We start from the raw sequence: 53655 nt of genomic DNA, 5'->3' as shown, positions 1-53655 counted from the left end.
ACATTATAACGTTATGATCGAACACAAAGTGGTCGATTAACTTCCGGCCACTCGTAGCGCCAAGTGTCCACTGGCAAACGCACCAGTGGCCACTGACTGGCGCAAAATGCAGCTTAAAATGATTTTCCCAATTCTGAGCCGCTTTTTTCGTCAAAAAACCGCGTTTTAGTTTTCGACAACGTTTTCCGGTCCAATCCACATATAGAAAAGAGGTATACCAAGTTCCACGTTTTTTGTCCTTGTAAACAGCCATCCATTTCCTCCCTATTCTTTTTCTAGTACAGCGAAAATTAAGTTTCTGCTATATTGACGCAGGATGATTTCTTCAGCTGCAAGGCGGAGAAATGAGGCGTAGCGGTGGCTACGGCGATTGACGACAACGCCGCAGATGAAAAATCAGACAAGTCAATATAGCAGTTACTTAATTTTCGCTGTACTAGTAAGCCATAAAATCTTTCTTCAAAATATTTTCTGCTCACTCTTCCGGTAACTGTTAAATAACCTTTCTCTTTAAGCTCTGCATTCAATTCCTGAATTAGACTGTAGGCCTTTGATTTGGAAATACCAACTATCTCTTTAATTTCCTCTGCTGAAATAAATACATCTGTTTTATAGTAAGCGATGAATAACCCACCGTTTAGACAGTTTTCTTATTTCATGAGATAATTCTCTCATGGAGTGGCACTTCTATACATGTTCTATGTTACTTTACTATTCGGACCATTTTACTTCATATCCTTAGGGTCCTGTGTGAAAAAACACTCCAAATATTTTTAGGATTAGGAGTGATTTACTTTGAAAAGACATCCGCGCCGTTCTGATGAAGAATGGCTGAATATAATCCATGAGTGTCGTACCAGTGGCCTTTCGGATAAAACCTGGTGTGAAGAGCATCATATCCATCCAAGCAAGTTTTATTATCATATACGCCGCCTGCGGTCCAAGGCATGTGAGATCACAGAACGGGAGGATACAATTCCCCAAAAACAGGAGGTCGTTCCTGTTTCTTTTCCGGAACAGGAATTCTGTATTCCTCCAGCCAAAACAGCAGTTGTTGAGGAAATCCATCCTGATACAGTGATCACAGTCCGGATGAACGGGATCCGGCTTGATATCTCAAACAGGGCAGCCAGGGAAACGATAGCCAATACGATCTCTGCGTTGCAGGGATCATGTTAGGCGATATCTCCGGTGTGTCAAAGATCTACCTGATCACCGGCCGCACTGACATGAGAAAAAGTTTTGATGGTCTCATGGCGATCATCCGCGATACCTATGAGCTGGATCCATACGCCAACGCAGTTTATCTGTTCTGTGGAAGGGACAGCCGGAAGATCAAAGCCCTTTACTTCGACAAAACAGGGTTTGTCCTGATGCAGAAGAGGCTGGATGGCACCGGACGCTTCCAGTGGCCAAGAAATGCTTCCGAAGCAAGACTTCTTTCTCGGCAGGAATTCCGGTGGCTTATGGAAGGACTTTCCATCGACCAGCCAAAGGCGATCCGGGCAGGTGGACGGAAGAAAGATTTTTAGCCTTTGTGCAAAACAGAGAATTTATAAATTTTCAGTTATGTCTCGGATCAAAAGCAAAAATCACTTATCCACCACCCGCTTTCTATGGCTTTTATATTTGTGGATGTTCCCGCTTCAGGAACAACCCTGGTTATTTATCTGTGGATAACTTTCCTGAAAAAAAGCCAAACGGTATGATGGTCACACTTTCTGGTCTTTTTTCAGGAAAGTTATCCCCCGTCATAATGACGAACTGAAAATCCGGCTGGTTTGCGGGCATACTTCTTTTCCTTTATAATAAGGCTAAGAAATAAAAGGAAGGAAAAGCCAATGCCTGTAAATCCTGAGGATATGATCCAGCTGCTTATGAAAACGAACACGGAGCTGGAAGACCGTCTGAAAGAAAAGGACCAGACGATCTCTGACCTGCGTGCCACCGTTGAGGAACTCCGCACCACGGTGGCAGAGCTTAGAAGTACCATTGCGAACCTGAATGAAACCCTGGATGAGTTTAAGAGAAAGTTTTTTGGTACTTCCAGCGAAAAAGTGAAGAATAAACAATCCGGGGATCCGTCTGCACAGGATACAGATCCAGAGGAAGAAGCTGTTGTGGTAAAGGAACATACACGTGCCAGAAAAAAGAAATCTGTACGTGATGACCTGTATGCGCTGCTCCCCATCCGGGATATCAAATGTGATGTGCCGGAATCAGAACGTTTTTGTCCTGACTGTGATGCTCCTATGGAACATCTGGGGTATAAAACTGTCCGTGAAGAACTGAGGATCACCCCTGCGAAAGTAGAACGTGTCAGATATCTTCAGGAAACCATGGTCTGTCCTGTCTGCCGTGAGGAGGATGATACAACGATCAAGGCAGCCAAAACACCAACTGCACTGCTTCCCCATAGTCCTGCATCACCGGATATGGTGGCAATGGTCATGTATCAGAAAAGTGGCCTGTATCTTCCCTTCTACCGCCAGAAAAAAGACTGGTTCCAGAAAGGGGTCCCACTTCCAAGGGAGACAGCAGCACACTGGTATAACTATTGTGCGCTTGAATACCTTACTCCTGTATATGAGGCACTTCACCAGGAACTGTTACAGCGGGAAGTGATCCATGCAGATGAGGTGCCATGCCAGGTGCTTCATGAAGAAGGGCGGGAAGCCACCTCAAAATCCTATTTCTGGATCTATCTGAGTGGGACCGATGGACTTCCGGGGATCGTGCTTTATGATTACAGACCGGGAAGAAGCGGGGAAAATCCCATCGAGTTCCTGTCCGGATTCAGCGGAATACTGCACTGTGACGGTTACTCCGCATACGGAAGGATCGAGGATGTAATCCTGGTATGCTGTCTGGCCCACTGCCGCAGGAAATTTTATGAAGCTGTTCCTGCAGGACGCCGGAAAAAGCTGAAGCTCCTGGACATCAATTCAGAACAGGAACTGGAAGACCCTTCTTCCGGAACGTCAGATGACAGAAAACTCCTTCCGGCAGAGAAAGGAGTGGCCTTCTGCAACCGTCTGTTTTTTCTTGAACGCAGCTACAAGGAACTGCCGGCGGAGGAACGGAAACAGAAACGCCAGGAAAAAGAACCAGAAATATGGGATGAATTCTGGTCATGGCTGGGAACCCTTAACCCAACAGGAGGAAGTAAACTGGAAAAAGCAGTAAACTATGCCTTTAACCACAAAGAAACGCTGATGAACTATCTTCTGGATGGAAGATGTGAGATTTCCAACAACGCAGCGGAACGGAGGGCAAAATCTTACGCAACAGCCAGGAAAAACTTTCTGTTTCATGACACGGTTGACGGTGCAAATGCAAGTGCAGTCGTCATGAGCCTGATTGAAACAGCCAAAGCGAACCAACTGAACATTTATCAATACCTCTACACACTCTTGCTGTATATGCCGGACTACAAAAATGAGCCCGCAGGCATAAAACAGCTGATACCGTGGAGTGACTTCATAAAGGAAAACTGTTCAGGAATAACAGATACAGAAAAAATACTGCCAGAAAATCGAGGGGACCTTCCTATTTGAGGTCTCCTGGAAGTCGTACACGGGTGATTATTAATCGCTTACGTTTTATACATAACTTATCCTCCTCACTCTGTATTTGTTCTTTCAAAATACATATGGGATAAAATATTGTGTATTACTAAAGCAGTTATGAAATTTTTTGTTTTTTGGAAAAATAGATATATTTTCGGAATAAAAATATCCTTTTTGGATATAAGAAATTACTCAAAGATTTGTTTCATAAGATCTTTTGGCTACAAAAAGTGTATCAAAAGTGTATCACGAAAATAAAAAAAGTGCCCGAAACCCTTAATCTATAGGGTTTCGAGCAAAAAATGTGCTACTCAAACTCGCAAACAAATCCTTGTCACTATACATTTTTGTATGGGCATTATGGTTCTATCTGGTTTTATATGTGTTCCACTGTCCTAAGTCCATAGACTGTACTGAACGGTGTTATCAATTTGTTATCACAAACATGTTATCATTATCATAATAAACTTATATATCAAATTCCTTATTCATCGGACATCGTTTCATCCTTAGGATTAAGTTTTTGTAATCTTTCCTGCCTTAATGATTCATCTATAAGCTTTTGAATAAACGAAATCATACTATCAGAATTAATCACTACATCCAACATATTTTCCAATTCTTTCATTGAATCAATATAATATGTGTCATTCCGCTTCCCACTATATTCAATTGCTAACATCTCATTCAACACGATTGTTACAGGGTAAGAAATCGCCCCATAGTCTACAAACATCATCCTATATCTATAATGTTCCAATCCTTTTACAGTAAGAAAAACTTCGTATCTATGATTCTCCTTACTCTGCTCTCCTAGATCATCTTGTATATTAACTGTGACAGTTTCCGACTTTGCTTGAAGAGAACTCAATGTTGCTGCCAACCCAGTCTGTTTAGTATAAGAACATATCGGGCCACTATATTCTTCAATATTTCCTATCACATATCCTTGTGTTGCTTCCTCAATTTGAATTAATGATTTTTTTATAACATCCTCTGGTGTATACTTGTCGATCAATTCAAATGTAAATTTCGCTTTATCCATTTTCTATGCTCCTTTCACGCTTTCTTTCATCATTTATTTCACACATGATTGGAAAATGATCACTTATTTTCCGATTTGGATGCTTACTCTCGTCCACTAAATCAGAATAACTACAAGTTGTAATTATCTTTAAACTATCCCTATTAAATAGCGGTAATACGTCTTGACTCATAATTACTTGATCTAACATATACCACATTGGCGAATGAAGTTTAGATTGATTCACATAATACGTTCCTGGAGGATAAGAAAAATCTCCCATAAGATTCCACATTGGATTGTAGAATTTTCGATACTCAATTTCATTTACCGTCCTTGTAGATTTATCTGATATATTTAATGCTGGTAATCCATGAAAACCATTTGCATTTAAACAACCCCTTCCGTATGGCATTTCATTAATATCACCTATTACTATCGTCCGTTGTGATTGAATCTTATCTTCCATTTTATGTACATCATACATTATTCTCTGAATGATAGCTAATCTTTCATCACTATGATCCCCATACAAATCAGTACACAAATGTACACAACATAAAACAAAATCATCATCAATTATTTGAATTGAATAATATTTCTCTTGGATTCCTGACTTTATATTAGCATAGCTACTCCACACATCAATTCTCTCACACCCTAATGTATTACATTTAATCAAACGTTGATTGTTATCCCCAAACATTCTTTCCAATTCATCTATATTTGCATCATACTCTGAAAGTGCAAGAATATCTATATCATTATCGCAAACAAGACTTGCAATGTATGGATTAATATCCTTATTCTTATGTGTATTCCAAAATAGAATTCTCATTTTTCTTTTCCAAATTCCATATATTTATTATGTCCAATATTCTTATTCAAAAATTCTCGTAATATCCTGATACCGGTTGATTACTCGATAAATCTCTACATACTCCTTGCCTACTTTATAGATAATCACATAATCTTCCCATATCGCATATTTATAGTCTGTCCGAAAGCTGACTCGTTTGGAAAGATCTGACCCCATTCCCGGAAACAACTGAAGATTCTCAAATTTACCATAAATTTCCTTTATGGTTTTTGCAGCATTTTCCTCGTTGTCTTCAGCAATGTAATCCCGAATATTCTTCAGATCCTTTGCAACAATCGGGTTAATCCGCAGTTTTAACATCTTATTCCCCCATAAGTGCTTTCAGTTCATCCAGATTAAGCCAGCCTTCACCGTCTTTCACCGCTTCTTCGGCTTCCTGCAGCTTCATTAAGAGCTTCTTCTCTGCACGATCACGTTCAAAATCGTCTATATCCATGACTACAAATCGTCCCCTGCCATTCTTAGTAAGATATACAGGCTCACCTTTGCGGCAATTTTTCAGGACTTCATTATAATTTCTCAGATCAGATACTGGTAAAATATTTGCCATATTCTTTCAGCTCCTTCCTTGATTTCATATTGTTTCTGTTACCTATATTATACACAAAAAGCTGTAAAATTCAACGTGGATTTTTACAGCTTTATTCAAACTATGCTTTTTCTACCTAAAAGAAGCTGCCCACTACGGACAGCCTCTTCTCTATAATAAGATTTTCATTACTGATATATGTCCACCAATCCTGATTTTAACATAGAATCTGAAAACTGAAATGCTCCACCTTCACCGTTAAGATTAAGATACATATGATTCAGCTCATTCTCATTCACGATCCATGCCATATTCACCTGTTTACTCTCGCCTGGCATTAAGGAAGAAATATAATTTCCTCCATTTCCATAATCCTCAGATACACTGTAATATGTCATTTCCGCTGTATGTGCAACGCCATCCCAGATGACACGATCGCAGTCTTCACCAGAGAGTTCTGCCTGATTACAAATTTGATATATTCCATCTTCATGGTTCATTAACATTAAAGTACCAAGATAAAGCAAATGATTTATTTCTTCATCTGTCTTATTGGTATAAGTGACTGTCACATAAACGAGCTTTTGTTTCATGCTTTCTGTTTTTACAATCTCATCCACAGTATTAACACCATCACCAGACTTAATATAAGACAGCGTATTGTTTACTATTTTTCCATCTGCTCCGACTGCAGTCATCCATTCTTCCGGCACATTATTCTGACCAAGCATCTGCAGATCGTCTTCCACGTGAACCGAATCAACACAAACTGAAATATTATTATCTTCAATATAGTTGCCATCGCTGTCTTCACCATATGCTAACATATTAAATGTTTCACCAATCTGATGCATTGGCAATTTATTATCTGCAATGGAAGTCATCACTTCTTGTCCCGATGATTCCTCAGGGGATACCATTTCGCTCCACGTATACAAACCAGCTGTTTCAATCATTGTATCATTTTCAGTGATTACAAGGTTTTCAACCACTTTAATGGCATCCTCTTTTGAAATATCATCACCGATATAAACAGTAATTACACGATATACATCTGGGCAAAGGAGATAAATCCTTTGATTAAAAGACCCATCCTCTGCCAGGTCATTATATTTGAGGTATACACCTTCATAATTGCCAAAAGTTCTTTCCTCACAGTCAACAACATTCTTATCTTGCATTACTTTGCTCAAATCATCCTCGTCTAAAAGCACAGATGCAAAGCTGAATCCTCCGGTTCGATCATGCTCAGGATATTCCAAATGTAATTCATCAATCCATTCCATACCTTCTGGAATATATCCTGCTGAGATATCTATATCATGAATTTTTTCAGGAAGATTAATTTTCCCTGTGCTGCCATCCGCCTTAATTCCAGTTACGATACTGTAGGCTCCTTGTTTTTCTAAAAACATATGATATAATTTGGTACCTGCATAGGCTATGGTCGATGTAGCCAATACACATACGGCTATTGCTGCAGCCACTCTGGCACCTGTCCATTTTTTCACTCTTCTTGTCTGAATATTAACCACCTTCGTGTCCTGAAGCTGTTTTTTCACTTCGCTTTGAATCATCGTGTGGATGAACTCCGGAGTTTCAGGAATATCTTTTTTCATATCTTCTAACCTCATACTGTCAACGCCTCACTTTCCTGTAAATTACGCTTAAGTTTTCCCCGTGCTCTGGCAAGCCTTTTTTGAACTGCTCCCTCGGTTATCTCAAGAATCTGCGCAATCTCTTTCATGTTGAAATCCTCAATATAGTACAGAATAACTGGCATTCGTAATTCTTCTTTCAAAGAATTTACGGCTCTGTACAAGTCGCTGTAGTCAGTTTTCTGATCTGCCTCAATTTCTGTCATTTCACTCATCCCTTCCAAAGAAACAAGTTTACTCGACTTTCTCAAAAGAGTATAACACTCATTGATCAATATACGAATCAACCATGTCTTGGCATATTTGTCATTTCTCAAAGTTCCAATCTTTGAAAATGCCTTAACAATCGTTTCCTGAATAGCATCCGCACAATCTTGATCGTTAATTAAAATTGTTTTGGCAGTAGAATACAATTGTCTCTCTGAATTGAGAATCAACGTTCCTAATTCCTCTTTGGTCATTTTAACACCACCTTCTTTAGCCGGCCGGCAATTTTCATTTACATAGATTAGACGTACAGTTTTTCAAAATATCCCCAAATAAACTTTATTTTTTTTAATAATAGAGGAAATAAATCTTTCCCCTCTGGTAATATTATACACCTGTCTTACTTCTTACCCATATACAATCTCTGTAAGCACCATTTCCTCTGCTGCAGTCCTTATTCCATTCATCTTTCTTACCCACAGCATCGGCTGTTCTGCTTTAAACAGTTCTGTAACTCCCTGTTTTTCTGCCATCTGTGCCACCAGAATATCCATCCGCTCATGCGCTTCCCGATCTACCCTGTTCAGATGTTTATTAAGCTTCCCTTCCAACATCAACATCTGATAGTACGGTTTTCCATGCTCCTTGAGATATGTTTTCCGGAGTATTCCATACTTCCCGTAATGTGCTTCTTCGTCCTCAGGCAATTCCAGATCCGGCAGATAATAATCCCCATACAACGTGTAACCCAGACCATTCTTTTCATCGTAAATATGCTTATCCATAGCGTCAATCCTCCTTATCTTGCGTCTCGGTCATGCGACCGCTTATTTTCTTTTCTTCTGTTTTTCTCAGCCATCTCTCTGCTTTTTTCGTTTTGAATGAGATATTTGGAACGTTCTTCTCCAACTGCACGTTTTAATCGTCGATAATCCTTATTTTCTTCCCACAGAACGGAATTTTCATTCAACAATTCCTGTTTCTGCTCCGCTAATGTATGATTGGAATTTTTCAACCTGTCATACTTATAAATGACCTGATCTAACTGCTCTTTTACTTGAATATATTTCAGGTATAAACCATATAACAGCTCTTTCAGATCACTGATTACCGGATATGCTTTTTTATCCCGGTAACTCTTAGCACTTTCCAGCATCCCAGCTTCTGGAAGTACCTCATCAACCGGTTTCGAGAATTCACCGGCATATTTCTGGAGCTCTTTTGCAATAGTTTTTGCTTTGTTCAGACTTTTCTCATATTTATCGGCAGCTGCTTTTGCCTGTTCTGCTTCCTTTTCTGCCTGGGCACGCTCTGCTTTCTTTTTCTGCAGCTCATCCCCAGTCTGCTTCAATTCCTCATGGAGATGATCTGCCAGTTCATGGCAAGCAGCCGTTTCCTTCTGCAGCTGTGCTTTCTGCTCTTCCAGAGCCGCCACTTCCTGCTCACGCTGTTCCTTTTTGAAGTTTAAGACATCCAGATGCTCCCGGTGTGTACCTTTTTGCTCCCAGATCATCCCATATCTTTCTGCGATCTTCGCCAGCTCTTGCTTCTCCGATTCCATCCACTGATTATATTCTGTATTTTCCCTACCCTTTCCGACAAAGTCTCTGGATGCCAGTGCCTGTTTCATGGATACCCTAGTATCCGGCCCACGTTTACTTCCAGTTACATACGGCACAAAATCAATATGAAGATGTGGTGTCGCCTCATCCATATGCAGATATATACCGAATACCCGGAACTGTGGGTTTCTCTTTTGAAAGTCTTTTGCAAAATCAAGCAATGCCAGTCTGGCAATCTGCCCTTCCCGACTTAAACATCCGGTATCATCTTTATTTCCAATCTGGAAGATTGCTTCGTGGAAAACTTTTTCCTGCTTCCCAGTTCGGATGTGCTCATAATAATCTTCAATTTTCCGGTCTTTCCTTTTCTGTTTTGCGTTGTACCGTTCAATTGCCTTATCAAACAATTCGTGGTAAACGTCCTTCACATTCTCTGACTGCAATACCACGTTTCGGATTGTCCGGGCAGCATCTACGTTTTCTGCAATAAATTTTCTCTCATTGTGGGCGATAGAACCTTTTCCAATCATACCGCTGATCGTCCTTTTCATTTCCACTATTCTCACCTCCCTCGCTTATAAAAATGCCGGATACGGCAAAAAGAAATCTGCGCCGGATACGGCGGTTTTGTTACTTTTGTCAAAAGTAACGCAAAAGCACTTTCGACAGCCGTACCGTCCATCAAAAGTACCCTTGCGCCCTGCCGGGGGCTATACCTCCCGTTGGTCGGTTTGCTTCTACGTTACGAATCTGCCTAATTTATTCTGGTATTCTCGCCCGTACATATTCCAGATCTCTGCAGTATGGTGTCCCTACCAGGTACCATTCCCTTGCTGGATTCATTTCTATTCTGGTCGGCACCCACTTATCATCTACCAGCACTTCCATGCATTCTCCGCAGTGAAATCCAGTATCAATCCACAAATCTAATGCTAATAAACCATATCTGCCATTACTGCTGTTATAACCTAATCTTCCTTCTCTCATTTTCACGTTCTCCCTTCATTCATCTTTATCGCAAGGATGCCCTGAAACGGGGCTCCCTTTCCGCAATGCCAAAAACTTACGTCCTCACATCTGCTGCTTTTCCTTGTCTGCCAACGATACAGGAGCGTGCCACGCCCCTGTCCTATCGCAGTCAGGAAAGAACTACCAACGGAATTCTTCCGGTATTCCATGCCTTTCCAGATATTCCTGCCGGGCTTTTTCCCGTTCCTCCTCCGTCGGGGCAGTTTTGGATCTCGTATATAATTCCCGTTCCACCATAACATTCATTTTCTGCTCCAATCCGTTTTTCACTTCTTCCGTGCAGCTATCATCGTCAAGCAGATGATACCGAAGCAGTTTCATAAATAATTCCTGTGGAATCTGTACATTCTTCATTTCTTGCTCCTTTCAAGGTGGCAAGATGCCCTGTTCTTAAGAAATGGTCATCTTGCCATCTTCTTTTTATTCTGACAGCATCCAGAACCATTGATTTCCACGTTTTACAGAATCGATCTCCAGTTCCAGTTTTGCATTTCGCAGTGTTTTCTTCTTAATCCCACGCTTTTCAGCTTCTTCTTCAATCTTTTTCTGAGCCATACCACCGTTAGCCAGTATCTCCAGCAAGAACTCTTTCGCTTTCCGACTTTTTTGCCCTCTGCTGTCAGCACTGAGCAGGTCATCTGCGCTGATGTCATATTCCCCTATCCATTCAAAACCCGTCTCCTTATCCAGACGGAATGCTATGGATTTTCCTTCCGGTGCAAGGGAACTTTTCACATGGCATACCACACGGATTTCCGGTTCATCCTTAATTCGCCCCACGATTAGCACGCTTCTGGCTGCCGCCTGAAAATCAATCGAACCCAATCCACGGTAAGAAGACTTGCCATTACTGTTTTTGTTCATATGCCCGATCAGAATGATTGCACAGTGATATTTCTCTGCAAGCACTGCCACGCGTTTCATCAGTGGGCGGATCTCATTTGCCCGGTGCATATCCACCTCTGCACCAAGAAAGCCTTGTATCGGGTCTAATACCACCAGACGGGCTTTTGTCTGGACAATAGCTTCCTCCAACCGAATATCCAGCATAGTAAGTGGCTGTTCCCGGTCATCAATGACCAGTACTCTGGAACAGTCTGCACCAGCTGCCAGAAGTCTCGGCTTAATCGTATCGCCCAGTCCATCCTCTGCAGTCTGGTAAATAACATTCACAGGCTCTATTGGACTTTCCGATAATTTCACATCAGAATCAGCAGCCGTTTCTGCTCTGTCCTTTACTTCTGCTGTATTTTCCTTCCTCGGAAGAATCTCCTCACCCTTTGTCAGCTTTGCAATGACCTGAAGCACCATCGTAGTCTTGCCTTCACCGGGATCTCCCTGAATAATCGTTACCTTCCCAAAAGGGATAAACGGGTAAAACAGCCATTTAATCAGCTCTACCTCCACCGTTTCCATATTGATCAGCTTCAGATCTGGCTCCATCCTTTTTGTTTCTGTTTTCTTTGTCTCTACTTTGTTCGTTTCCATCATTCCTCCTTATTTTCCCGTTGAAAGGAAGCGGGGATTTTGATAGAATACCCATAGAAAGATTTTGGATGAATATTCTACCAAATCCCTGCCTTTAGGTGTTTGCCGACACTTAAAGGCTTTTTCTATTCCTCCTTCATGCCATCCATCGTGATTGTGATCAGCCGGATCACTTCCAGTAAATCCTCCGGCACATTATCACCCTTTTTCAAACGTTTCAGCTCATTCAGAACCTTTGTAAGCTCATTCTTCAACGCTTTATACACTCTCGGATTTCCTGTCACTACAACCTCTTTTTCCTGCAATCTTCGGATAATATAATCCTGTTTGGTCAGACCGGACAATCTGACTGCTGTTTCCAGAAGTTCATCCTCCTCCGGTGATACCCGAAACGCTACCGTTTTATTTCTCCACCGCCCCTGTTTATCCAGACATTTAGTTGACATACGCAAGTCCTCCTTCCCTATCATTTGATTCTTCATTCATATTTTCTGCATCCAACTGATCTGCCATATCCTGCTGTACAGACGGAAACAAATGTGCATACCGGTAAGTAATTTTTTCCGCTGAATGACCAACCCTTTTCCCGATTGCCAGTGCAGTGTAACCCATGTTAATCAGCAAAGAGACATGTGTATCATGTTCTAAAGGATAATTCTAGGACACACAACAATTTACCAATACAACCGGCTTATCTGTAATAAAAACGAAAGGACGAAAAGCTATGAAACTTATATATGCTACATATAACCAGTACTGCAATAGTATAGATATAACCACTTTTGATAATATGCTTCTTCGCATAGATTGTAGTAAGGCGGAGGAAGGATTGAAGATCACACCAAATTCACAGTGCGCATTAAATGCTCTTGCGATTGATGAACCTATGGAGTATGCACGCTTAGTGTTGGATGGAGAAATGCAAGCTTGGATTGATGCAGAAGATAGTTTAGAAGTGTGGTAATTTTTCGGGCGGATTGCTATAGATTAGCAGTCCGCCTTTTTCAAAATCTTTACAAAAATATAAGTGGAATGTAAGAGATGTGCGTGGTACAATAGGAAGTGAAATTTGAAGTTAGTGGGGGAATTACAATGGGCAGAGGTTTAGTCAGACGAGTTCTGCTGGTTGCAGCATCAATACTTAATTGGATATTTTCAATAGGATATATAAGAGAAATATATAATGTAATGTTGGGCAAAAATTTAATCAAATATGTGGACAACATAAATATTGACGGTTCTGATTTTACACCATTAGCTAACCTTACAGTTGCGGGAGTAAACGGATTGACGATTTTTCTTGTGATAGGCTCAGCTGTATTGTTTGCGACGATATTTATTCTGATTTTCGCAATATTGCTTAGGGTAACAACAATCAGAAAGCAAGACATAGTTACGGAATCTGAGATAATATTTACCAAATGGTTAATTATTGTTTCTTCTGTTCTTGCCTTTATAGTCGGCATTTTGTCTGCGAACATAAAACTGATTGGGTGTGTCATAGGCTTGTCGTGGCAGCAACCGCTTTTCATGATGTTGATATACTATCTGCCCTTGAAGAATCGATTTAAGAAAGGAACGGAAATTGCTCATACGGAACTGTAAATTAACTTGCAGTCTTGTGGAGAGATTGAAAGTAACAGAAGATTTGAATTTGACGGAGGTATAGTAGATGAAAATAAAAAACCCTATGTTGGTAGTAACGGATATTAATAAGTCATTGGAATTTTATATAAAAGTTTTGGGGCTTCATGTAATTATGGATTTTGGTGCAAATAAGACTTTGACAGGTGGTTTGGCACTGCAAACACTTGAAACTTGGAATGAATTTATTGGTACAGACAACGTTTCATTCGGTAGTAATAGTTCTGAAGTATATTTTGAAGAGGATAACTTTGACAAATTTGCTGATAGACTGAAAAAGTATGATGTGGAATACGTCCATCCTATCAAGGAACATTCATGGGGACAGCGAGTGGTTAGAATTTATGACCCTGATAAACATATTATTGAGGTTGGCGAGAACATAAAAGTAGTTTGTAAACGTTTCTTGGATAGTGGCATGACACCAGAGCAAGTGGCAGAAAGAATGGATGTACCAATGAAATTCGTAAATGCTTGTATACGCTAAAGTTCAATTTATAGGAAAAGTAACTTTGAAGTTGGAGATGTGTAAGGATGATTGAGATATGTTCAAATTGTGGGAATTACGAATGGGACAAAGAAATAATTGAAAATAAACTTCGTTGCCCGAAATGCGGTGCGGAATGGGAGTTTAAATCCTTGCCGTTACTTATTCTGACAGGGTGCAGCGGAGTAGGCAAAACTACTACGGCGATTGAGATTATGAGGAGAAAAGTTGATTTTGTAGTATTGGATGCTGATATTTTCACAGGCTTTATAAACTGGGATGATGAGGAATCCTGTAATAAATGGGTTGAAATTATTGCTAATATTTCAAAGGATATTATACAGTCAGGGACACTGGTTTTGTGGACGATGGCGGGATGCCTTGACCGTTTTCCGAAAGTATACAACAGTCGGTATTTTAGTGAGATTATTTGTTTGGCGTTAGTTACGGATGAAGATTCTTTGAGACAACGTATGCAAGAGGGCAGAGGAATAACGGACGAGAACTGGATTAATAGTTCATGCGATTATAATCGTTATTTTATGGAACATACTCAGGTGGGGGATACCAAGTACGAGTTGCTGGATATATCAATGAAATCGCCCAAAGAAGTGGCTGATGATGTGATAAATTGGGTGCATGGAAAGGTTTTTGTGTAAAAACGAAATCAAGAGTTTGGACGAAAGCGATAGGTTAAGCAGATAATGGAATATTTATATTGTAAAGATGATAATTTTCAGGATTTTGCAAGTGGTCGGGTTCTTTATGGAGGAAAAGGAATACCGAATTTCCCGATTCGATTGTTGCTTGAAATTTACGGTCGGGCACTGGAGCGTTCGAATAAAAAAGAGGATTTAGTCATATATGACCCTTGTTGTGGGGGAGGCTATTCCCTTACAATTCTTGGATATTTTCAAAATAAGTATATCAGAAAAATATATGGTAGTGATATTGATGAAGATATGGTAGCTCATGCAAAGAAAAATATATCCTTACTTACTGATGTTGCTTTGAAAAAGAGAAAAGCAGAGATAGAGGAACTTTACAATTCTTATGGTAAGGAATCTCATAAGGAGGCATTAGATAGTTGCGATAAATTAAGCATTATGCTGGGGAATGATATATCGACAGAGATTTTCCAAGCGGATTGTACGATGCCTTTGCCGGAAATATTGCCTGATATAATTATTACGGATGTTCCATACGGAAATTTGGTGGAATGGGAACAAGGTAAGAATTCCATGGATGCTATGTTGGAACAGTTATGGAGAATTTCGCATGAAAATACAATTTTAGCTGTATGCATGGATAAAAAGCAGAAAATCAATTGTGAGAAATGGGAAAGGCTAGAAAAGCAAAACATTGGGAAACGAAAATTTGAAATTTACAAAAAGTAAGAATTTTGAAAAGCCTGACTATGTAAATGAGGCAATGGAAACTTTGAATTTGCGCTTCTATAAGGTGGAATGTGTTGACACAATAAATACAGTATGATAGTATTATCATTAGAAAAAAGGATGGCACATTTCGTGTAAGGTGAGGAAATGATTAATAGATAATTTAATTTAAGTAAGACACATATAGTTATTGAGCCTGTAGAAAATAGGTTTATTTTTGTGTACGCTTAAGTTGGATTATCGCAAGAGGCATTTCCTTTGCTTTTCCTTAGGGAAAGGAATAAAGGTCTATTTGGCGAGTCTATTTTTGCGTATGCAAAAAAGGCTCGTTTTTGTGTGTACAAAAATAATTGACTCGTGTTTCGAAAAGGAGGAACTTTATGTTACAGATAAAGAAATTAAATTTAACACATAAAAAAGACCTGAGAGTAATTCTTGATGATTTCAACCTTGTGCTAAATGATGGAGATAAAGCAGTTATCATTGGAGAAGAAGGGAACGGAAAATCAACATTAATGAAGTGGATATATGATCCATCGCTTATAGAAAACTATATAGAAGCGGATGGGGAAAGAGTAATGGGAAACGAACGTTTTGGTTACCTTCCGCAAGAGATGCCCGATGAAGATAAGAAAAAAACCGTATACGAGTATTTTTCTGAGGAAGAAATATTCTGGGAGAAAACGCCAAAAGAACTGTCTGTTACTGCAGGAAAATTTGGAATAAAAAATGATTTTTTCTACAGTAGTCAGATGATGGGGAGCCTTTCAGGAGGAGAAAAAGTCAAGGTACAACTCATGCGGCTTTTTATTCGCGATGTTTCTGTGCTATTGTTAGACGAACCTTCAAATGATATTGACATTGCGACGCTTACATTACTGGAAAAAACCATAAATGAATGGAAACATATTGTGCTTTTTATTTCACACGATGAAACATTGATAGAGCGTACCGCCAACATGGTAATACATATCGAGCAGATTAAGCGAAAAACAGAAGCGAGATATACCGTGGCCAAGCTTCCCTATAGAAACTATGTGGAGGAACGGCTTCATAAATTTGAACTTCAAGAACAGAGGGCACTATGTGACCGTAGGGAAAAAAAGATTCGAGATGAGAAATATCAAAGAGTGTCTCAGAGTGTGCAAAGCGCATTAGCAAATTGTTCCAGACAAGCGCCGTCGGTGGCAAAGAATTTGAAGGACAAAATGCACACAGTTAAGGCTATGGGGCGAAGATTTGAAAGAGAAGACGAAAATATGACGCAAATGCCGGAGCAGGAAGAAGCAATCTTTTTTAAATTAGGAGATAAAAACGCATACATTCCAACAGGGAAAACGGTCATAGAATATGAACTTTCAAAGCTAATGACTCCAGAAGGCGAAAGAATTTTGGCAGAAGGAATTTATTTGAAAATAAAAGGATCAGAGAAAATCTGTATTATAGGAGCCAACGGGGCAGGAAAAACGACTCTTCTAAAAAAGATAGCGGAAGAACTTATGAATCGGAATGATATTAAAGCAGAATATATGCCCCAAAATTATGAAGATTTGTTGGAGCTATCTGTTACACCGGTTGATTACCTTGATAAAACAGGAGATAAAGAAGAGCGTACAAGAATTAGAACATACCTAGGTTCACTTAAATACACGCCAGATGAAATGGAGCATCCTATTCGGGAGTTGTCTGGTGGACAAAAGGCGAAAGTGCTTCTTTTGAGGATGAGTTTAAGTGGTGCGAATGTTCTTATTCTGGATGAGCCTACAAGAAATTTTTCACCATTATCCGGCCCGGTAATAAGAAAAATGCTCCGAGAATTTCCAGGGGCTGTCATTAGCATTTCTCACGATAGAAAGTACATTGAAGAGGTGTGTGATAAAATATATCAGCTAAATCCTAATGGATTACAGTTAATTAGTGAGTGATAAAAAAGATGAAAGACTGACAACTTCCAGTTTGAACCGCCTTTGTATTACTCTCCCGTGAGCAGATTTCATCTGCCCATGGGAGTACTTTTATGCATTAATGGTAACTGCCCTTACAACTGCCATGATACAAAAAATTCAGACCTGCCGAAAGAATAAGCCACCAGCTTAGCACATTAATATCTACCGGAATCAGTGAAACAGATAACATTGACAATGTAACACTGATAACACAAAGTGCTACGGACACAGCCTTTCTAAGTTCTGCAACACCAGTGTTTTTGTAATATTGCCATCGGTCATCACACTTTTCTGTAATCCTGTCAAATGCTATTTTCGCAAGTACAAATACACCTGCCGCAATCCCAACAGACACTAAAGCAATAATACCAACTGCCACATAGGAATGGACATACTGAGCCAGATATTCATAGCACCACTGATACACCCTACAAAGCAAATTTGAAATGTTCATCACATTCCTGCCACGATTCAGAAACCAATCAGGTATGGTGGCAACTACATCTTTGTTGACAAAAAAGATATAACCAGTTTGAACAATGCTGATAAAAGCAATTACCCATGTCCATACGCCAAGTGTAGCGGTTTGCGTTCGCAACTTTTCCTGTAACTGTATTTGCATATCTGCTTTTACTTGCTTGCGGATATGCTTAGCTTCAACGGAAATATGATTGTTAAAATCAGCTTCCAATGCCTTCGCTTTCATTAAGACAACATTAGCGTTCTCTGCCTTTTTCTCGGCTTCTGCGAAGATTCTCTGAGCCTTCTCTTTCTCTGCCAGCACCTGCTGATTTTCCTTTTTCAACTTCTCGTTCTCCACCAGTACCAAATCGCTCTCTGCTAATCTGGCGATATGAGCGTTCAAGTTCTGATTCTCTTGCGCTATTGCGTCCAGAGTTGATTGCATGGATTGTATCTGCGATTTCAGCTTTTGCCTGTCGGATAAATGCGTCTGTATCTGATTCTCCAACTGATTTATCCGATGACGGTAAGTTTCGTTCTCCTCCATAAGTGTCTCCGACAGACTCAACAAGTCGTCTTCGTTCTTTAAGTTTTCTGATTCGTTCATCTCGTTCCCTCGCTTTCTCTTTTACTCTTTGCATAATTTCTGCAATTGCTGATTCTGTGTTTGCAATCGCAGATTCTGTCCGGCTAATTCCTGATTCTCTGCCGACAGCTTGGCATTCTCTTCGTTCAATTTCTTCAGCAATTCGTCCTGCTTCTGAATCGTATTCCGAAGAAAATCCAACTCCTTCTGCTGTTCCTCCATGATGTCCAGCATCTCTTCCTGTGAGGAAAAAATCTTCATGATTTCCTCCAAGGTATCCTGCAATTCGTTCATATAAAAAACGTCCTTTCTCTATAATGGTCTGTTGTAATTCACGGACTGTCTGTAACCATTTTGTCTTAAGTGAATTGATAGCTTTTACAATCCGGTTGTATTCGCACCGATTAGAAACAAAGCCTGCCTTCTCCATCTTGCGGGCACGATACCCTTCGTGGATGGTAGGCTCTAAATCCAGCTCCTGCCGTTTGTAACTTCTGTGGTCAATCTGCTGTTCCAAAGACAGATATTCGTTACAGATATCTGCCCATGATTTTCTCCAGATTTCTGCTTTACTGTGTTCGTTCCAGTCATTTGGTTCTACAGTAATGCGTTTCCAAAGCTTTTCATTCCGTTTACCAAGCTTCTGCTCTCCGGTAGCAGGGTCAATGAGTGGAATGCGGTTTCCGTCTTCATCAAGGGCATAAATCTTCTTTTCCTTCTGTGCCCATGTGCCATCGGGTTTGATGCCACGCATGGTCAGCATAATGTGAGCATGGGGGTTGCCATCACCCTTATCATGCAATGCCCAGTCGGCACACATGCCAACGGAAACAAAATTATCCTGCACATACCTTCTTACAATTTCAATCTGACATTCCCTTGAAAGCTCCTTTGGAAGTGCCACTTCTATCTCTCTCGCAAGCTGTGCGTTGGATTTCTTTTCTGCCTTTTCCACCGCATTCCATAATACATTCCGGTCAGCATATTCCGGCGGAGCATGTGCCGGAAGTGCAACTTCTGTAAATACAACTCCACGCTTTTTCGTAAAGTCATGAACAAGACCTGTGCGGTCATCCATGAGCTTTTCGCCGGAGCGGTAGGCAGAAGAAGCAACTGCCGATTTTCCATCACTCCTGCTAATGATTTTGATACTGCAATGATAAATTGACATAGTGCATATCCTCCTTCGTTAAAAGTGCATATTCTTATGTGGAAGAACGCCGGAGGGGTTCTTCCTATGGGAAGCAGACCGTTCCGAAAGTTTATCTTTTAAAACCCAGATGCTTCCCATAAGCCTCGCAGAGCGCGCGCAATAGACAGCCTCTGCCTGTCTATAAGTGCGCCCTTCTCCCTAAAAAGAGAAGGGAATCAGGAAACTCCTGACTCCCCAACTTCCTCTTTTTTCATATCTGTATCCGGACCTTTTTGCATTGCTTTGGAGAAAAATTTCCCGTTGGCTTCCTGCTTATTTAGAAATGCAATCAGCTTAGGGATTTCTTCCAGCTCAATACATCTTCCAAGAACTGACTCCACCGCCGCACCAATTTCAATCAGACGGTGGGTACGGATTTTCCGTTCTTCCTCCTTCTTTCGTTTCTCCAGCTGCTTCTTTTGTGCCTCATAACGCTTCAGTTCCTGTGCCAGCTTCTCGATCCTTAAATCCTTCTCCTGGATTCTTTCTTCATAGGTTTTGGTTGATTTACCCATACAAAACTCCTTCCTGCTGATGAAATATCAGCTTAAAAACAATTGATTTGTGCAACAATTACTCTGCATCCGGTATACCCTGCTTCCGGTTGGCAATATCATTTGCCATCAGATGCAAAAGCTTATCCTCAAAGGTAGCTGTAGTATTCTCTGCGAAAAACACATTTACCTTATAGGTGGTCTGTCCTTTTCTTTTGGTAAAAGAGGACATCGCCTGCTCTTTACTTGCTGTCTGCTCCATAATTATTTCACCTCCTCCTTGAAATGTGAACATATGTTTGCTATAATCAAAGTATCTTTGACGGACTGCGACAACGGATAAGACAAATCTTCATAAAATCCGGCTCCTTTCTTATGGTATTAAGTAATCTTTTTTCGATAAATAAGATTACTTCCTCACCTATAGGAGAAATGCAGTCCCAAAACGGAACTGTTTTTTATAAAAGTTTTGAAAATATTTTTTGAAAGGTGGTGAATCCCTGTTGAAGGAATGTACAAATGATTATTTTGAAGAAGACATGCCGGAAGATGACCTGACGGATGCCCTTGAACGGGAGAATGCCGCTATTCTTGAAATAGAACTTGAGATGGAAAATGAGCCGAAAGTATCAGGGATACCGGAAGCATCAACAAGAAACAAGCTGAAACGTGAACTGGAACAGGAAGCACTGACACGTCTTGAGGATTCTGCCAGAACCGAGGAGGAATTTGCAAATGTGGTTACATGGTGGAACAGGTTTGATGCCAACCGGGAACGTAAGGAACGCTACCATGAAATAGGAAGATCGGATGTTCCCCTTGAATGGGGAATGTCACCGGATGAGATTGTAATTCCTGCTCCCATCCGGCATGTTTTCTGGAAGCAGATACTGAAAGGGGATTTCCTTGATGCCATTTATGACTGCCCCTTTGAAATACATGAGCTGGTAACAGACGAGGATATTTCTAAAGCAATCTTTGCGTTAAAAGATGTACAGAAGGAGCTTTTATATCAGCTTGCCATTAAGGGATACTCCTGCCAGTTAATTGCAGCATGTAGAGAGCAGACCGACAGAAATATCCGAAAAATCCGTGACACCATGTTAAAAAAGCTTCGTAAATCCTTTATGCAGGCACTACAAAACAGAGTGGATAATCACATTTCCCTTACGAAGACGGAGCAGATTTTTTATGATACCTATCGGTCACTGATTACGGATAAAAAGAATAAGAAAACGAAAGAAATCACAAATACCATTTGACCTTGTAGGACATGCTTGGTATGATAGTAATATATTTTCCAATGATACAGATTACATTTTAGAGCAGACAGATTGGAGGCTTTTATGAGTAACCTATTTAAGAGAACCAGCTCCAACTGGGCACGTTATGACAAATATGAATGGAAGGAAGATAAAGAAGGTACGTTGTACATCACACCTTCACCGGATGCGAAAGTGTCTCTTTATAATCCGCTAAAGGATTCGGAGCAGATTGTATTAAAGGCGGTAAACCTTGGATTGATGTGCATGGACAAAAATAATACACAGGAACGTTTGCAGAGTGCCATTATGGATTTTGTTACCTGTTACGGACTGCTTGGATTTATGACAGCACTTCCTACCACACCGGACTTTATTACCTACCATGCGGTATATTTGCCGAAGAACCATTTCATCAAAGAGGAAAGCATGACTACGGAAAAATATCTTTCTTACTTCTTTCCCTTTGATAAGATTGATTTTGTAAAAAAAGGGATGGAATCTTCATGGAGTACGGACGATGTGCAGATGATGGCACTGATTATGACCATGAAAAACAAATCGCAGGCAGTAATGATGAGTTTCCAGAAAGAATATGCAGAACGGTATGACTGGCTTGTGACTTTATTTAAAGACTGGGCATTTACCTTTATGTCAAGCTTTCTCTACTATCAGGACTTTGACATGCTGGATGATATGCAAAAACAGCTTTACCGTCAGGGCATGGCGGCATTTGGCGGTATTGCACCAACCTATCACATAGAGCTGCTTGACCGACCTACCATTGTCTGGGATTTCCACTCCCTCTTACTTGGTGTGCAGATGATGTTTTCCTTTATGCTTACCGATGAAAAATCCACACTCCGGGTATGTAAGCATTGTGGCAATGCTTTTATTGCCAACAGACCAAACAGCGTATTCTGCAGCGGCAAATGCAAGAACCAGTATAATGTGTATAAGAGCCGGGCGAAGGATAAAGAATAAAGAAAGGACGGCTGATTTATGGAAAAACTCAATGTCGATGGTACTGAAATACAGGTATTACAGATTGAAGAAGATGATTATATTTCTTTAACAGATATGGTGCGAAAAATTGATAACGGACCGGCATTGATTGAGAAGTGGCTTCGTAATAAAAATACAATAGAATTTCTTGGTATATGGGAAGAAATGTATAACGAAGATTTTGATATCCATGCATATGAAGAAATTATGCAGGAAGCTGGTCTGAATCGTTTCATTATGTCGGTTAAGCAATGGGTAACCAGAACCAATTCAAAAGGTATCATAGCTAAAGCTGGACGATATGGTGGAACATACGCATACAAGGATATTGCATTTGAGTTTGCAAGTTGGGTATCTCCTCAGTTTAAGCTGTATCTGATTAAGGAATTTGAACGGTTAAAAAAGAAAGAACAAGCTTTACTTGGCTGGAGTGCGAAAAGAGAGCTGGCAAAAATCAATTACCGAATACATACAGATGCCATAAAAACAAATCTGATTCCAGCTGAGCTTACACCACAGCAGACCTCTGTAATCTATGCATCCGAAGCAGATGTATTAAATATGGCATTGTTTGGTATGACTGCCAAGCAGTGGCGTGAAGAACATCCTGACAAAAAGGGGAATATCAGAGATTATGCTAGCATTAATGAATTGATTTGTCTTTCCAACATGGAAAATATCAATGCAGTTTTGATTGAAGACGGATTAAGTCAGAAAGAACGTCTGATAAAATTAAATAAGATTGCCATACATCAAATGTCCATTTTGGAAGAACAAAATCCAAAGGTATTGAAGTAATTCAATTGCATTTTTCTAATTCCCCCGAATTCGGGGGAATTAAAATTTATAAGTTTTACAAAACAGTTCCGATTTTCTTTCGGATTTCTCCTATTAGTGAGACAATAATTATTTTTACACAAACCAGCTTATTCGTGGTAGAATAAAACCACAGATAAGCTGGTTGTTTGTTTTGAAAGGAGAATCTTATGAAAACAAAACAACCGGAACTTAACAAAATCACTGCACTCTACGAGAGATTATCCCGTGATGATGAACTGAGTGGTGACAGCAACAGTATTATAAATCAGAAGAAAATGTTGGAGAAATTTGCAACCGAGCAGGGATTTGTCAACCTACGTCACTATACGGATGATGGCTGGTCGGGAACCAATTTTGACAGACCTGACTGGAAGCGTATGCTTGCGGATATTGAAGATGGCACTGTAGGATGCGTTATCGTAAAGGATATGAGCCGTATCGGACGTAATTACCTTGAAGTAGGCTTTTATACGGAAGTGCTGTTTCGAAAGAAAAATGTGCGATTTATTGCCATTTCCAACAATGTGGACAGTGCTCTAAACGATGGCAGTAACGAATTTGCCCCATTTCTTAACATTATGAATGAGTGGTATGTACGTGATACCAGCCGGAAAATCAAATCCGTACTTCATAATAAGGGAATGGATGGAAAACATCTGACAAGCAACGCAATTTACGGGTACAAGAAAGACCCTGATGACCCAGACCATTGGATTATTGATGAAGAGGCTGCCACAGTGGTAAGACGTATTTATCAGCTTATCATTGAGGGAAACGGACCGATGCAGGTGGCAAGGATTCTGAAGGATGAAAAGGTTGAAAGACCTTCCTATTATCTTGCAAAGCAGGGACTTGGAACCTGTCGGGGAAGCTGTGACATGAACAGACCATTCACTTGGACTGCTTCTACGATTTCAGACCTTGTAAGAAAACCTGAATATATGGGGCATACAGTAAATTTCCGTACCAAAAAGGAATCCTACAAGGATAAACATTCTGTGCATAATTCACCGGAGGACTGGGTTATCTTTGAGAATACTCAGGAAGCGATTGTGGACGAAGAAACATGGCTTACTGTTCAGAAAATCCGTGAAACCAAGCACCGTCCCACCAAGAAAGGTGACATCAATCCTCTGACCGGACTGGTATATTGTGCTGACTGCGGTGCTAAGATGTTCAACCACCGCACCGGCGGTTATGAAAAGAGGGATAAGGATGGTAATCCTACCGGAAAGTACACCAATGCACAGGACAATTACACCTGCTCCACCTACAGTAAGGCAAAGAGCAAGTTTGAAAACAGATGCACACAGCATCATGTCCGCACGGATGTTATCAGGGATTTGCTTTTGGAAGTTATTAAAGCTACCAGCACTTATGTGATGGAGCATGAATCCGAGTTTATCGAAAAGGTTCGCAGTGCTACGGAGCTTCAACAGGAAAGCGAAGCCAAAGCACTGAAAAAACGTCTTTCCAGAGAGCAGAAACGTATCAAAGAATTAAATACCCTCATTAAGAAAATCTATGAGGACAATGTAAATGGGAAGCTAAGTGACAAGCGGTTTGAAATGCTTTTGGCTGACTACGAAACGGAACAAAATGAATTGGAATTATCAGTAGATGCTTTAGAAAAGACTTTTAATGACTATCAGGAGAATGCTGATAATGTAGATAAGTTTATTGAACTTGTACACCGATACACAGATTTCACAGAACTTACTACTCCTATGATTCATGAGTTTGTTGATAAAATCGTGGTACACGAAGCAGACAAATCAACCGGTGACAGAATTCAGCAGATTGATATTTATCTCAAGTATGTGGGTAAGCTGGATGTTCCGATGCCGGAGCTTACACCTGAACAGATAAAAGAAGAAGACCGCAAACGCCGTAAGCGTGCATGGAACCGTACTTATATGCGTCGCAAATATGAGCGTGAAAAGGCGGAACGTGAGGCAAAAGAAAAAGGGTTATCTGAGGCAGTCAGATAGACTGTCCCAGAAATAACCCTGTGAAAGTGAAACATGGCTGTGCCGAAGATCATGCACACGAATTTTTTTCACACCGCTTGCTTTGCATCCTCTTTCCATTTCATGATTCAGATAATACTTTGTTACCGGGAAAATACGGTCATCCGGCTGCAGGCTGTAATATAACTTCAGACAATCCTGCATTTCGTCACATAGAAACTTCGGCATCGTCACAGTACGGATACTGTTCTTTGTCTTTGGTGTGCTGATCACATCTTCTCCTTTTAAACGCTGATAAGATTTGTTAATCCGCAGCGTTCTCTTCTGGAAATTAAAGTCCGCAGGAGTTAATGCCAAAAGCTCCCCGGATCGGATTCCGCACCAGTAAAGTAACTGGAACGCATAATAGGAAAGAGGTTTATCCATCATTTCTTCCGAGAATTGCTTATACTCTGCCTTTGTCCAGAAGAGCATTTCCTTACTTTCCTCCGAACCAATTGTACCCGCTTTCCTTGCCGGATTCGTACTCAGATCATAAAATTTGATTGCATGATTGAAAATTGTACTCAACTGTCCATGAATCGTTTTCAGATAAGTAGGAGATAATGGTTTTCCTCTCCGGCTTGTCAATTTGCGAAGCTCATTATGCCAGTCCAGAACATCCTTTGCGGTGATTTCTGACACCTTTCTTTTTCCCAGATACGGTAAAATCTTGGACTTGATAATATTTTCCTTTGTGAGCCAGGTACTCTTTTTCAGCCTTGGTCTCACATCTTCCTCATATAATTTGCAGAAGCTCTCCAGTTCCATATCCATACTGGCTTTCTTCTGTAGGATGAACTGCTGCTCCCACTGTGCAGCTTCCCTTTTTGTTGCAAATCCTCTTTTGCATTTCTGCTTACGTTCTCCGGTCCAGTCCTGATACCTTGCCATGACGTACCATGTGTTATTGCTTTCATTCTTGTAAATTGCCATTCCTAATTCCTCCCATCGTTCGATCTTGTTCCATAAAACTGCTCGTAAAAATACTTCCGGTCAACTTTTCCTGCGATTGTCTGACATCCCATCGCCTGTAATTCCCTGTTCAGTCTCTTCATCAGCTTATAAGCGTAGGATTCCGATACCTCCAGAACTTCCATGACCTCTTTTACATTCATAAACATTTTACTCATTGTAAAATCCCTCCTTTGTTTACACTATACATTTCTGTATAGTTTGCATGATACTATACTTTTTTGTATTGGTCAAGTGTTTTGAAACAAAAATTCTATACTTTTTTGTATGGTTTCTTCTTGTCTGTACTATACATATATGCTATACTCAATTTATCAATAGACAGACAGGAGAATGAATATGGCAATAGGAGAAAGAATTCATCATTTCCGACTTCTGCGTGGATTCACGCAGAAATATTTAGGTCAACAGTTAGGATTCAGCGAATCGCAGGCTGATGTCCGTATTGCACAGTACGAAAAAGGCGCACGCAGCCCAAAGGAAAACTATCTGAATGCACTGGCTGACATTTTCGATGTATCTCCCCATGCACTGGCAGTCCCGGACATTGACAGTTATGTAGGACTGATGCACACCTTATTTACATTAGAAGATCTTTACGGACTTCATATCGGGGAGATTGACGGAGAACTCTGCCTCCGGTTAGATAAATCCAAGGGAACCACCTACCTTTCTATGTTTGATATGTTCCATGCATGGCAGGAACAGTCAGAAAAACTAAAATCTGGGGAGATCACCAAGGAAGAATATGACCAGTGGAGATATAATTACCCTTCAATAGTTCATAAAAGCTAACTAAACAATTCTGCTATAATACAAATAGAAAAATATTCATAAGGAGGTATTGAAATGTTTTTTACCGATATCAGTTATGTAGTTCATCCTGTAGGAAGAATCACACCAACCGGAATTTCTTTACTTGGTACCGCTTTTTTTATTAATAAGCCCGGAATCCTTGCAACTGCCTCACACGTTGTTGGAAATAACGACAATGGCCTTGTTATAATCATGAACAGAGTTAACTCTATACAGGACTATCAAGATACTTCAAATATGCAAGTGTCTTATGTCCCAGCCAAAATCAAAGAAATCAATCCTATTTATGACGTATGCCTATTAGAAGTTCCTCAAACCATTCAATCCACTTTAGATTTAACTTCAACCGACTCAGTGCATGTTGGAGAAAATATTTCTATCTTTGGTTACCCGCATTGTGATCACGGCCGAATGGTTTTAACACAGCAAAATACTTCTGTTGGAGCAAAAATTCTTATCAATTCCTCTGGGATAAAGGCTAAGAATATTGTCCTAAATATACAATCACGCCCTGGACAATCTGGTAGCCCCATAATAGTTCCTGGTAGTTCATCTATATCAGCTATGCTTATAGGCTCATATGCGCCACAAGTAACAAATGGTGGAATAAGTATCGGCGGTATTGATCCACAAACTCTTCATCAAACTACTCATGCTATTTCGGCTGCATACATAAAGGAGATGACTGAATGAATACCATAAAAGATATCTTTACTGAATATCCCAATTCATGGATACAGTGTCTTCCTAAATATCAGCAAAATGTAATCAATGAATTGTATTCCCAGCTAGGTGACTATAATCAAGTAGCAACTTCGTGGCTTAATGCTTCAATGCCAATGAATGTTCCGTTTGGTACTGAAAAAGGGCATTCCATTTTTTATGAAAAAGTATTAGATGAAATCGAAGCCTTCTTTTCTGGCGATGAACGATATAAAGAAAATCGTCTAGCTATTCTAAAAGAATCTGGTGCTGCACAAAACTTTATCGTCGGTTCTATATCCGTTGCCCTAGCTCCAATACTTAGAACCTCTTCAGCATTTTTAGCACCCGTAATCGCTATTATTTTAGTAACAATAGCAAAAATTGGAATTAATGCTTGGCTCGCTGCTCGTAAAGAGAAGCACAATTCTGATTCCTCTAATTCATAATTTTGCAATGCAAAAAGGCCTTACCAAATTGATTTCACTCAATTCAGTAAGACCTTTTTTGCTGGTTTCACACATATTACCTGATAACCACAGGATACCTGATAAATAATACCAAAATATCCAGTGTTATCATTTTGTTATCAAATAGAACCTTGATGCCCCTCAAACGCCCTGTTTATGCAGGTTCTCAGATTTTTTTCATTATTCAAACTCCTTTGCGGACTGCGTTTCATGACACGCAAAGGCTGTTATTAGAGGTTTATATTTCGAACGTGCGTTCTGTTTTTGTGTTTTTCGCACCGCTTATGAAGAAATAAACTCCAAAATAACTCCATTTTACTCTTTATTATTTTGTTGTACTTCTCTTGCGTAAAGAATGTCCAACGCCTGGAATATTACATTACTCATAGTCTGATAATGTCTCTCTGCATAAGATACTAGCTTTTCTTTTTGCTCTGGTGACATCCTAATTCTCAGACTAGAATCTTTGCCGTCTAATGATGGTTTTCTAGGCATCTTTCTCTCCTCCTTACATTTCATAGTTTAACACGAATTGATACAAGTGTCAATCTCGTTTTGTTAATATCACCCATTTCCCTTTTTGGCTACTTCCCTGCCTCTTCAGATAATTCTTTTCCTTCAATTTGGTTATATAATACTTCACACTAGCAAGATTCCAATCTAACGCATTAGCCATTTCTTTCTGCGTGATTGAAGGTTGCATACGTACAAGATTCAGAATTTCTATTTCTTTCTCACTCAGTACATTTTCATCTTCCACTTGGTCTAATCTCTCTAAATCTTGGTTAGCTTGGTTAGTAGCTTGGTTAGCTTGGTCAGTTATTGGATTGACTCGGAACAACTCTACCCGAAACATATTATCAAATTCCTGAAATCTCGGCTTTGGAAGTCCATACTCTTCTGCAGCATTAAGGATTCTTTTTATTCCGCTTCCCCATGCCTCTACAAGTCCCATCTGACTGAATATATTGGCAATGCCTTTATTCCTGATCTTCGAATGACCATTCATGACTTCCTCATAAGTTAATCCGTTATATAATCCACCCGGAGATGTCACCTCCAATCTGTCATCATAAACTGCGACCTGAATACAGGATTCATCTAATAGGTTACGGTGACAATGGGCATTAATAATCATTTCCCTGATTGCTTCCGGTGGTAACTCATATTTCTCTTTTCGCACCAATCCGTCAATTGTTGCTCCAAGCCGAATATTTCTCAATACAAAATCTACTGCTTCTTCGATTTGTGTATAGATTGGTCCTGTAAATTCTCTCTTATCCAGAAACATTGCACGATCTGTTCCCTTGAATACCGCACATTGTGTTTTGGAGAATGAAAAATAATCTGATGTCAGCAACGCATAGGCATTCGTTGCCAGAAGCTGTCCCTCGCTCTGCTTCAAAATTTTCCAGTTTATCAGCTGCTCTTTCTTTACAGAATGTTCTGACATTCCTGCTTTCTTCCGGAACTTTTCAATATCCTGACAAAGTTTCTCTGTTGCTTCCTCTGAAACAGGATAACCCACACAAGTAAGCTCATCCCATGAGATTCTGGCCCCTTCCATTTCCAGTTCTTTTATCTTCTCCGGAAATGCCTGTCTTGATGTACCTGCTACACGGATATAAGTGCCATTATCTTTTCCCTTTGATTTTAGATAATACGGTCTGTTCTTTCCAGCTTCTACTGATACAACAATGACCGTTTTCCCGTCTACTGTCTGTGGCTCAATATCAGGAATGATCTGTGGCACACAGGAATCAGAAACTGCATTGGCAATTCCATCCATCAGCTGAAACAACACATCATTTTCCACACCAACAATCTGGTGTGTTTTATCGTCTACTCCAACAATCAGCTTGCCACCTTGTGTATTGGCAAAAGCTACGATTGTCTTCATGTACTTTTCACTTTTATCAGGTAAGGATACCTTGTACTCAATATTTTTCGATTCCCCGGAAAACATAGTATCTTCTACCATTCTTTCACTCCTACTCTATACTCGCACCACTGGTACGAATAATTCTATTTCCAGAGCAATCTTCTCTGGATCATTAACACTATTATACGTTCTATTCTTCTTTTCTATCAAGCAAGAAAACAAAACAGTTCATTTCTTCTTACCATTTTCTTCTGTTCTTTTTTGATGCCAGATAAAGTCTCGTCATCTCATCCATGAAAATAGTTTTGTCCTCATTGGTCATAGTTCCACTGGCAAATAAAGCAGCTACCTGTTCAAGAATCTGCCTTGCCTGTTTAGCACCAGCATATTCACTTGGCTCATCATTACCCAAGCACACGGTTTCATTATCATTCATAAGATAAGAAACCTGACACTGAAATGCATCTGCCAGTTTTTGATATAAACTACTCTGCTTCGGATATCGTCCTTCAACTTCCCAAGATCGAATTGTTCTATGAGAAACGCCCACCATATCACCCAGCTTTTGTTGAGTCATTTTTTTCTCTTTTCGCAACTTCCTAATTTTATCACCAAATGTTGTCATAAGTATACATCTTTCTCCTATGAGTTTTGTACATGCTTTATTTTTCTAACCACAATAAAAGTATATCATTATGCAAATAAAAAGAGAACCCGACATCACAAGCAAATTTGATGATGCGGGTTCCCTTCCCTCTTTATAGATCAATACCTTTTATTTTTTCATCTTATGATCCGATGGCAATCTCACTTCTTAATGACAACTGTGGCTTCCACATCCATGCTCGCCACATGTATGTCCTTCCCCGTGGTTGTGCTCGTGATGAGAACATTTCACATCCGGATTATACTCAAGTGTTTCATTGATAAAAGCTTCTACTGCTTCATCCGCATCTCCGGAAACTCCTCCGAAAAGCTTGATGCCTGCTGCCGCTAACGCTGTCTGTGCGCCGCCTCCAATTCCGCCACAAATCAAAACGTCTGCATTCAATGCATTAAGAACTCCTGCCAATGCGCCATGTCCACTTCCATTCGTATCTACTACTTCTGAATGTACTACTTTTCCTTCCTCTACATCGTAAATCTTAAATGTCTCTGTGTGTCCAAAGTGCTGGAAAATCTGTCCATTTTCATATGTTACTGCTATTCTCATGATACCTTCTCCTTTTTCTGCTGCATATTTTTTGTAAATTTCCTGTTTGTAACATCCTCCAAAGCTGCAGTTGCCGCTCTGACCGTCACAGATTCTGAAATCTCCGCCCTCAATTTTGAGTGGATGCCCGTCGATAAGTGCATCTGCGATCTTTTTCCTGGCGATCTCGTAAATTCGCTGGACCGTTGTTCTTGCGACTTGCATAGATGCTGCACACTGCTCCTGACTGTAACCTTTCTTGTCCAAAAGACGGATTGTCTCGTACTCATCTACCGTTAGAACAATGGGTGTTTTTTTCTCAGTATCATCTGCCGGAAGAAATTCTAAAACATTGGGGAAATGACAGACTTTTCTGCATTTTACTGGTCTCGGCATAAACTGCTCCTTTCTCGCTTTTCTTATATAATAGCCCTATAAAAGGCATATGTCAATAATGTTTTTGACATATGCCTTTTATGAATCACCTTATAGTATTACTTCTTTTCATTATTTTTTAATTTACAGATACCCTGCGTCATTGTTCCCATTGGACAAAATGTACACCAGGTTCGTGGCTTATATAACACCATTACGATCAACCCTAACAACAAAGATGTAAGCATCAAACTATAAAATCCAAAACTAAACTGTGCCACCCAATCAGCTACTGTTCCGGCAGTGTATGTCCATCCCCACGGAACACGGAAGGTCCAGAATAATTTGATGGCTTCACGCAAGGATGATGATCCGGCACCAACTAAATATGTCTGAAATACCATATTCCCAAACATTGTAAGGAAAAATATCAAAAAGCCGTATCGGAACCATTTTGAACTCATCCATCGCGGGGTTGGTTTATTTCTTGAGCATTTTAAATCCCCACCGAGCTTACTAAAAAGCTGGCCACGTCCACACAAATGATTACAGAAAAATTTATTTTCACCGAATATCGCTATTCCTAACGGCAACAGGAAATCAATCATCCCAAACCAAGCAAACAAAATATTAAAAAAACCGAGAGCAAAATAAAGGATCGCCCATATCCATAAATAATCATACCAATGTTTCTTTTTCTTCACATCGCTGTCCTCTCTTTCATTTCAATACAACCTGCCGGACAGGACTTTGCACATTTTCCACATCCTACACACACTGTTTCTTCTACCACAGCATAACATCCATGGTAAACTTTGACAGCTGCCAGCGGACAAGTATTTTCACATACTCCGCAGGCAACACATCTTTTTTTATCGACACTTGCCATTCTTTTTGCCAATGCTTTGTTCCCCTTTCAAATTTTGTATCTCTATTGTACCTGAAAAAGGTAAATCCTTCTGTGATATTATTACATAAGAATTTACCTTGAACGCTAATCATTACAATGACATATTTTTATTATACATTACCTTTATATTTATATATGATGTTTAGAATTTCCTCAGTTGTTCGAATAATTTCTTTTTGTTTTTCTTTCATTGTTATAGATTTGCTTTCTTCTTCAGCTAACGAAGAGTAAAGGTGAATGGTATTAGCATGATTCCATATCTCATCGTAAATTTTCTCGATTTCATCAGCACTCCGAAATGCCTGGTCTGTTTGCATTTGCAAGTGTTCTCGTTGCTCTTCCAGATGATTCATCCGTTCTTGTAACTGATCCCTTTCTTTCTGCAATCGATCATGTTGTGCTTGCAGTTGATCTATTTGTATTTTAATTTCGCTCATCTTTTCTTTCTGTCTCCGCATAAGCATCATCAAATATACAACTACAACTACAAATACAAATAATAGTATTATGTACAGCATAAACTTCTCCTCACGACACATATATTTCGACGGTTTTCCGCAAATCAACTATTGATAATGGCATAGAAAGAACAGTTAGTTTTCCTGAATTCTTTTTAATTTCAACAGCATCAGGATTGCCTGTGATTAAAATTACAGGTGTTGTCCTGTCCGCACGCCATGGCTGATTCGGTTGGCTCGTCATATCTTCGGTAACAATCCAAAGATCCGGCTTATGTCTGCCTAATCTTGTTTTAGCACTTTCCGGTGTGTAAAACAGCATGATCTGATCTGAAATAAATTGCAATGTTTCTTTTAATCCTTTTGCATAACGTTCACTGCCACAGACCAGTGCAATAATAGAAGCAGCTTTCTTTTTTTGTGTTACCTGAATAAAATCCAAAACTGGTGTATTATAGAGACTAAAGTCTTTTTCCAAATGAACTTTATCATAATAACTCTTTGCTGCCTTGCACATCCTCAGACAAAACTGTTCTATGTCTATACGAATATCGTTTCCGTTCTCCTGTATGTTCATACTTTCCAACTGACAAACTGACATTCCACAGTTTAGTCCAAGATGAAAGCGTATATTATTTTCATCATTCAAAAATCCTTTATTTTGATGAAGATATTCACATCGAAGCTGCCAACAGCGTTCTCCGCAAATATATGGCTTTTCATCGGATTGAGATAGTTTAAAGTAGTCCCCTGCATATTCATCAAACCAGCGAATATACTGGGTTCCCACATCACGGGTCGGATTCTTTTGCCGATCCAGCATAACCCGGCCATCTCGATAATGTTTAACAATTTCCGGGAAAGCAATACCTCCGCAAATATCTGGCAAAGTCAATGCCAATGCCAGTGCAGACTGCCATCGTCTATCTACAATATTCAGTTCTACTTCTTCAATTCGGTCCAAAAATGTAAAACTGACATCTCCCTGCATTATTTATCCCTCCCTCATATTCACAACAGTCATGTACTATAGTCAGTATATTTTTATTTATGGCATATGTCAATTATGTAATTGACGCATCTAAAAAAAGTAAGTATACTATGTTCGTAAAGGAGATAACTGTTATGAGCTTCGAAAATTATTTTCCACTATGGAATGACTTAAATACAGCACAGAAAAAAGTAATTTCAGACAATTTGATTACACGGGATGTAAAAAAAGGAACGATCATTCACAACGGAAACCTGGATTGTACTGGATTATTACTGGTTAAATCCGGGCAGCTTCGAACTTACATACTTTCAGATGAAGGACGAGAAATTACACTTTACCGCCTGTTCGATATGGATATGTGTCTTTTATCCGCCTCATGTATCATGCAGTCCATTCAATTTGAAGTAACCATTGAAGCAGAAAAAGATACTGATCTTTGGATCATCCCTGCTGAAATCTATAAGGACATCATGAAGGAATCGGCTCCCGTCGCAAACTATACCAATGAATTAATGGCTAGCCGTTTTTCTGATGTCATGTGGCTGATTGAACAGATCATGTGGAAGAGTTTGGATAAGCGTGTTGCTTCATTTCTTTTAGAAGAGACCTCTATCGAAGGAACAAATGAACTGAAAATCACTCACGAAACTATCGCAAACCATCTTGGTTCCCACAGGGAAGTGATCACTCGAATGCTTCGATACTTTCAGGGCGATGGTCTCGTCAAACTCTCACGCGGCAAAATCACCATCCTTGATTCGAAAAGACTGGAAACACTACAAAGATCATAAAACTGTTTTTCTATGACATCTAAAGAATCCTCCATTTATCAGAATTGTGAAAGTCATTCTAATAAATGGGGGATCTTTTTACGCTACAAGTAAATTATAAAATTATTGTGATTATTTTTTAATAATCCATACCACATGCATATGCCCTTTCAATCAGCGCACGGTCATTAACCACTGCATCATAGAAGCGGAATCCACCGGAGAAGTTGTATGTTTCATAACCGTTTCCTTCCAGAATACGGCTGGCAATGTAGCTGCGCAGACCACTTTGGCATATCAAGTAAACAGGCTTTCCCTTCTCAATTTCATTGATACGTTCCCTTAGTTCATCTACAGGAATATTTCTGAATCCATCCATATGCCCCCTATTAAACTCACCTACAGTTCTCACATCCAGCAATACAACACTTTTATCTTTAGAAATCTTATCCATATCTTCCAGATGCCATTGTTTTAAGGTACCTTTTGCTATATTGTCTATCATGAATCCTGCCATATTTACAGGATCCTTGGCAGAGGAATACGGCGGTGCATATGCAAGATCCAGATCTTTCAGCTGGGTTGCCTTCAGCCCTGCATGAATTGCTGTTGCCAGCACATCAATACGTTTATCAACTCCTTCATATCCAATAATCTGAGCACCAAGCAAACGATAAGTCTCTTTTTCAAAAACCACCTTCATGGTCATCACTTTTCCACCAGGATAGTAACCGGCATGACTCATAGGAGAAAGAATTACTGTATCTACATCTAATCCTGACTTTTTGGCATTGGTTTCATTGATACCTGTAGTGGCTGCTGTCATATCAAATACTTTGATAACGGAGCTTCCCTGACTGCCCAGGTAACGGCTGTCACCACCACAAATATTATCAGCGATGATCCTGCCCTGCTTGTTGGCTGGTCCGGCCAAAGAGATCAGCGCATCATCACCCGTAACATAATGTTTTACCTGAACTGCATCACCTGCTGCATAAATATCCGGTACAGAAGTTTCCATTCTGTCATTCACTACGATACTTCCCTTGATGCCAAGTTCCAGACCAGCTTCTTTTGCTAATGCTGTGTCTGGTGTAACTCCGATTGCCAGCACCACCATATCAGCCTGAAGGGATGGATTATCTTTTAATAGAACCTCTACTCCATTGTCCTTTTCTTTAAATCCTTCTACTGTATAGCCCAGTACCAGTTTTATCCCATGCTTTCTCATTTCATTATGGATCATGGATGCCATATCCGGGTCAAATGGGTTCATCAGCTGCTTAGGCCGCTGGACAATTGTAACATCCATGCCAAGCTCCCTCAAATTTTCTGCCAGTTCCAGACCAATAAAACCGCCACCTGCCAATACAGCCGATTTTGGATGATTCTTATTTATATATTCCTTTATCCGAAAAGTGTCTTCTACAGTACGAAGTGTAAAAAGTTTATCCATACCTACTCCGGGAAGTCTCGGCTGTGTTGGCTTTGCACCTGGAGAGAGGATCAGCTTATTATAGTTTTCTTCAAATATCTCACCATTCTCTAAATTTTTCACTGAAACCGTTTTTCGTTCCGGATGTATGGAGATAACTTCATGATGAATTTTCATGTTAATACGGAATCGTTTAAAAAAACTCTCTGGTGTCTGTAGTGTAAGTTCTTCTGGGTCTGTGATCACGTCTCCGATATAATATGGAAGCCCACAATTCGCATAGGATATGTATCCGGATCTTTCAAACACAGTAATTTCTGCATGTTCATCCAATCTTCGTATTCTTGCTGCAGCTGTAGCTCCTCCGGCTACACCGCCTACGATTATTACCTTCATCTTATTTTTCCACCTTTCCTGAATAAGCAGCAATGCCACCAATATTATTTACTTTAGAATATCCCATTCGTTGCAACATCCCAGTTGCTTGACGACTTCGGGCTCCGGAATAACAGTATACAAACAGCGGTATTTCTGTATTCTTCACTACCGAAACAACATTGTTAAGTTGTTGCAATGGCACATTTTTACTTTCTGGTATATGCCCTTCCTGATATTCCTGCGGCGTACGAACATCCAGCAGAACTGCACCAGCAGTCTTTTTATATTCCTCTATCCCTTGATTAATATTCGCCTGTTTTAAAAAATCAAAAAATCCCATTAACGCACCTCCTTAAAGCATCTCTAAGATTGCCTTCTTAGGTCTTGCCCCTGAAACTTTTGTTACAATCTTCCCATTCTTCATAACCACCAAAGTTGGAATACTCATAATACCAAATTTACTTGCCAGTTCTGGCTGCTCATCCACATTGATCTTTCCAACTTTGATATCAGGGCGTTCACTTGCTATCTCCTCTATGATAGGAGCCACCATACGACAAGGAGCACACCAAGGAGCCCAAAAGTCTAAAAGAACGGTTTTCTCGGAATCCATTATTTCATTCTGAAAATTATTTTTATTGATATTAATAGCAGACATTTTACAGTCCTCCTTGTTTTTTCTTTTGTGGCTTTATTATAATCTGAAATTCATTTGTTTTCTGTGATATCATCACATTATTATCATGATTAATTTTTAACTAATTTATTTTTTCATCTTATGATCTGATGGCAGTCTCACTTCTCCGGTCCTTTTCTTCATAATCGAGTTCTGTGTCTCCATCTGTGTTGGAATATAATCGCTTTCCTGCAGAAATGCACCTGCCGCCTCAGCATATGATTCATATCCAGCTGCTTTCATCCTCTTCAACATTTTTGCCAAAGCACTGTTCTTGTCTCTACTCACCTGACGTGTGCTGATGCCCAGTTCCTCTGCTGTTTCTTTAACCTGTTTTCCCATGATAAAATAATCGCTCACGATTTTCTTTTCTTTCTCTGTCAGATTGCTGAAGAGTTCTTTAAAGAAGATCTCAGTTGTAATATCCGATGCAATGTCACGTCCACTATCTGCGATAAAGTCTGTCGCACAACCGTTTTCTGATTCTAATCCACAAAATAATACTGTATTATTTCTCTGATGCTGCTGATCAAACATATAATGTTCCTTATTATAAAAAATATTAAGAACTTCCAGCTCTTCTGCTGTAATATTAGCGTATTTCACCTTCTGATATCTGTCGTAAAATGTGTATTTTCTTTCTTCCATGATTGTTTCTCCGATTTGTCGTTTTTGTTGATTTGATTTGTGACAAATCGAAAATCATGGATATCTGGCATAATGCCTGCCTCTTCCCTGCATCTTGATATGCTCTTCCTTTCCGGCATCTACCTGTTAAAAAGGAAGCTTTTTCAAATCTGCAACCTGTTTTTGGGTATAAAAAAAGGCCATGCCCTTCCGGGCACAGCCTGACGCCTTAAAATTTGAGAAAAGAAAAACCTCCGCAAACATTACGTCTGCGAAGGTCTATTTCTCTCAGCATATCAATTCTAACATGCACGTATTTTCATTGTAATACCATTCACATGCCAGTTTACTGTCAGTTCACTGCCACTTTACTTCCACTTTTCTTCCAGTTTATTTCCTCCATCTTATTCTGTATCTTTTCCGGACGTGTAAATGCCCAGAGCATTGTTGCATACAAACGGATTGCTTTCTTACGGTTTCGATAATAAGTAGTGCTTGGCATATCATCCAGCATCAGCATCACATCTTCATTGGTATTTCCTGCTTCAAAATATCTATATTTCAAAAGCCGATAATACAGCTGTCCATTTTTTGGATAATCCCTCAAAGCTATCAGGGAATCTCTCATGATTTCCAGCAAACAGAGATTCATATCATTATTCAGAAGCTTTTCCTGGATTCTGCGTTTCTCTGCAGTCGCATCGAAATCTACCAGATCATATAACATTTCCTTCAGATGCTTCCCTTCCTCTGCATACATTTCATAATCTATATCCACAAGGTTCTTCTCAATACGGAACATTACTTTAGTATACTGACTCAGCAATAATTCCGTATTCTTATAAGCATCCTCTGCCACTTCTTCCATATTGATAAACATATCCTGTATTCTCTGCATAATTGTCCTCCTTCCCGACCGCTTCCGCAGCCAGACCAATCATTGTATTGTTTGTTCCATTCACAGTCTGTCACTGTCCTAACATCTCTTCATGCAGATTCCGCAGAAATATCCGCTGTGGGATAGCTTCTATTTCTGGCTGATCGGCAACTGTATGATCTATTGAAAGCAATCGGTTCTCACGGGAAAGGATGTATCCCCGACTGCTGATGTTCTCATCGAATATCTATCTCTCCAAAGGGGGCCCTGATTCAGGGCTCCCTTTTAGGACGCCGTTATTTACGTTCCATAAACCATTTATAATTTTCTTCATAAGTCAGATGACAGATTTTTCCACCCACCTGACAGGTATAACGATATCCGGTTCCGCCAGCTTTTCGGCTGGCACAACGCTCCGGTTTTGAAACCTTATCAATCGCATACTTACGTCCATCTTCCCAGACAAACGCTGTAGGGATCAATTCTCCTTCCCGGCTGAATACTGCCAGGACATCTACATACACTTTAGCTGTCATTACAAAACACCTGCTCTCTCCTATCCATGAAAATATGCCTGTGGATGAACCGTATGTTCCTTAGCATTCAGCTGTGCCAGTATCTTATCCTGATACATAAATGCTCTCTGAATACTCTGATAGCCAAACCTTCCACGGATCTCATCTACCACCTGGTCCATCTTTTTGATTTTTTCTCTCTTCGTTTCATCCATAAATAAATCAAGCTGATACGGCATCTCTTCTGATACCAGATCACATCCTCGAACACCAAGACTACGAATTGGATGTTCCCAATTATAGTTTTTCTGGAATAACTCAAATGCAGTTCTGGCAATTTCTTCTGTAAGATTACTTGCCCTGTCCAACTTGCACTGTCTCGTGAAATGATACAATCCATTATCCCGAATCGAGATTTCTACTGTCCTGCATTGAAAACCATTTTCACGAAGCCTGGCTCCTACACTTTCTGAAAGAGCCATCAAAATAATCTTCACGTCCAATTCACTAACAAGATCTCTTGGCGTTGTTGTACTGTTCCCGATAGACTTGATCGGTACTTTATATCCTTCTACCAAAACTGGAGTTTCATCCCATCCATTTGCAAAGGTATGAAGTACCAATCCCATCTTTCCAAGATATGTTTCTAATATAGAAGGTTCTGCTCCTGCCAGATCTCCGATTGTACAAATGCCAAGTTTCTTCATCGTCCGTTCAGTGCTTCTTCCGACCATGAGTAAATCACCTACTGGAAGTTTCCATGCAATATCCTTGTAATTGTCTTTGGAAAACTCTGTAATGGCATCCGGCTTTTTATAATCAGAACCGAGCTTTGCAAATATCTTATTCCAGGAAACACCAATACTTACGGTAACCCCCAGTTCATATTTAATCCGACTGCTGATCTCTTTTGCAATCTTCATTCCGTCTCCCTTGATAGAAGTACTGGCGGTCACATCCAGCCAGCTTTCATCAATCCCAAATGGTTCTCTCTGATCTGTGTATTCACTGTAAATCTCCTGTGCCATTCTGGAAAACCTCAAATAAAGATCCATGCGAGGCGGTACAAAGATTATTTCTGGGCAAACCTGTCTTGCCTGCCACAATGCCATGCCTGTTTTTACTCCGGCTCGCTTCGCAATATAGTTTGCAGTCAGCACAATTCCATGTCTTGCTTCCGGATCACCACCGACTGCCATCGGCTTCCCGGCAAGTTCTGGATGATGCAGCATCTCAACACTTGCGTAAAAGCAATTCATATCTGAATGAAGAATTGTCCTGCTCATAACATTCACCTACCAGTCTTAAAAATCATAATAAAAGTTCTTTGCTTCATATTGACTTTGTGAAGTTTATAGATTATAATTTCTACTAACTTCACGAACATTTGTTTGTATTTTATACGTGATAATGAACTCTGTCAATAGTTTTTATAAAGTTGATGAAGTTACGATTTCAAAAACTTGGAAAGGATCCCACTATGAATTTTTCAGACAAGATTAAATATCAACGAGAACAAAATCATCTGACACAAAAAGAACTTGCAGAACTGGTCGGCGTATCCCAGCGTGCGATCGCAGCTTATGAAAGTTCCGGCACCATCGCACGAATCTCTACTATGAGAAAGCTCGCTCATGCATTGAATGTCTCTTACGATTATTTGAAACATGATGAGATCACAGATCCTTCTTACGGAATTGAAAAAATGGATTATATTGATGAAGTCAATGGACAGCTTGGTGAAAAAGGAGCCAGGGACATCAATGAGATTCTCGAAGCCAACCGTGCTCTTTTTGCTGGTGGCGAACTCGACGAAGAAGCAAAAGATGCTTTCTATCAGGCTGTAACCAAAGCATATCTTTCCTGTAAGATGGAAGCCAAAAAGACATTTGGACGGAAAAAGAAAAACACTGAAATGGAAAGTGATTCATAGGTGTCCGTATTTTCGTACAGCACTTTTGCTACTCTATACTTGCAGCAAACTATCTTATGAAATATCGAGGTGTTTTTATGAGTTCAAAATGTATAAGAGACACTGTTAATAAAGTAAAAGCAAAATATCAGGAAAGTGATCCGTACCGCCTTGCAGCCGCTATGCATATTATTGTTAAAAAGCTTCCGCTTGGAACTGATCCAAACTGTTGCAAAGGCTTCTGTATGCGGGAATGTCGAAAGACCTGCATCGTCATTAACTGCGACCTACCGGAAATCATACAGCAGATTATCCTGATCCACGAGATCGGTCACGCACTCCTTCATCAGAAACCCCTTCAGATCAAGTGTTTTCATGATTTTGAATTATTCGATGGAGTGTCACAATGTGAATATGAAGCGAATTGCTTTGCCGCTGATTATCTTCTGGAAGATGAAGATGTCCTGGAGATGCTTAACGCTGATATGTCCTTTTTCCAGGCTGCCGCAGAACTGAAAGTTCCACCGGAACTTCTTGATTTCAAATTCCGAATGATGAAACGAAGCGGCGTTCAGATTGTAGATTCTCCGATTACTTCCAACAGTGACTTTTTAAAAGATATCCCTACTTCTGGAATAATAGAAAATTACTAAACATACTATTTTTGAAAAAGGAGCGTTTTGAATATGATTAACTTAAATAAACGTAGAATAGATTTTGGAAAAGGTGACGTAGGTATTGGTGTCATCGGAAACACTACTGATTCCGCACAGCTGGCATTTTATAACCAGAGTGCACGTCCCATCCATATAATTAAGAATCCAAATCAGATTCCTGGATTCGAACCCATGGAATTTGAAGAGGAACCTTTTATCATGAGCTTTTCCAATCCAGAAAGCATTGATGCAGTTATTTCAATTTTGCAACGTGCCAAATATATTATTTTCACTTCTAAAAGTGAACAGCAAAAATCAGAATAGATGAATGATGTATCTTATAAAGAATGACTGTCTAATCTCCAATGATCAGACAGCCATTTCTCATAAAATTCTTTAATACAAATCTCCCACATATCCATCTGATTCCAGATGCATATAGCACTCATCTACCTGCTCTGATTCCAGAATCTGCAAAACGTGTTCCATACCTGTAGCAAGTTCTTTTGTTTTTAACTCTTCCAGCGGAATCCAATAAACTCTTCCTTCTTCAGAACTCTTCATTTCTCCGCTAAACTTATCCGCTTTATACAGGGTAATGACATAATGCACTCCACTCTTATGCCAATGATATAATCCTCCAAGCTTCGGTGCTTCAATCGTAAGTCCTGTTTCTTCCCAGACTTCCCGAATCATAGATTTCTGAAAAATCTCATTTGCTTCTACATGACCGCCTGGAAAAGTTGTACCGGTATAGCTATCATTTACTTTATCCAGAGCCAGAACATTTCCTTTATCATCCTGAATCATACACATATTCATAAAACAGACCTTTTCAATCCGACTCTCATCTTTTTCATTCAGGGATTTTCTGACACGTTTGTTAATATCCGATCGTTTGGATTTATAATGCTTGAAGACCTCCCCATATGGGATCCAGATTTCTGCATCTTCGATTTTTTCATAAACAGAATCCACCACTTCTTCCAGATGTTTGTCATTCGGAAATGTGCATTTTTTCATATAATAATCTCTGGTTGCCTGAAACATCCATTCTGCAATCTTTTCTTTCTGCTTCATTTTTAACTGGGAATACTTCTTATTCGTTTGCAGTAGTCTCCCATCTATCATCTTATGGTTTTTCCGTGACATCGGTTCGACCTCTTTTCTTCTTTTTCATTCAGATTTTACTATACCACAGAATCATGCTTGCGTCATACTTCTGAGCTTCGATGTCCTCTTTTTCTTCTCTCAGTACCTTATTTATAGAGGGTTCTTTTTTAAGACTCTCTTCCGGCGGCTGTGCCACCGGTAAATAGCAAGGACAGGAAGTGTATATACACTTCCGAAAAACCAACAATTTAGGGAACCCTGCCCTAAATTAAAAACTCAGAAGCCACTACTTCGAAGAACCAATGAAAGGAGAATCTGCCTATGGCAAAGAGAAAAAGAAATATACAAATTTTGTTTTGTGTTTCCCCGGAAGAAAAGAAGCTGATTCGCAGAAAGATGATTGAATCAAAAACAAAAAATATGGGAGCTTACCTTCGTAAAATGGCAATCGACGGTTATATTGTCAATACAGACACTACTCCATTAAAGAAACAATACGAGGAAATGCATAAGATCGGTGTGAATATTAATCAGATTGCAAAGAAAGTAAACAGCACCGGAGGTCTGTATCCGGAAGAAATGCAAGAATTGAAAGAGCTGGTGAAAGAATTATGGCGTATCTTAAGATCTTCCCAATTAAAGTAACGGACAAGAAAGCTCTGGACTATATTACGAATCCTGATAAGACTGATGAAAAACTGTTAGTTTCCAGTTTTGGCTGTTCCCCGGAAACTGCAGATCTTGAATTTTCCATGACAAGAGAAATGGCGAAAAAGAATGGAATGGACAAAGGTGATAACCTGGCATTTCATCTGATTCAGTCGTTTAAACCTGGAGAAGTTGATGCCGAAAATGCCCATCGCTTAGGGCAGCAATTTGCAGATGAAGTACTGAAAGGAAAATATGAATACGTGATCAGCACCCATGTTGATAAAAATCATATCCACAATCACATCATCTTCAACGCTGCAAGTTTTGTTGATCATCACAAGTATGTTTCCAATAAGCGGAGCTACCATAAACTCTGCAGAATCAGTAATCGTATCTGTCACGAAAATGGACTTGCCACCAGTATGCCAACCGGAGAAAAAGGCAAAAGTTATAAGGAGAACATGGAATATCATCGTGGCACCAGTTGGAAAGCTAAACTTCGTGTTGCGGTTGATAAGGCAATCTGGTCCTCTATCAATTATGAAGAATTTTTACAGAAAATGCAGTTGGCAGGATATGAAATACGACAGGGAAAAAATTTATCCTTCCGGGCACCTGAGCAGAAAAATTTCACCTATATGAAATCTCTCGGAAGCTACTATACAGAAGAAAATGTCCGACTCCGCTTAGAGAAAAATCGTTATAAGACGAAAACTCCGAAGCCTTTGTCCAGAGAAGCTCGCCTGTATATCAATATCTCCACCTATATCACAACAGGCAATCGTGAATGCTTTGAACGCTGGGCAAAACTGAATAATCTGAAAGAAGCGGCACGCACCTTCAACTATCTTTCCGAAAATAACCTGCTGAATTATGAAGATTTCCAACAGCATCTTTCTGATGTTGATGCTTCTGTTAATGCGGCTGATCAGAGAATAATACAAATCAACAATGAGCTGAGTACACAGAAAGTCATTCAGAAACACTGTGATTCTTACCGGCTCTGCCGTAAGGTAATTGAAGATTGCAAATCTGCTAAAAATCCAAAAGCTTACCGGACCAAACATCAGGCAGAATACCAGCTCCACGATTCACTAAAAAAAGAGCTTCAGGATCTCGGTGTTACCAAAATCCCAAGCTCTAATAAAATCCAGAAGAGGATAGAAAATCTTGAATCTGAACAGGCTGCTACTGTCCGGGAAAAACAGGACTTGCAGAAAAAGCAGAAAACACTGGATATCATTAGACAGAATTTCACAGCACTACTTAATGCTCCGGAGATGCAAATTCCCGTATCAGAAAAAGAGCCAACTCTCTAAAAAGAAGAGGTACCTACTTTAACGGTGCCTCTTGCTTTTCGTCTAATCTATTTATATCTTCCTCTTTATGCAATTTCCCATATTACAGTTGCCGTATCAGTAACATTAATATCGTCTGCCTCAATATCTATATCATATGCTCCCGGTGCACTCATTTCACATTCCGTACACTCCATTAATCTCATTTCATTCAATGGCTTTGTTACAAAATCTATCTCTCCCCAAGAATAATCAATTGCCTGTATTTCACCCAATTTCACATTTGCTGCTGTTGTAAGCACCTGTGCCTTTTGAATGGAATCCTCGATTGCTTTATGTAACAGCTCATTTTTACATTTTTCTACATCTGCCACTGTATACTCAATAGAAAACTCTGGCCTTAATGAGCTATGAGCCAAAGCGTAAAGGACTTGCCCTAATCTTTTATTATCAGCTGCAAACTCTATTTTCATATGGTGATTATACTTATAACCTTTAAATCTTCGCTTCCAGCTCTTATCTCTGTCCTGATAGCTTTCATATTCTGTATCGACATTAAAATATACTGTTTTAAGGTCTTTTCTCTGAAAACCAAGTTTCTCAAACAAATCCTTGAGAAGCTCTGTATCTTCTGTTGACCTTCGGAGAGTATCTTCATATTCTTTGCAAAGTTCTTCCTTGTTGACATATAACCGGATTTTATCCGGCTTTACTGCTATTTTCCCTTTTCCTGTAACTTTAATTGTTCTCATCATCTTTGCTCTTCCTTTCATTCTCATTATATTCATACCCATTGATTAAAAGCTCTATCATCTTCTTTGTCATCTGAATATACTTACCAAACGGATTAATCACAATTCCATTCACCTGTTCCCAATTAAGTGCCAGACGAAGTATTTATTCAATAGACTGATTCATCTGCACATTTCCAGCAGAACCCTTATGCATCTCTTCAGAAGATGTAAATACTCCAATCCATTCTTTTTCATCAGCATCTTTTACAGTCTCTATTTTAAGTCTTACATCATGGTCAAGCGAAATCGTGTCACCAGCCTTTACTTTACTTATCTGTTCTTCCGACATAAAAGGATTTTCCGTGATATATGGAACAATAACTTCTCCTGCCTGCTGCATTCTTGTTACCATAACTTCCACAAATAACAGCATTCCATTTTTATCCTGCTGAATATAATACTGGTCGATTGCTGCCTCAATCATCTGATTTGCCTGTGTCTCATCCACTTCATCTGAATAAGTATCCACGCTCCTGCCAAGTACATGATCAAATTCATCAAGAACATCCGTCATCAGTCCCTTATCAATCCGGCTTTTACACTCTGCAATCAGCACAGCTGGGATCCCATAAAATGCTTCTGCAATACTTCCTGTAATAGCACCAAGCGTATCCGTATCTCCACCAAGTGATACTGCATTCCGTATGGCATCCTCAAAATCTTTGGATTCCAGAAATGCGATGATTGCCTCTGGTACTGTTTCCTGACAGCTTTCAACATGATGGTAGTAGGTTCGGATATTATCCAATGTTCTACTCAGATCATAATGAAATTCCCTCTCGATATAAGCTTTGATTTCTTCTTTTGAAGATCCATTCCTTGCCATATATATTGCACTTGCAGTTGACTCTGCACCCTTTATACCTTCTGGATGATTATGTGTCACATTCGCTGTAGCTCTAGCTACCTCTCTGGTTCTTTCCATCGAATCATAAAGCCAGCCTACCGCTGACACTCTCATGGCTGAACCATTTCCATAGCTTCCGTATGGCTTCGGATTATTTTCTTTAAGCCAATGTCTGAAGCATCCACCATAGCCTGCATGTGGATATCTTTTTCCCCAATCCTGCATATTGGATGCTACCGCATCTTCAATTTTCTTTACTGCTGCTTCCGGTCCGACTGCCAGGAGAGCTTCTCCAACTGCTATTGTCATAACAGAATCATCTGTAAAGCCACAGCCTTCACTAAACAAATCAAAATTCTTTGTTTTATCACCTCTGTCAAACTCAAACGGACTTCCTATAATATCTCCTAAAATTGCTCCGTACATATATGCCTCCAATTCCCGGATTACTCCGGCACCTCTCTTTCTCTGTTACAATATGAGTATAATTAAAAGGCATCTTCATATGGTCGCTGTTTGGGCGACACTTTCAGAAAATAAAAATGCCGGTACAATATTGCACCGACACTAATTTCTCTAATATTTTTCATTTTGTTCTGACCATACTGGCGTACCATATTTTTTTCTTGCCACATCGCAAATTGCCATTAAAGCATAATAATTAACCCGATTAGGATAATGCACAGCAGGGTGATAATAATCAAGCACCAATGTATCCTTCCAAAGCGCCAACATATTATCCCATGTATCATCATTCTGTAATTCTTCCCCTAATACAAGTTTCAATAGACTGAGATTATTCCCACATACAATGATATCCGGTTGTATAATTTCCAATTCACGCTTTATTTCCAGCCTGTCTTCAAGTGCGTATTTTTTCAAATCTTCATATTCAGATTCGCTTCCGCCATTGCTTTTTTTCACATTGACCACTGCAATACGGTCTATGATTTCTTTTTCCTTAGAACGTAATACTTCATCGTCATACTCACAGATATTATCGTTAAATGCATTATATATTGCCTGTGTCCATATTGCTACCTTTCTCCACATAGTCCATGGACGTTCACAATCATGCAAGCCTTGATAATTTCGGATAAGGGCGAGGAAGTCACGGATTCCCCGTGATTTCTCGTAGCTTTCATTAAGAGTTTCCGTCACCTCTTTCAGCCTTGCTTCAATTTCAAGCTGCTCTTTCTGGTATTTCCCCGACATCATCTCAAAATTCCGCTCGGTAATACGCTCCATGACCTTATCCTCGTAGAGAGAGGAAAACAGCCTGTCCAGTTCCGCAAGGCGTTTGTTCAGCTTCTTACGTTCTTTCTCTAATGCTTTCGCCCTGCTCTGGTCTGTTTCCGTGAGCCGCTTTTCTATGGCCCTGACCGCCTTTTCATCATTCACTGCCATATCCGCAAAACAGTTGATGTCGGCAAGAACGGCATTGAATAAATCCCTTGCTTCTATATTGTGGGCACTACACTCGCTTCTTCCGTTTCTTGCATAATTATTACATGAATACTGTACACAGTCGATAATCTCTGGGCGTTTCCTCCTGTGTACGTTCATTGCCCGCAGAGCACATCCGCAGTCCACACACTTGATAACGCCTGCAAAAATATTTACAAATCCTCCCTTGTTCTGTGGAAGCCTACGACTTGTAATAAGCTGTTGGACAATATCAAATTCCTCCTGCGTGACTATTCCCTCATGGGTATTGGGTATCACTTCCCATTCTTCGGGCAGCTTAGAGGGGCGTTTCTTGCTTTTCATATTGGCGGCAATCCGTTTGTAGCCTACAAGATTTCCCGCATATATCGGGCTTCTTAAAATGCTCCTCACGCTGTTCCCACTCCAAATATAGCGTTTGTCCTCGTTCCCCTCAAAATGACGTTCAAAGCCTGTTTCGCCACGCTCCGCCGCATAAGCGGCAGGGCGTAGGATATGCTGTTTATTAAGATGTCTGCAAATTTTGGCAACTCCATTCCCTTTTAATGCAAGGTCGAATATCTCTTTTACAACATGTGCCACTTTATCATCTATCAGCAGATGGTTGTGGTCGGCAGGGTCTTTGATATAGCCATAAGGGGCGGTAGTTCCCATGAATTTCCCCTGTTGAAACCTCGCCCGATATGCCGATTTTATCTTAACAGATATGTCAGCGGCATACATTTCGTTTAAAATGTTGCGGAAAGGCGTGATGTCCATAGCAGATTTATTCAAGGTATCTACGCCGTCATTGACCGCTATATACCTCACGTTATGCTCTGGGAAGAAAACTTCCAGATATAACCCACAATCAAGATAGTTTCTCCCCAGACGGGATAAATCTTTCGTAATCACGCAGTTTATCAGACCGCTTTCAATGTCTTTTATCATATTCTGGAAACTTGGTCTTTGGAAAGCTGACGTTAGATAACGATACTTTTGAAAACACTGGAAAATCAAGGTTTTTCGAGCGACGGACAAGCAGGGTATTGTACTAAAAACTGAATACGACGCAGAAGCGGCGTTTCTTACTCTCTACATGGGAGAACAGGAACGCCGCTTTTTTCATGCCCTTTGTTACGCAGTAGGGGCAGAAAAAGCCTTGCTACAAGCGGTTTTCCGGGCGCGTATCTGGCGCGGAAAGGGATTTATACCTTATCCCCCGAAACCGCGCTTCTACTGCGTAACAAATCCAAAGCAAAGGAGCTATGAACTATGGCAGTTTTCAGAGTGGAACGAAACAAGGGCTATACCGTAATGAGCAACCACCACCTACGCAACAAGGAGCTTTCCCTAAAGGCAAAGGGGCTGTTGTCGCAAATGCTGTCACTCCCCGAAGATTGGGACTACACCTTGAAAGGCTTATCCCTTATCAACCGGGAGAAGATAGACGCTATCCGCGAAGCCATTAAGGAACTTGAACGCGCCGGGTATATCGTCCGTTCAAGGGAGCGCGACGAGAAAGGACGCTTGCGGGGCGCGGACTATGTGATATTCGAGCAGCCGCAGCCGCCTACGCCGGATTTACCTACATTGGAAAATCCAACATTGGATAATCCAATGCAGGAAAAACCAACATTGGAAAAACCTACGTTGGAAAATCCAACGCAATTAAATAAAGATATACAAAGAACTGACTTACCAAAAAAAGAAAAATCAAATACAGATTTATCAAGTACCCATTCCATTCCTATCCTTTCCCCTAACCCCTCTCCTTGCAGAGAAGCGGCTGCGCCGCCGGAACGGAAAGGAACGGAAGCGGCAGCACAGAGCGCAGTTGATATATACCGGGAAATCATCAAGGACAATATCGACTACCACATTCTCAAACAGGACATGAAGTTTGACAGTGACAGGCTGGACGAGATTGTAGACCTCATGCTTGAAACCGTATGCACCGCCAGAAAGCGGGTACGGATTGCGGGGGACGACTACCCGGCAGAGCTTGTGAAGTCAAAGTTTATGAAACTAGACGGCGAGCATATCCGCTTTGTGCTTGACTGTATGCGGGAGAACACAACCAAAATCCGCAACATCAAGCAATATCTGAAAGCCGCCCTTTTCAACGCCCCGTCCACAATCGGCAACTACTACACTTCCCTTGTCGCCCATGACATGGCAAGCGGCGCACTGTCACCGAAAAAGCCGCAGTACGGCGACCCGGACTATTATTCATGCAATGAGGGCGAAAGCCTGTAACCACCCACAACCACAAAAGGAGGATTTTATTATGGCACAGAAAATGACAGGAGCATTGGTATTTGACGAGCGCACCGACCGTTACGACATCCGCTTTGACTTAAACAGCTACTACGGGGGCTTGCATTGCGGCGAGTGCTTTGACGTATTCGTGCGGGGCAAGTGGAAGCCGACCCGGATTGAGTACGGCGACAACTGGTATCTTGTGGGTATCAGAGCCGAGGACTTGAACGGGCTGCGGGTGCGTATCTGACCGCCGCCCCATAAAGAAACGCGAAAGGAGGACGCGACAAATTGCAGGACGAAGTAAACGAAAAGACCATAGCCCTTTACATCAAGACCGGGAAGCTGACCGCGCAGACGCTCCAAAAGGCAATGAAAGCCATACTGTCAAAGGGCAAAAAGCAGCTTGCAAAACCGCCACAGGGCAAGCAGAGCTTAAAGCAGCTTATGAAGCAGAACGCGGGCGTTTCCAACATTGAGATTACCGAGGGCAATATCAAAGCCTTTGAGAGTACGGCGAAAAAGTACGGTATCGACTTTGCGCTGAAAAAGGACGCGACGGAAAGCCCGCCCCGCTATCTGGTTTTCTTCAAGGGGCGGGACGCGGACGTACTGACCGCAGCCTTTAAGGAATTTTCCGCAAAAAAGCTGACACAGGAGAAAAAGCCCTCAATCCGAAAGCTGCTCTCTACCCTCAAAGAAGCTGCACAGGGCAGAAACGCGGAACGGGCAAAGGTCAAGAACAAGGACAGGGAGGTATCGCTATGAAGCCGGAAATCAAGAAGCTGCTTATCCTAAATCTCCCGTATCTGCTCTTTGTCTGGCTCTTTGATAAAGTGGGCGCGGCTGTCCGGCTCTCCCCCGGCGCGGACGCAAGCGCAAAGCTGCTACATCTTGGGGACGGTTTTACCGCCGCCTTTTCCAGTATCGCGCCGAGCTTCCACCCGGCAGACTTAGCTTTAGGCATTGCGGGGGCGGTCATTGTCCGGCTGATTATCTACACCAAAGGCAAGAACGCGAAGAAATACCGCCGCGGGACAGAATACGGTTCGGCGCGTTGGGGCGGGGCTGACGACATAAAGCCGTACACCGACCCGGTATTTGAGAACAATATCCCCTTAACGCAGACGGAACGGCTCACCATGAACAGCCGCCCGAAGCAGCCGAAATACGCAAGAAACAAAAATATCCTTGTAATCGGCGGTTCCGGCAGCGGCAAGACCCGGTTCTTTGTGAAACCGTCGCTCATGCAATGTACGTCAAAGGATTTTCCAACGTCGTATATCGTCACTGACCCGAAAGGAACACTGATTTTGGAAACCGGGAAAATGTTACAGCGGTACAAATACCGTATCAAAGTGCTAAATACGATTAACTTCAAAAAATCCATGAAATACAATCCCTTTGCCTATCTGCGGAGCGAAAAGGACATTTTGAAGTTAGTCAATACCATTATCGCCAACACCAAAGGCGACGGGGAAAAATCCGGCGAGGATTTCTGGGTGAAAGCGGAAAAGCTCTACTACACCGCGCTAATCGGCTACATCTGGTATGAAGCCCCGGAGGACGAGAAGAACTTCACGACGCTGCTTGAGATGATAAATGCGTCGGAAGCCCGCGAGGACGACGAGGATTTCCAGAACCCGGTTGACCTCATGTTTGAACGTCTGGAAGAAAAAGACCCGGAACATTTTGCAGTCAAGCAGTACAAAAAATACAAACTTGCGGCGGGCAAGACCGCAAAAAGCATACTTATCTCATGCGGCGCGAGGTTAGCCCCATTCGACATTAAGGAGCTGCGGGAGCTTATGGAAACCGACGAAATGGAGCTTGACACCATAGGCGACAGAAAGACCGCCCTTTTCGTCATCATCAGCGACACCGACGACACTTTTAACTTTGTCGTTTCAATCCTTTACACACAGCTATTCAACCTCTTGTGCGACAAGGCAGATGATGAATACGGCGGGCGGCTTCCCGTCCATGTTAGGTGCTTACTTGATGAATTTGCGAATATCGGGCAGATACCAAAGTTTGAAAAGCTCATTGCAACGATACGGAGCCGGGAAATATCCGCGTCAATCATCTTGCAGAGCCAGTCACAGCTAAAAGCCATTTACAAAGACAACGCCGATACCATAGTCGGCAACTGCGACACCACGCTTTTCTTGGGCGGCAAGGAGAAAATCACCCTTAAAGAAATATCGGAAATTTTAGGAAAAGAAACGATAGACAGCTTTAACACGTCCGAAACAAGGGGGCGGGAGCTTTCGCATGGGCTGAACTATCAGAAATTGGGAAAGCAGCTTATGACGGAAGATGAAATTGCAGTCATGGACGGAGGGAAATGTATCTTGCAGCTACGCGGGGTGCGCCCGTTCTTTTCGGACAAATTCGACATAACGAAGCACCCGAAATACAAGTACCTGTCCGACGCAGACCCGAAGAACGCCTTTGACATGGAAAAGCACCTTAAACGCCGCCCCGCCATTGTCAAGCCCGACGAGGTTTTTGACTATTACGAGCTTGACGCGGCAGACTTACAGGAGGACGCAGACCATGAGGAAACGTAGCGCAGAGGAAAAACAAAAGCAGCTTGAACGGTTTTTAATGAATGTTGCGGAAGCCGCCGACGCTGCATTATGGGAGTATTGGCGGGAAAAGGAAGCGGAACACCGCCGTTTTGCAACGGAGTATGTCACGCGCCGGGGGCTTATCCCGCAACAGTGACAGCATGGCAGACCGCCGGGGGACAGGGGAAGCTACACTTCCCCTACGCTGCCTTGCGGCAGCTACCCCTTTGTGAACTTGCGGGAAGCGAACACCTTGCTACGCAAGCTATTCACTTCCCGCAAGTCTGAAAAAAACGTCCGGCAGCACAGCGGAACACAGAAAGGAGCGATTGAAGCAATCACATCTATCCATACCGGCTACATGATACGCGCCCCCACTTTCCGGCGCAGTACACAGCGGCAGGAGCCGCACCCCTTACAACTGAATACCGCCGCGCCGCAGAACTTACGCAGCGCGGGGACAGCCGCCTTTACCAGAGGGCGGTTTTTTTGTGCGGCGGCGACCATACGCTGACCGCCTTTTGTCCGCTTGCCGGACAGCCGCAGACGCGGCAGAAAGGATATATTTATGGCATTTTTCAATAGCGCAGTAGACGTTTTGCAGACCCTTGTTGTAGCACTTGGAGCCGGGCTTGGTATCTGGGGCGTAATCAATCTGATGGAGGGCTACGGCAATGACAATCGTGCGACACGTTCGTAAGTGAAAAGCTTGCGCACAAAGTCGAAGGGCAATTGTAGCCCGAAACTTTGGAGAACTGATATTCCGATGGGTGAAATGAGGGGGTAACGTCCCGAAGCGCCACCCTAATACTCCGAATGGCGG

Annotated in this window: 65 protein-coding genes and 2 pseudogenes; 28 read left to right on the top strand and 39 right to left on the bottom strand. The window is 40.8% G+C overall.

Going from position 1 to position 53655, the window contains the following annotated elements; translation table 11 throughout:
* On the bottom strand, positions 1-253 hold a 253-nt coding region (locus ACTNES_RS04950; RefSeq protein ID WP_441038678.1), incomplete at its 3' end, for an Arm DNA-binding domain-containing protein.
* A gap of 542 nt (positions 254-795) precedes the next feature.
* Between ACTNES_RS04950 and tnpA the strand changes: the two genes are divergently transcribed.
* The 3 genes from tnpA (at position 796) to tnpC (ending at position 3557) form a co-directional block, all read left to right on the top strand.
* Positions 796-1179 (top strand): IS66 family insertion sequence element accessory protein TnpA, encoded by a 384-nt coding sequence (gene tnpA, locus ACTNES_RS04945; protein ID WP_441038676.1) that lies wholly within the window; start codon positions 796-798, stop codon positions 1177-1179.
* On the top strand, positions 1173-1532 hold the full coding sequence (gene tnpB / locus ACTNES_RS04940; RefSeq protein ID WP_441038675.1) for an IS66 family insertion sequence element accessory protein TnpB: 360 nt from the start codon (positions 1173-1175) through the stop codon (positions 1530-1532). Before tnpA ends, tnpB begins: the two co-directional genes overlap by 7 nt.
* Positions 1533-1841: 309 nt before the next feature.
* A complete protein-coding gene (tnpC, locus tag ACTNES_RS04935) occupies positions 1842-3557 on the top strand; it encodes an IS66 family transposase (RefSeq protein ID WP_441038673.1) in 1716 nt (571 codons plus the stop codon).
* 496 nt (positions 3558-4053) lie between these two features.
* Here tnpC and ACTNES_RS04930 read toward each other — a convergent pair whose 3' ends face one another.
* From ACTNES_RS04930 to ACTNES_RS04870, 13 genes and pseudogenes are all read right to left on the bottom strand, one after another.
* Entirely contained in the window at positions 4054-4614 is a 561-nt protein-coding gene (locus ACTNES_RS04930; RefSeq protein ID WP_441038671.1) for a hypothetical protein, read from the bottom strand.
* Entirely contained in the window at positions 4607-5431 is an 825-nt protein-coding gene (locus tag ACTNES_RS04925) for an endonuclease/exonuclease/phosphatase (RefSeq protein WP_441038669.1), read from the bottom strand. The genes ACTNES_RS04930 and ACTNES_RS04925 overlap by 8 nt, the downstream gene beginning before the upstream one ends.
* A 42-nt stretch (positions 5432-5473) precedes the next feature.
* Positions 5474-5773, bottom strand: coding sequence for a type II toxin-antitoxin system RelE/ParE family toxin (locus ACTNES_RS04920; RefSeq protein ID WP_441038667.1), 300 nt, complete (start codon positions 5771-5773; stop codon positions 5474-5476).
* Between the two features lies 1 nt (position 5774).
* On the bottom strand, positions 5775-6023 hold the full coding sequence (locus ACTNES_RS04915) for a type II toxin-antitoxin system prevent-host-death family antitoxin (RefSeq protein WP_441038666.1): 249 nt from the start codon (positions 6021-6023) through the stop codon (positions 5775-5777).
* Between the two features lie 167 nt (positions 6024-6190).
* On the bottom strand, positions 6191-7417 hold the full coding sequence (locus ACTNES_RS04910; protein ID WP_441038664.1) for a DUF4367 domain-containing protein: 1227 nt from the start codon (positions 7415-7417) through the stop codon (positions 6191-6193).
* A 215-nt stretch (positions 7418-7632) separates the two neighbouring features.
* Positions 7633-8121, bottom strand: coding sequence for a sigma-70 family RNA polymerase sigma factor (locus ACTNES_RS04905; RefSeq protein WP_441038662.1), 489 nt, complete (start codon positions 8119-8121; stop codon positions 7633-7635).
* Positions 8122-8274: 153 nt separating this feature from the next.
* A complete protein-coding gene (locus ACTNES_RS04900) occupies positions 8275-8652 on the bottom strand; it encodes a TnpV protein (protein WP_441038660.1) in 378 nt (125 codons plus the stop codon).
* 14 nt (positions 8653-8666) lie between these two features.
* Positions 8667-9980 (bottom strand): plasmid recombination protein, encoded by a 1314-nt coding sequence (locus tag ACTNES_RS04895; RefSeq protein WP_441038682.1) that lies wholly within the window; start codon positions 9978-9980, stop codon positions 8667-8669.
* 208 nt (positions 9981-10188) lie between these two features.
* The gene (locus tag ACTNES_RS04890; protein WP_441038658.1) at positions 10189-10416 is read right to left on the bottom strand and encodes a DUF5348 domain-containing protein; all 228 of its coding nucleotides are present in this window, start codon (positions 10414-10416) and stop codon (positions 10189-10191) included.
* Between the two features lie 162 nt (positions 10417-10578).
* Positions 10579-10812 (bottom strand): complexin-2, encoded by a 234-nt coding sequence (locus tag ACTNES_RS04885; protein WP_441038656.1) that lies wholly within the window; start codon positions 10810-10812, stop codon positions 10579-10581.
* Positions 10813-10878: 66 nt separating this feature from the next.
* The gene (locus ACTNES_RS04880) at positions 10879-11946 is read right to left on the bottom strand and encodes an AAA family ATPase (protein WP_441038680.1); all 1068 of its coding nucleotides are present in this window, start codon (positions 11944-11946) and stop codon (positions 10879-10881) included.
* Between the two features lie 125 nt (positions 11947-12071).
* Positions 12072-12392, bottom strand: coding sequence for a plasmid mobilization protein (locus ACTNES_RS04875; protein ID WP_441038654.1), 321 nt, complete (start codon positions 12390-12392; stop codon positions 12072-12074).
* Positions 12382-12582, bottom strand: a pseudogene (locus tag ACTNES_RS04870) (site-specific integrase); the annotation flags it as partial. The gene ACTNES_RS04875 and the pseudogene ACTNES_RS04870, both read right to left, overlap by 11 nt.
* An 88-nt stretch (positions 12583-12670) precedes the next feature.
* Between ACTNES_RS04870 and ACTNES_RS04865 the strand changes: the two are divergent.
* The 6 genes from ACTNES_RS04865 to ACTNES_RS04840 all read left to right on the top strand — a co-directional run bounded on the left by ACTNES_RS04865 (position 12671) and on the right by ACTNES_RS04840 (position 17399).
* A complete protein-coding gene (locus tag ACTNES_RS04865; RefSeq protein WP_119202560.1) occupies positions 12671-12910 on the top strand; it encodes a DUF6061 family protein in 240 nt (79 codons plus the stop codon).
* A gap of 128 nt (positions 12911-13038) precedes the next feature.
* Positions 13039-13551 carry a hypothetical protein gene (locus ACTNES_RS04860; protein WP_346793724.1) on the top strand — a complete coding sequence of 171 codons (513 nt, stop codon included), beginning with the start codon at positions 13039-13041 and terminating at the stop codon, positions 13549-13551.
* 67 nt (positions 13552-13618) lie between these two features.
* Entirely contained in the window at positions 13619-14077 is a 459-nt protein-coding gene (locus ACTNES_RS04855) for a VOC family protein (RefSeq protein WP_118408994.1), read from the top strand.
* A 47-nt stretch (positions 14078-14124) separates the two neighbouring features.
* Positions 14125-14736, top strand: a complete 612-nt coding sequence (locus tag ACTNES_RS04850) for a hypothetical protein (protein ID WP_235359923.1) — start codon at positions 14125-14127, stop codon at positions 14734-14736.
* Between the two features lie 45 nt (positions 14737-14781).
* Positions 14782-15474: a hypothetical protein gene (locus ACTNES_RS04845; protein ID WP_118408998.1), complete on the top strand. Its 693-nt coding sequence runs from the start codon at positions 14782-14784 to the stop codon at positions 15472-15474.
* Positions 15475-15854: 380 nt separating this feature from the next.
* Positions 15855-17399 carry an ATP-binding cassette domain-containing protein gene (locus ACTNES_RS04840; protein ID WP_346793722.1) on the top strand — a complete coding sequence of 515 codons (1545 nt, stop codon included), beginning with the start codon at positions 15855-15857 and terminating at the stop codon, positions 17397-17399.
* A 97-nt stretch (positions 17400-17496) separates the two neighbouring features.
* On the opposite strand, the gene ACTNES_RS04835 is transcribed toward ACTNES_RS04840, so the two are convergent.
* The 4 genes from ACTNES_RS04835 to ACTNES_RS04820 form a co-directional block, all read right to left on the bottom strand.
* Positions 17497-18225 carry a hypothetical protein gene (locus tag ACTNES_RS04835; protein ID WP_238297854.1) on the bottom strand — a complete coding sequence of 243 codons (729 nt, stop codon included), beginning with the start codon at positions 18223-18225 and terminating at the stop codon, positions 17497-17499.
* A complete protein-coding gene (mobQ, locus tag ACTNES_RS04830; RefSeq protein ID WP_238297853.1) occupies positions 18137-19639 on the bottom strand; it encodes a MobQ family relaxase in 1503 nt (500 codons plus the stop codon). The genes ACTNES_RS04835 and mobQ overlap by 89 nt, the downstream gene beginning before the upstream one ends.
* A gap of 197 nt (positions 19640-19836) precedes the next feature.
* The gene (locus tag ACTNES_RS04825; protein ID WP_238297852.1) at positions 19837-20175 is read right to left on the bottom strand and encodes a DUF3847 domain-containing protein; all 339 of its coding nucleotides are present in this window, start codon (positions 20173-20175) and stop codon (positions 19837-19839) included.
* Positions 20176-20233: 58 nt separating this feature from the next.
* Positions 20234-20416, bottom strand: a complete 183-nt coding sequence (locus ACTNES_RS04820; RefSeq protein ID WP_238297851.1) for a transposon-encoded TnpW family protein — start codon at positions 20414-20416, stop codon at positions 20234-20236.
* A 241-nt stretch (positions 20417-20657) separates the two neighbouring features.
* Here ACTNES_RS04820 and ACTNES_RS04815 point away from each other — a divergent pair, with 241 nt between their 5' ends.
* From ACTNES_RS04815 to ACTNES_RS04800, 4 genes are all read left to right on the top strand, one after another.
* Entirely contained in the window at positions 20658-21416 is a 759-nt protein-coding gene (locus tag ACTNES_RS04815; RefSeq protein WP_346793721.1) for a hypothetical protein, read from the top strand.
* Positions 21417-21500: 84 nt separating this feature from the next.
* A complete protein-coding gene (locus ACTNES_RS04810) occupies positions 21501-22400 on the top strand; it encodes a hypothetical protein (protein WP_238297849.1) in 900 nt (299 codons plus the stop codon).
* 18 nt (positions 22401-22418) lie between these two features.
* The gene (locus tag ACTNES_RS04805; RefSeq protein WP_238297848.1) at positions 22419-23219 is read left to right on the top strand and encodes a KilA-N domain-containing protein; all 801 of its coding nucleotides are present in this window, start codon (positions 22419-22421) and stop codon (positions 23217-23219) included.
* Positions 23220-23407: 188 nt separating this feature from the next.
* The gene (locus ACTNES_RS04800) at positions 23408-25231 is read left to right on the top strand and encodes a recombinase family protein (RefSeq protein ID WP_238297847.1); all 1824 of its coding nucleotides are present in this window, start codon (positions 23408-23410) and stop codon (positions 25229-25231) included.
* On the opposite strand, the gene ACTNES_RS04795 is transcribed toward ACTNES_RS04800, so the two are convergent.
* On the bottom strand, positions 25211-26185 hold the full coding sequence (locus tag ACTNES_RS04795) for an Arm DNA-binding domain-containing protein (protein ID WP_441038652.1): 975 nt from the start codon (positions 26183-26185) through the stop codon (positions 25211-25213). The two genes, ACTNES_RS04800 and ACTNES_RS04795, sit on opposite strands and share 21 nt — an antisense overlap.
* 2 nt (positions 26186-26187) lie before the next feature.
* Complete coding sequence (locus ACTNES_RS04790) at positions 26188-26382, bottom strand: hypothetical protein (protein ID WP_005611072.1); 195 nt, start codon at positions 26380-26382, stop codon at positions 26188-26190.
* 181 nt (positions 26383-26563) lie between these two features.
* On the opposite strand from ACTNES_RS04790, the gene ACTNES_RS04785 reads away from it, so the two are divergent.
* The 3 genes from ACTNES_RS04785 to ACTNES_RS04775 are packed head-to-tail and all read left to right on the top strand — an operon-like array spanning position 26564 to position 28191.
* Complete coding sequence (locus ACTNES_RS04785; RefSeq protein ID WP_441038650.1) at positions 26564-27019, top strand: helix-turn-helix domain-containing protein; 456 nt, start codon at positions 26564-26566, stop codon at positions 27017-27019.
* Between the two features lie 54 nt (positions 27020-27073).
* Complete coding sequence (locus ACTNES_RS04780) at positions 27074-27733, top strand: trypsin-like serine peptidase (protein ID WP_441038648.1); 660 nt, start codon at positions 27074-27076, stop codon at positions 27731-27733.
* Positions 27730-28191 (top strand): hypothetical protein, encoded by a 462-nt coding sequence (locus tag ACTNES_RS04775; protein WP_441038646.1) that lies wholly within the window; start codon positions 27730-27732, stop codon positions 28189-28191. The genes ACTNES_RS04780 and ACTNES_RS04775 overlap by 4 nt, the downstream gene beginning before the upstream one ends.
* Positions 28192-28527: 336 nt before the next feature.
* On the opposite strand, the gene ACTNES_RS04770 is transcribed toward ACTNES_RS04775, so the two are convergent.
* The 8 genes from ACTNES_RS04770 to ACTNES_RS04735 all read right to left on the bottom strand — a co-directional run bounded on the left by ACTNES_RS04770 (position 28528) and on the right by ACTNES_RS04735 (position 34020).
* Complete coding sequence (locus tag ACTNES_RS04770; RefSeq protein ID WP_117499425.1) at positions 28528-28707, bottom strand: hypothetical protein; 180 nt, start codon at positions 28705-28707, stop codon at positions 28528-28530.
* A gap of 49 nt (positions 28708-28756) precedes the next feature.
* Positions 28757-30193: an AlbA family DNA-binding domain-containing protein gene (locus ACTNES_RS04765; RefSeq protein WP_073106959.1), complete on the bottom strand. Its 1437-nt coding sequence runs from the start codon at positions 30191-30193 to the stop codon at positions 28757-28759.
* Positions 30194-30332: 139 nt separating this feature from the next.
* Positions 30333-30719: a helix-turn-helix domain-containing protein gene (locus tag ACTNES_RS04760; RefSeq protein WP_044924454.1), complete on the bottom strand. Its 387-nt coding sequence runs from the start codon at positions 30717-30719 to the stop codon at positions 30333-30335.
* Between the two features lie 189 nt (positions 30720-30908).
* Entirely contained in the window at positions 30909-31682 is a 774-nt protein-coding gene (locus tag ACTNES_RS04755) for a NifB/NifX family molybdenum-iron cluster-binding protein (protein ID WP_073106964.1), read from the bottom strand.
* A gap of 98 nt (positions 31683-31780) precedes the next feature.
* Positions 31781-32365: a 4Fe-4S binding protein gene (locus ACTNES_RS04750; RefSeq protein WP_055195153.1), complete on the bottom strand. Its 585-nt coding sequence runs from the start codon at positions 32363-32365 to the stop codon at positions 31781-31783.
* Positions 32362-32562, bottom strand: a complete 201-nt coding sequence (locus tag ACTNES_RS04745) for a 4Fe-4S binding protein (protein ID WP_222891075.1) — start codon at positions 32560-32562, stop codon at positions 32362-32364. Before ACTNES_RS04745 ends, ACTNES_RS04750 begins: the two co-directional genes overlap by 4 nt.
* Before the next feature lie 119 nt (positions 32563-32681).
* The gene (locus ACTNES_RS04740; RefSeq protein ID WP_222891074.1) at positions 32682-33008 is read right to left on the bottom strand and encodes a hypothetical protein; all 327 of its coding nucleotides are present in this window, start codon (positions 33006-33008) and stop codon (positions 32682-32684) included.
* Positions 33009-33099: 91 nt separating this feature from the next.
* Positions 33100-34020 (bottom strand): hypothetical protein, encoded by a 921-nt coding sequence (locus ACTNES_RS04735; protein ID WP_028086467.1) that lies wholly within the window; start codon positions 34018-34020, stop codon positions 33100-33102.
* A 110-nt stretch (positions 34021-34130) separates the two neighbouring features.
* Between ACTNES_RS04735 and ACTNES_RS04730 the strand changes: the two genes are divergently transcribed.
* Complete coding sequence (locus ACTNES_RS04730) at positions 34131-34814, top strand: Crp/Fnr family transcriptional regulator (protein WP_044924472.1); 684 nt, start codon at positions 34131-34133, stop codon at positions 34812-34814.
* Positions 34815-34932: 118 nt separating this feature from the next.
* Here ACTNES_RS04730 and ACTNES_RS04725 read toward each other — a convergent pair whose 3' ends face one another.
* The 7 genes from ACTNES_RS04725 to dinB all read right to left on the bottom strand — a co-directional run bounded on the left by ACTNES_RS04725 (position 34933) and on the right by dinB (position 40587).
* The gene (locus tag ACTNES_RS04725) at positions 34933-36624 is read right to left on the bottom strand and encodes an FAD-dependent oxidoreductase (RefSeq protein ID WP_028086466.1); all 1692 of its coding nucleotides are present in this window, start codon (positions 36622-36624) and stop codon (positions 34933-34935) included.
* A gap of 1 nt (position 36625) precedes the next feature.
* Positions 36626-36946 carry a rhodanese-like domain-containing protein gene (locus tag ACTNES_RS04720; RefSeq protein WP_028086465.1) on the bottom strand — a complete coding sequence of 107 codons (321 nt, stop codon included), beginning with the start codon at positions 36944-36946 and terminating at the stop codon, positions 36626-36628.
* A gap of 12 nt (positions 36947-36958) precedes the next feature.
* Positions 36959-37264, bottom strand: coding sequence for a thioredoxin (gene trxA / locus ACTNES_RS04715; protein ID WP_028086464.1), 306 nt, complete (start codon positions 37262-37264; stop codon positions 36959-36961).
* Between the two features lie 105 nt (positions 37265-37369).
* Positions 37370-37930, bottom strand: coding sequence for a sigma factor-like helix-turn-helix DNA-binding protein (locus tag ACTNES_RS04710; RefSeq protein ID WP_028086463.1), 561 nt, complete (start codon positions 37928-37930; stop codon positions 37370-37372).
* Positions 37931-38261: 331 nt separating this feature from the next.
* Positions 38262-38807, bottom strand: a complete 546-nt coding sequence (locus ACTNES_RS04705; protein WP_026650125.1) for a hypothetical protein — start codon at positions 38805-38807, stop codon at positions 38262-38264.
* Positions 38808-39082: 275 nt separating this feature from the next.
* Positions 39083-39322 (bottom strand): hypothetical protein, encoded by a 240-nt coding sequence (locus tag ACTNES_RS04700; protein WP_026650126.1) that lies wholly within the window; start codon positions 39320-39322, stop codon positions 39083-39085.
* A 20-nt stretch (positions 39323-39342) separates the two neighbouring features.
* A complete protein-coding gene (dinB, locus tag ACTNES_RS04695; RefSeq protein ID WP_044924451.1) occupies positions 39343-40587 on the bottom strand; it encodes a DNA polymerase IV in 1245 nt (414 codons plus the stop codon).
* A 194-nt stretch (positions 40588-40781) separates the two neighbouring features.
* On the opposite strand from dinB, the gene ACTNES_RS04690 reads away from it, so the two are divergent.
* From ACTNES_RS04690 to ACTNES_RS04680, 3 genes are all read left to right on the top strand, one after another.
* Entirely contained in the window at positions 40782-41234 is a 453-nt protein-coding gene (locus ACTNES_RS04690) for a helix-turn-helix domain-containing protein (protein ID WP_026650128.1), read from the top strand.
* A 77-nt stretch (positions 41235-41311) separates the two neighbouring features.
* Positions 41312-41866: an ImmA/IrrE family metallo-endopeptidase gene (locus ACTNES_RS04685; RefSeq protein ID WP_026650129.1), complete on the top strand. Its 555-nt coding sequence runs from the start codon at positions 41312-41314 to the stop codon at positions 41864-41866.
* A 33-nt stretch (positions 41867-41899) separates the two neighbouring features.
* Positions 41900-42193 (top strand): hypothetical protein, encoded by a 294-nt coding sequence (locus tag ACTNES_RS04680; protein WP_135325647.1) that lies wholly within the window; start codon positions 41900-41902, stop codon positions 42191-42193.
* Between the two features lie 72 nt (positions 42194-42265).
* Here ACTNES_RS04680 and ACTNES_RS04675 read toward each other — a convergent pair whose 3' ends face one another.
* The gene (locus ACTNES_RS04675; protein WP_135325646.1) at positions 42266-43021 is read right to left on the bottom strand and encodes an 8-oxo-dGTP diphosphatase; all 756 of its coding nucleotides are present in this window, start codon (positions 43019-43021) and stop codon (positions 42266-42268) included.
* Positions 43022-43303: 282 nt separating this feature from the next.
* Between ACTNES_RS04675 and ACTNES_RS04670 the strand changes: the two genes are divergently transcribed.
* Positions 43304-43627, top strand: a complete 324-nt coding sequence (locus ACTNES_RS04670) for a MobC family plasmid mobilization relaxosome protein (RefSeq protein ID WP_441038643.1) — start codon at positions 43304-43306, stop codon at positions 43625-43627.
* A complete protein-coding gene (locus ACTNES_RS04665; protein ID WP_349084713.1) occupies positions 43594-44952 on the top strand; it encodes a relaxase/mobilization nuclease domain-containing protein in 1359 nt (452 codons plus the stop codon). Before ACTNES_RS04670 ends, ACTNES_RS04665 begins: the two co-directional genes overlap by 34 nt.
* A gap of 65 nt (positions 44953-45017) precedes the next feature.
* On the opposite strand, the gene ACTNES_RS04660 is transcribed toward ACTNES_RS04665, so the two are convergent.
* The 3 genes and pseudogenes from ACTNES_RS04660 to ACTNES_RS04650 form a co-directional block, all read right to left on the bottom strand.
* A complete protein-coding gene (locus ACTNES_RS04660) occupies positions 45018-45686 on the bottom strand; it encodes an SIMPL domain-containing protein (protein WP_026648895.1) in 669 nt (222 codons plus the stop codon).
* Positions 45687-45828: 142 nt separating this feature from the next.
* A complete protein-coding gene (locus ACTNES_RS04655; protein WP_441038641.1) occupies positions 45829-46998 on the bottom strand; it encodes an ADP-ribosylglycohydrolase family protein in 1170 nt (389 codons plus the stop codon).
* A 639-nt stretch (positions 46999-47637) separates the two neighbouring features.
* Positions 47638-48987: pseudogene (locus tag ACTNES_RS04650) on the bottom strand (recombinase family protein); the annotation flags it as partial.
* 285 nt (positions 48988-49272) lie between these two features.
* Between ACTNES_RS04650 and ACTNES_RS04645 the strand changes: the two are divergent.
* The 6 genes from ACTNES_RS04645 (at position 49273) to ACTNES_RS04620 (ending at position 53532) form a co-directional block, all read left to right on the top strand.
* Entirely contained in the window at positions 49273-50256 is a 984-nt protein-coding gene (locus ACTNES_RS04645) for a DUF6017 domain-containing protein (protein ID WP_007037034.1), read from the top strand.
* A gap of 31 nt (positions 50257-50287) precedes the next feature.
* Positions 50288-50509 (top strand): DUF5348 domain-containing protein, encoded by a 222-nt coding sequence (locus tag ACTNES_RS04640; RefSeq protein ID WP_002569164.1) that lies wholly within the window; start codon positions 50288-50290, stop codon positions 50507-50509.
* A 41-nt stretch (positions 50510-50550) separates the two neighbouring features.
* Positions 50551-51027 carry a PcfB family protein gene (locus ACTNES_RS04635; RefSeq protein ID WP_007037035.1) on the top strand — a complete coding sequence of 159 codons (477 nt, stop codon included), beginning with the start codon at positions 50551-50553 and terminating at the stop codon, positions 51025-51027.
* Positions 51024-52832 carry a VirD4-like conjugal transfer protein, CD1115 family gene (locus tag ACTNES_RS04630; protein WP_441038639.1) on the top strand — a complete coding sequence of 603 codons (1809 nt, stop codon included), beginning with the start codon at positions 51024-51026 and terminating at the stop codon, positions 52830-52832. The genes ACTNES_RS04635 and ACTNES_RS04630 overlap by 4 nt, the downstream gene beginning before the upstream one ends.
* On the top strand, positions 52819-52989 hold the full coding sequence (locus ACTNES_RS04625; protein ID WP_002569167.1) for a hypothetical protein: 171 nt from the start codon (positions 52819-52821) through the stop codon (positions 52987-52989). The genes ACTNES_RS04630 and ACTNES_RS04625 overlap by 14 nt, the downstream gene beginning before the upstream one ends.
* Before the next feature lie 411 nt (positions 52990-53400).
* Entirely contained in the window at positions 53401-53532 is a 132-nt protein-coding gene (locus ACTNES_RS04620) for a Maff2 family mobile element protein (protein ID WP_034222532.1), read from the top strand.
* Positions 53533-53655: the final 123 nt, after the last annotated feature.

The organism is Blautia sp. HCP3S3_D9, from assembly GCF_052063845.1.
In the GTDB taxonomy this organism is placed as follows: Bacteria; Bacillota; Clostridia; order Lachnospirales; family Lachnospiraceae; genus Blautia_A.
This window is presented reverse-complemented; position numbering and strand designations above follow the sequence as displayed.

Coding starts and splice junctions, on each gene's coding strand:
- trxA (WP_028086464.1), bottom strand. CDS start 37,264: ATGTCTGCTATTAATATCAATAAAAATAATTTTCAGAATGAAATAATG.
- ACTNES_RS04780 (WP_441038648.1), top strand. CDS start 27,074: ATGTTTTTTACCGATATCAGTTATGTAGTTCATCCTGTAGGAAGAATC.
- ACTNES_RS04660 (WP_026648895.1), bottom strand. CDS start 45,686: ATGATGAGAACAATTAAAGTTACAGGAAAAGGGAAAATAGCAGTAAAG.
- ACTNES_RS04880 (WP_441038680.1), bottom strand. CDS start 11,946: ATGGAAACGAACAAAGTAGAGACAAAGAAAACAGAAACAAAAAGGATG.
- ACTNES_RS04665 (WP_349084713.1), top strand. CDS start 43,594: ATGGCGTATCTTAAGATCTTCCCAATTAAAGTAACGGACAAGAAAGCT.
- ACTNES_RS04620 (WP_034222532.1), top strand. CDS start 53,401: ATGGCATTTTTCAATAGCGCAGTAGACGTTTTGCAGACCCTTGTTGTA.
- ACTNES_RS04925 (WP_441038669.1), bottom strand. CDS start 5,431: ATGAGAATTCTATTTTGGAATACACATAAGAATAAGGATATTAATCCA.
- ACTNES_RS04685 (WP_026650129.1), top strand. CDS start 41,312: ATGAGTTCAAAATGTATAAGAGACACTGTTAATAAAGTAAAAGCAAAA.
- ACTNES_RS04805 (WP_238297848.1), top strand. CDS start 22,419: ATGGAAAAACTCAATGTCGATGGTACTGAAATACAGGTATTACAGATT.
- ACTNES_RS04625 (WP_002569167.1), top strand. CDS start 52,819: ATGAGGAAACGTAGCGCAGAGGAAAAACAAAAGCAGCTTGAACGGTTT.
- ACTNES_RS04640 (WP_002569164.1), top strand. CDS start 50,288: ATGGCACAGAAAATGACAGGAGCATTGGTATTTGACGAGCGCACCGAC.
- ACTNES_RS04630 (WP_441038639.1), top strand. CDS start 51,024: ATGAAGCCGGAAATCAAGAAGCTGCTTATCCTAAATCTCCCGTATCTG.
- ACTNES_RS04910 (WP_441038664.1), bottom strand. CDS start 7,417: ATGTTTTTAGAAAAACAAGGAGCCTACAGTATCGTAACTGGAATTAAG.
- dinB (WP_044924451.1), bottom strand. CDS start 40,587: ATGAGCAGGACAATTCTTCATTCAGATATGAATTGCTTTTACGCAAGT.
- ACTNES_RS04765 (WP_073106959.1), bottom strand. CDS start 30,193: ATGGTAGAAGATACTATGTTTTCCGGGGAATCGAAAAATATTGAGTAC.
- ACTNES_RS04705 (WP_026650125.1), bottom strand. CDS start 38,807: ATGCAGAGAATACAGGATATGTTTATCAATATGGAAGAAGTGGCAGAG.
- ACTNES_RS04900 (WP_441038660.1), bottom strand. CDS start 8,652: ATGGATAAGCATATTTACGATGAAAAGAATGGTCTGGGTTACACGTTG.
- ACTNES_RS04845 (WP_118408998.1), top strand. CDS start 14,782: ATGGAATATTTATATTGTAAAGATGATAATTTTCAGGATTTTGCAAGT.
- ACTNES_RS04740 (WP_222891074.1), bottom strand. CDS start 33,008: ATGAGCGAAATTAAAATACAAATAGATCAACTGCAAGCACAACATGAT.
- mobQ (WP_238297853.1), bottom strand. CDS start 19,639: ATGTCAATTTATCATTGCAGTATCAAAATCATTAGCAGGAGTGATGGA.
- ACTNES_RS04700 (WP_026650126.1), bottom strand. CDS start 39,322: ATGACAGCTAAAGTGTATGTAGATGTCCTGGCAGTATTCAGCCGGGAA.
- ACTNES_RS04850 (WP_235359923.1), top strand. CDS start 14,125: ATGATTGAGATATGTTCAAATTGTGGGAATTACGAATGGGACAAAGAA.
- ACTNES_RS04895 (WP_441038682.1), bottom strand. CDS start 9,980: ATGAAAAGGACGATCAGCGGTATGATTGGAAAAGGTTCTATCGCCCAC.
- ACTNES_RS04645 (WP_007037034.1), top strand. CDS start 49,273: ATGGCAGTTTTCAGAGTGGAACGAAACAAGGGCTATACCGTAATGAGC.
- ACTNES_RS04800 (WP_238297847.1), top strand. CDS start 23,408: ATGAAAACAAAACAACCGGAACTTAACAAAATCACTGCACTCTACGAG.
- ACTNES_RS04680 (WP_135325647.1), top strand. CDS start 41,900: ATGATTAACTTAAATAAACGTAGAATAGATTTTGGAAAAGGTGACGTA.
- ACTNES_RS04730 (WP_044924472.1), top strand. CDS start 34,131: ATGTTCGTAAAGGAGATAACTGTTATGAGCTTCGAAAATTATTTTCCA.
- ACTNES_RS04675 (WP_135325646.1), bottom strand. CDS start 43,021: ATGTCACGGAAAAACCATAAGATGATAGATGGGAGACTACTGCAAACG.
- ACTNES_RS04670 (WP_441038643.1), top strand. CDS start 43,304: ATGGCAAAGAGAAAAAGAAATATACAAATTTTGTTTTGTGTTTCCCCG.
- ACTNES_RS04915 (WP_441038666.1), bottom strand. CDS start 6,023: ATGGCAAATATTTTACCAGTATCTGATCTGAGAAATTATAATGAAGTC.
- ACTNES_RS04770 (WP_117499425.1), bottom strand. CDS start 28,707: ATGCCTAGAAAACCATCATTAGACGGCAAAGATTCTAGTCTGAGAATT.
- ACTNES_RS04785 (WP_441038650.1), top strand. CDS start 26,564: ATGGCAATAGGAGAAAGAATTCATCATTTCCGACTTCTGCGTGGATTC.
- ACTNES_RS04820 (WP_238297851.1), bottom strand. CDS start 20,416: ATGGAGCAGACAGCAAGTAAAGAGCAGGCGATGTCCTCTTTTACCAAA.
- ACTNES_RS04795 (WP_441038652.1), bottom strand. CDS start 26,185: ATGGCAATTTACAAGAATGAAAGCAATAACACATGGTACGTCATGGCA.
- ACTNES_RS04775 (WP_441038646.1), top strand. CDS start 27,730: ATGAATACCATAAAAGATATCTTTACTGAATATCCCAATTCATGGATA.
- ACTNES_RS04710 (WP_028086463.1), bottom strand. CDS start 37,930: ATGGAAGAAAGAAAATACACATTTTACGACAGATATCAGAAGGTGAAA.
- ACTNES_RS04855 (WP_118408994.1), top strand. CDS start 13,619: ATGAAAATAAAAAACCCTATGTTGGTAGTAACGGATATTAATAAGTCA.
- ACTNES_RS04890 (WP_441038658.1), bottom strand. CDS start 10,416: ATGAGAGAAGGAAGATTAGGTTATAACAGCAGTAATGGCAGATATGGT.
- tnpB (WP_441038675.1), top strand. CDS start 1,173: ATGTTAGGCGATATCTCCGGTGTGTCAAAGATCTACCTGATCACCGGC.
- ACTNES_RS04810 (WP_238297849.1), top strand. CDS start 21,501: ATGAGTAACCTATTTAAGAGAACCAGCTCCAACTGGGCACGTTATGAC.
- tnpC (WP_441038673.1), top strand. CDS start 1,842: ATGCCTGTAAATCCTGAGGATATGATCCAGCTGCTTATGAAAACGAAC.
- ACTNES_RS04725 (WP_028086466.1), bottom strand. CDS start 36,624: ATGAAGGTAATAATCGTAGGCGGTGTAGCCGGAGGAGCTACAGCTGCA.
- ACTNES_RS04690 (WP_026650128.1), top strand. CDS start 40,782: ATGAATTTTTCAGACAAGATTAAATATCAACGAGAACAAAATCATCTG.
- ACTNES_RS04920 (WP_441038667.1), bottom strand. CDS start 5,773: ATGTTAAAACTGCGGATTAACCCGATTGTTGCAAAGGATCTGAAGAAT.
- ACTNES_RS04735 (WP_028086467.1), bottom strand. CDS start 34,020: ATGCAGGGAGATGTCAGTTTTACATTTTTGGACCGAATTGAAGAAGTA.
- ACTNES_RS04875 (WP_441038654.1), bottom strand. CDS start 12,392: ATGTCAACTAAATGTCTGGATAAACAGGGGCGGTGGAGAAATAAAACG.
- ACTNES_RS04930 (WP_441038671.1), bottom strand. CDS start 4,614: ATGGATAAAGCGAAATTTACATTTGAATTGATCGACAAGTATACACCA.
- ACTNES_RS04860 (WP_346793724.1), top strand. CDS start 13,039: ATGGGCAGAGGTTTAGTCAGACGAGTTCTGCTGGTTGCAGCATCAATA.
- ACTNES_RS04840 (WP_346793722.1), top strand. CDS start 15,855: ATGTTACAGATAAAGAAATTAAATTTAACACATAAAAAAGACCTGAGA.
- ACTNES_RS04760 (WP_044924454.1), bottom strand. CDS start 30,719: ATGACAACATTTGGTGATAAAATTAGGAAGTTGCGAAAAGAGAAAAAA.
- ACTNES_RS04865 (WP_119202560.1), top strand. CDS start 12,671: ATGAAACTTATATATGCTACATATAACCAGTACTGCAATAGTATAGAT.
- ACTNES_RS04720 (WP_028086465.1), bottom strand. CDS start 36,946: ATGGGATTTTTTGATTTTTTAAAACAGGCGAATATTAATCAAGGGATA.
- ACTNES_RS04825 (WP_238297852.1), bottom strand. CDS start 20,175: ATGGGTAAATCAACCAAAACCTATGAAGAAAGAATCCAGGAGAAGGAT.
- ACTNES_RS04755 (WP_073106964.1), bottom strand. CDS start 31,682: ATGCCGAGACCAGTAAAATGCAGAAAAGTCTGTCATTTCCCCAATGTT.
- ACTNES_RS04905 (WP_441038662.1), bottom strand. CDS start 8,121: ATGACCAAAGAGGAATTAGGAACGTTGATTCTCAATTCAGAGAGACAA.
- ACTNES_RS04885 (WP_441038656.1), bottom strand. CDS start 10,812: ATGAAGAATGTACAGATTCCACAGGAATTATTTATGAAACTGCTTCGG.
- ACTNES_RS04790 (WP_005611072.1), bottom strand. CDS start 26,382: ATGAGTAAAATGTTTATGAATGTAAAAGAGGTCATGGAAGTTCTGGAG.
- ACTNES_RS04655 (WP_441038641.1), bottom strand. CDS start 46,998: ATGTACGGAGCAATTTTAGGAGATATTATAGGAAGTCCGTTTGAGTTT.